This window comes from Cohnella luojiensis, assembly GCF_004564235.1.
Lineage (GTDB): Bacteria > Bacillota > Bacilli > Paenibacillales > Paenibacillaceae > Cohnella > Cohnella luojiensis.
On record NZ_SOMN01000034.1, the window covers coordinates 1 to 57,671 of the forward strand.

A 57,671-nucleotide genomic window follows, 5' to 3' on the forward strand; every position below is an offset into this window, starting at 1 on the left:
CTTTGTTTGCTGTACTCTTTTTCCTTGCTTGCACCAAAAAAACAAACGGCACAGGGCTTTTCCCCATGCCGTTTCGGATTCCATTTTTATTCCCTGTCTTGTCTTTGAGTTTAACTTAATGACATTGTCCGATGCCTCTCTCCTTTTTGGATTATACAGAGTTCACATCTTTATTTCGAGGCACCATTCTTGTCAAGAAAGCGCTCTCTATCTAGAAATTCTACCGATTCCTTTAAATTTCTCTTGATATCGGGGTTTATTGAGCTAAAAATGAATTAAAATATACATTTTTAATGCATTTGGGTATAATTGAGTTATATCTACACCATTTAATTTCTTACATTAAGGAGTTTTCCACTTGGAGCATGAAATTATGACTGTCGAGCAAGTTGCTAAATACTTGCAAATCAGCGAGGTTTCTACTTACAAATTAGTGAATGAAGGACGAATTCCAGCATTCAAGATTGGCCGGCATTGGCGAATCCGTAAAACAGATTTAGAAGAAGCTCTCGAAAAGGTAAAACGTGGGGAACGCTTGTAAAATCAGAGGAGGACATACCTTTGTATAAAAAAATATTGATAGCCGCAGATGGATCTCCACATTCTCTAAGGGCTGCTAATCAAGCGATGAAGATTGCCGTTTGTGACCCGGAAACCCTTGTCGTAATTGTGTACGTCCTTGATGCAGCCAATGTAAAAGCGGATGTATTGCACCATTGGAATGACCTTGATCGTACCGACTTACGAAAAAAGCGTGTTATTGCTGTTGAAGAGAAAGCGGCACAAGCTGGCGTAAAATCTGTGACAAGAATTCTGCATGGTGAGCCTGGACCAGCCATTGTGAAATACGCTAACGAAAATAATGTGGATCTCATTGTATTAGGAAGCAGAGGTCTAAACGGTCTACAGGAGTTTGTCCTTGGCAGTGTTAGTCATAAAGTTGCAAAGAGAGCGAATTGTCCCGTTATGATTGTGAAGTGAGAATTTACAAAAAATCAGTTGTTAATTGCAAAGTGGCATTACCTCTAAAGGGAGGTAATGCCACTTTGGTGTTTCTGCAATAACATTAACAGCGGCGGCGTGACTATCGTTGAAACAATAACTGCGATGATCACCGGGGTTTATCCGTTAAACCTATTGGATATAGTAGAATTAGTCTTTTATAGGAATTAGAAATCCAATCTAATAAGGCACCATGCTCTGATCAATATGTACCCTGATACAAAAAGGAGCCTTTGGCAAGGCTCCTCCGGTGAATATATTAATTGGAACAAGTTACTTTATGCATGGTTGGATTATTGAACTTGTTCCTTTAACGGGATGCAATAAACGTAGGTCTAGGTTTGCTTGCGGAAAAAGGACTTTGAAGTCGGTTCTTGACACTGTTAAATACGTAAAACGCATTGCTGCGCGGATACGGCGATATGTTGCTGCTTGAACCGTGCATGAGATTGCAATCGAACAGCAGGACGGATCCCGCTTTTCCCACCGGCATTTGAATCCCCCCTTGCTCGACGAGCTTGGTTAGGCTTTCTTGATCCGGTACCCCCACCTCTTGCTTCCTTAGAGAATCTTTGTAATGATCGTCAGGTGTATTTCCTACGCAACTGAGAAATACTCGATGAGAACCCGGAATTACCATTAAAGCTCCGTTAAACAGGTTGTTGTCTTCCAAGGCAATAGAGCAACTTAGCGCTCGCATTCTCGGCATCCCGTCTTCCGCATGCCAAGTTTCGAAATCGGAATGCCAGTAAAATTCTTTTCCCGTGAAGCCGGGTTTGAAATTAATGCGAGATTGGTGCACGTAGACCGGACCACCAAGAATTTGCCGTATGATACCGCCGAGTCTCGGATGCGCGGCAAGCTCCTTGAAGAAAGAATGATTCTGGTGCACCGCGAACACGGAACGGACTTCGTCCCCGCCCGGTTCGAGAATGACCTCCGGAGCCGTCGAAGAGCGGCAGGAAGATAATAACTGACGCGTTTGCGTTTTGAAATCTTCTACTTCCCTCTCGCTAAAGAAATCGTTCAGAAATAAATAACCGTTTTCTTCGTAAAAGGCCAGTTGGGTTAAATCGATCTCGGTTTGGTTGATCTCATGATCGTAAACAACGGGATCAAGTCGATCAACCAAGGATGGCTCGGGTTGTTTGCGTGTTGGATATGGATCTAAGACTACGGACATCGTATTCACGCTCCTCGAAAGAATTTTAGGCTTTTGAAGCCGCGTAAGCGCCCTCTTCGTCATGCACTTCCCGACCGGTACAAGGCGGATTAAACACGCACACCATTCGCATATCGGTCGTTCCTCTGAGATAATGCCTTTCATGCCCGTTCAAGACATACATCATGCCTTCCCGAATCGGATATTTATCCCCGGTCTCCGTTAGCTCGATTTCGCCTTCTCCTTCGATGCAATAGACGGCTTCGACGTGATGTTTGTACCAGATCAACGTCTCCGTCCCCGCTTTGATGACGGTGTCGTGCAAGGAAAATCCGACCCCGTCCTCCTCTAACAACAATCTTCGGCTGTTCCAAGTATAAGTGGCGACGTCGTTTTCGGTGCCGATCCGATCTTCCAAATGTCTAACGATCATGGTTCCGGCTCTCCCTTCCGTTTAATGGCTTAATATCGCGTTTTTTTCGCCGGCGACTGCTTGTAGACTGTTCTTAAGTATGTTCAAACCTTTCGCGAGCCCGTCTCTGTCGATCGTTAACGGAGGCATAATTTTAATGACCTCGCTGTCCGTTCCCGAGGTTTCCATGATGAGCCCGCGTTCGAACGAGGCTTTCGATATTCTCTCTGCGATGCCGGGCTCGAACGCGATGCCTTGCATCAATCCGATCCCTCTTGCTTCTCCTTTCAATTCGGGAAATTCGGATACGAACTCGTCAAGCGCGTTGCGAAGCAGTCCGGCTTTGACCTTGATCTCCTCGGCGAATTGTTCGGTTTCCCAGTAGGTGAGGGCTTCTGTAGCCGTGATAAAAGCCAAGTTATTCCCGCGAAATGTCCCGTTATGTTCCCCTGGACTCCATTGATCCAATTCCGGTTTGATTAACGTGATCGCCATAGGGAGCCCGTAACCGCCGATGGATTTGGACATGCATACGATGTCGGGAATGATGCCGCACCTTTCGAAGCTGAAGAAGGATCCCGTTCTCCCGCAGCCCATCTGGACATCGTCTACGATAATAAGTATTCCGAAACGCTTGCAAATCTCGGACAAACCGATCAGCCATTCGTTGGAAGCGACGTTAATGCCTCCTTCGCCCTGCAAGGTCTCCACGATGACGGCTGCCGGCAGAGAAATTCCGCTTCCGCTGTCTTTAAGAAAGCTCTCAATATACTCGAGCGTATCCGTATTCGAACCCATATACCCGTCGTAAGGCATAGAAACGGCATGATTCAGTGGAACTCCCGCCCCTTTTCTCTTGAACTTATTCCCGGTAACCGCCAGGGCGCCTAGCGTCATTCCATGAAACGCATTCGTAAAGCTCATAATCGTCTGACGTCCCGTTACTTTTCTGGCCAGCTTCAGCGCGCTTTCCACCGAATTGGTCCCGGTAGGGCCGGGAAACATGACTTTATAACTCAACCTATTGGGCTTCAATATCACATCGTTGAATCGATTCAGAAAGGTCTCCTTGGCCTCCGATGCCATATCCAAAGTGTGAGATATACCGTCTTCCATTAAGTAGCCGATCAGCTTTTTCTTCATCTCCGGAGGATTGTGTCCGTAATTAAGCGCTCCGGCGCCAGCAAAGAAATCGATGTAGGGTTTGCCCTCGACGTCCCACATCCGGTACCCGGTAGCGCGTTGAAACTTCGTAGGGAACGAACGGCAATAGCTCCTCACTTCCGATTCGTATTGGTCGAAAGTACTTAAGTCATTGCTTTTCAATTGCGATTGATTCATCAATACTTCTCCTCCTTGGTCCTCGTCTTTCGCTTAAAGGTCCGATCCGAAATAAATCCTCGCGTTCGTGTTCGTTTCCCGGAAAACAGTCCTCGCCGAAGCCGGAACAGAGAACGGCGGACGACTCGTGCGATTGGGCCCATTTCAAGAACAGGGAACGGCTGGCGATATTCGAGGGCGCAACGGTCGCTTCCACGAACCGGATATCCGGAAGCCCCGTCACTTCGTCGAGCAGCTTCCGGGCAATTCCTTTTCCCCGATAGCGCGCTTCCACCGCAATCTGCCATATGAACAGCGTATCCGGCTGTTCAGGCTGGCGAAAACCGATGACGAAACCGATCAGAGTATTGCTTTCGGTTTCCACGGCTACTCTACAGCTTAACGAGAACCATCGGCTCATCGTCAAGTAAAAGTAAGACGAGTTCAAATCGAGATTGCGGCTATCCCGGACCATTTCCCATATACGAGGGCCGTCTTCTTGTCCGGGAATCCGATAAACGAGAGGCGGGAGTCGATGGTTTAATCCTCTCATTGTTCCGCTCCTGCCGCTACGCGACTCCCCGTCCTGCCGTCGGAGCTCCCGTTCAAGAACCGGGAAAGAAACGTTTGCAGTCTGGGGCTCTGCGGATTCTGGAATACTTGTTCCGGCGTCCCTTCCTCGACGATGACGCCTCCGTCTGTGAACAGAATCCGATCCGCCACATCGCGGGCGAAATCCATTTCATGCGTAATGAGAATCATGGCCATTTCTCCTTGCGAAGCGATTCCTTTAATGACGTCAAGCACTTCGCCGACCAATTCTGGATCCAGCGCCGAAGTGACTTCGTCGAATAGCATGACGCTAGGTTGCATGACCAAGGCTCTCGCAATGGCGACTCGTTGCTTCTGTCCCCCTGACAATTGCGAAGGATAATGGTTCGTGTGTTCTTGCAGGCCTACCCGTTCCAGCATGCGCATGGCGCGTTCATCGGCTTCTGATTTCGGGATTTTAAGGACGTGCACCAGCGCTTCCGTAACATTGCGCTGAATCGTCATGTGGGGAAACAGATTGAAATGTTGAAACACCATTCCGATCTTGCTGCGTACGCGGTGCAAATGCTTCTCGTTCGCCGGGACGAGCTTCCCCTTGCGCGGCATAAGCCAGAGCATCTCTCCTTCTACTTCTATCGTGCCGGAAGTCGGCTTTTCCAAGGTCATCAGCAGCCGGGCTATCGTTGTCTTGCCGGAACCGCTCGGCCCGATCAAGGCGATTTTCTCGCCGGGATAAACGTCCAGATCCAATTCTTTTAGAACGGTGCGATCGCCGAACGATTTCGTAATCTTGCGATAGCTAACGAGCGGTTTATCATGCTCGTCTTTCGGATTATTCTGACTCATTTCAGTAACGTCCTCCTCTCGCTTCGTTGCAGCCGTCTTTCCAACGCTCGTACCAGCAAGGCCGAAGGGTAGCTCAGGAGGAAGAAAATCGCACCGACCAAGGTGAAAGCCTCGACGTATTTGAACGAAGCGGAGCCTACGACTTTCGCCGTCATGAGCAATTCCACTACCATAATGGCGGACAAAGTCGGCGTCTCTTTGAACATGGTGATCAAGTAATTCCCCATAACGGGGATCGTCGGGGGAACGGATTGGGGAAGCACGATTCGGGTCCAAGTACGCACTTTGCCGAAATTCAACGCAATGCTTGCTTCCCATTGGCCCTTAGGCACGGAATCGATCCCGGAGCGGTATACTTCCGACATATAGGTGCTGTAGTGAATGCCTAGACCGACGACTCCGGCAACAAATGGCGACAACGTAATCCCGAATGATGTCGGGAATACGAATACCAGTACGAAAAGCTGGATCAGCAGCGGCGTGCTCCGGATAAATTCCGTAACCGCGGCCACGGGTAATGCGATCCACTTGCTACGCGATCTTCTGGCCAGCGCGATTGGCAGTCCGAGCAAAGACGCCAGCATAAATCCGGCCAAGGCTGCCGCGAGCGCGGCAGGGATCACCTCAAGCAGCTTCGGCAGGATGAATTCTGCATAATCCCAATCCCACATCGGTTAACCCCTCCCTGCCGCGGCTCTGCGCTCCGCGAATCTAATGAATAAAGTCAAGGCATATGCGGCTATAAAGTATAGAATCAATAGCCATGCGAAAATGGCTGCCGTCCGGGAGAGATCATACGATCTGAGCATCATGCCTTGATAAGTCAAGTCCGTTAAGGTAATCAGATAGACGAGCGATGTTCCCTTCAGCAATTCGATCTGCAAGTTCCCGAATCCGGGCAGCATCATGGACCAGGCCTGGGGCAAGATCACTCTTCTCATTCGGTGATAAACCGTCATATTCAAGGCGATCGTCGCTTCGATCTGTCCCCTCGGAACGGATAGAATCGAGCTGCGCACTACTTCCGAACCGTATGCGCCGTAGTTGAGACCGAGCGCCAGAACGGCGGCCGCCAGAGCAGAAAACTGGATATCCAGCAGCATAGGGAGCGCGAAGTAAATCCAGAAAAGCTGAACGAGAAGCGAAGTTCCGCGGAAGACCTCGACGTAAGCGGTCGCGACTCCGCGTAACCAGGCATATTTCGAGATCCGTGCAAGACCGGCTAGGAAAGCGCAGCAGAGAGCTACGGCAATGCTGCATAAAGTCAGGAGCAAGGTGATCTTGAAGCCTCTAAGCAAAGGAGGTAATAAATCCAAGGATAGCCATTCCATTACTTGCCTAGCTCCTCCGCGGTAGCGTCCCCTGGCAGCTCTTGCTCCGTAAAGCCGAACTCCTTCAGGATTTCAAGCAATTCTCCGGACTCCTTAAGCTTCTGGAGCTCTGCGTTAAAGGCTTCTCTAAAGTCATCGTCGCCAATCCGAAATACGGCTGCACCATAACCGCGCACGCTTTTTCCCTCGATGACGGGTTGCGTGAAATCCATGACCCGTTCGATTTTATTGTCCTTTGCGGAATCCAGCATCGCTTGCAGGGAAGGGCCCGTCATCGTGATCGCGTCCGCTCGGCCGGATTGCAAGGCGGAGATGGCCGAAGGCTGATCCGGTACGGTCAGGATTTGAGAATCCGCGACTCCTACATTCTTCAGATACTCGACTTCGATCGCGCCGACCATAACCGCGACTTTGGCTTTCGGATTCGCTTTTATATCCTCGTAGCTATGCAGATTTAACGGGTTTCCTTTCTTCACCGCTATCGCTTCGCCTATGCTGTATTCCGGATTCGCGAAGGCGACCTGCCGCGCTCTCTCCGGAGTAATGAACATCCCTGCCGTGATCATATCGAACCGTTTGGCCTTCAGACCGGGAATAAGGGAGCCGAACTCTGTCAGCACGCCGTCCATCTCCTGTATTCCCAGATTGCTCAAGATTTTGCGCGAGATTTCAACGGCTTCTCCGGTAAGCTTTCCATCCGGCGTCGCATAAGCATAAGGACGTTCGTTGGCGAACCCGACGGAAATAAAACCTTCCCGTTGAGCTTTGGCTAGCGTCGTTTCCGAGGCTGTTTTGACAGCGGCACTGCTAAGAGAGCTTTCTTCGCTTGAAGCATTACCTCCATTGCCGCACCCCACTAACAAGCCGAACAACACCAAGCAAAGACCAGCGTGACCCCACTTCTTCATTTTTTCGTACTCCTTTCGGTATGAGATTAGAACACGTTAATTATGGTAACATGCACCGCTTGCAGGCTCACCTTTGATATAAGCCCGTATCGCAGGCTCAGCCCTCCTCAGCTTGGATGAGAAGGGCTGAGCAGCAATTTCCAGCATTATCCTCACGTATTCTCCCGAATGATGCTCTGTTCAAATTGAAGAAAAATCGCTTCCTATTAAGCAATCATGAGATAATAAGATTAATAAACTTATTACATTGTTATTTCGGTGTAATTCGGATGAAAACCGCTATATTTCAACAAATACGAACAAAAGATGAATAAGCGACCCCCGAAAGGCTCGCTTATTTTATGAGATTAATTATGTTGTCAACAACGATTAGTCGGCTTGGGTCGCCTCTAGCGAAGACCTATTCTTGACCTGGTCGGACGATGCTGTTTCGAAATAGACGCTCGTACTCGGCTTGGCAATCGATACGCCTTCCCTTTCAAGAATTTCAAGGATGCCGATCATGCACGACTCCTTCGTCTGAAGCCATTCGCTCCACTGCGTCGTTTTCGTAAAAAAATAGAGGAAAATATCTTGGCTGCTCGGCCCGAAACGGTCCAAATGCACGAAAATGGTTTCTTGGTCGATGTCCTCTCTATTTACAAGCATTCCACGGATTGCATCCAGACAGGCCGTAATTTTCTCTGTCGAGGTCGAGTAAGTGAGACCGAGATGAAACGTAATCCGACGTTTACCCATCCTCGACCAATTCGTTATGGGCTCGTTGGCCAAAGTGGAGTTTGGCATCGTTACGAGAGCTTGCGCGAAAGTCCGAATGCGCGTACTCCTGAACGTTATGCTTTCAACCGTACCTTCCACGCTCGGCGTTTCAATCCAATCGTCCAACGTGAACGGCTTTTCGGTGATGATGACGATCCCCCCGAAAATGTTTGAAATCGCATCTTTGGCGGCTAGCGCAAAAGCAAGACCTCCAAGCCCAAGTCCCGCGATAAACCCGGTTACTTCGTATCCCCATTCCTGAACGATAACCGTAAAACACAGACAAAGGATAACTGCGCGTAGGATTTTCGATAGGAAGGGAAGCAGGATTCGATCGACTTCGAAATTGAGCTTTTTACCGATGCCCTCAATCCAATGGGAAGAGATGCTTGTTAAACGCATCAGACCCCAGGCTAGCAGAAAGACGTAGGAAGAACGAAACGCGCTGTTCACCCATCCGTAACTCGCGGTTTCCGAATGAGCCGTTTTTATCGAGAAATAAAGTCCGATAATCATAATCAGCGCTCGAACGGGCTTTTCAAAAGCTTCCCCTACATCGGAGAGCATCGAAGTTTTCGAATCGCGAAAAGACCTGATCAAGAATCTGAAGAAGTAAGGCACGACCCATCTGCTTACGACGACGGATACGCCCAGAATTCCTAACGAAATACTAAGAGATTTTAAATCAATGTTGGTCATTCTTCTCCTCCCGTGAATCGTTTGGCCGATCCTCCTTCCCGTTTTTCAAAGATAAGTGACTATAAATTATATAAAACTATAACAGACGCTCGATCAACTGACAACCTATATTATTAAAATAAGTTGTATGTATAATTATGGACGATTTATAAACAGAATACATAAACGCTAAAAAGCCGGCGAGGGAACTCCCTTGCCGGCTTGTCGATGAGACTTAAGCGTCCCGATTTCTATTCAGATATCGACTGGTTCTATCCAAAGTACTCTCATCTCCGACGATAACCAGAACGTCGTCTACTCGGAGGATGACATGCGGTCTAGGCGAGATAGCCGTGAGATATGACATATTCCTCGGCTAATATTTACTTAACTTGCCTTTGATAGTAGCCTTTACGTTTGCCTCCTTGATAAGCGCCACCGACCCGATTAGCGTCATATCCATTTTCAAATCGATAGGGGTTCCGAAATCGATCGTCACCATTATCGAGGCGTATCTACCCGTTCCGTTAGAAATCCCGACCTCCACCCCTTAAATAGATGTGACGAAGGAAAGAAAGGGCTTTTGACCCGTTAAGACATGGGACATCGCTAAGGACATCATGGAGAATACGTGCAGCATAAAGCAACCTTCTTAATTCCATCCATAACAATCAGGTAACAGACAACTTGAGACCTGTAATATCCATGAATATCAAACATACACAAGCGGCAAGATGGGGTATTTAATCAAGTGATGTTTCATTAACAAATCTGCTTCGTTAAAGCATTTGAAAAATGATTCAAGACTTTCGATCATAATCTGATTGAAGGTTTTTTGTTTGTGTTTTGCTACGGGTTGAAGTCCGATGCATGACAGAAGCCCTATTTTCGAGCATGGGCAACTAACCAATCACGCAGTCCATTCCGCGAATATACAATGACTATGGTTATTAACACAGCTGAATGAGGGAGGGATCGGTACCATAGCTAACCAAATTTTTGTGGGACCTGGCGGATTTCCGACCATCAACGCGGGAATCGCAGCAGCTAACGAATTCGATACCGTCAGGGTTGCCCCGGGCGTGTATAATGAAACGGTGATCATTAACAAATCGATCCAACTGCTAGGCGCTCAAGCCGGTGTGGATGCACGGACCCGATCCGGTATCGCATCGACGGAATCAATCGTAACAGGACCATCGATCGCCCTAATTCAAGCAGTAGCTGATCGAGTGGTCATTGACGGTTTTACTGTTCAGAATAACACTACAGGACCGGGAATTTTTACTTCAGCAGCCTTTTCCGGATACTGGGTAATGAATAACATTATTCAGAACAATGTCTTTGGTATTCTTAACAATTCTAGCGGGGCGCGATATACCGAGGTTCGCCAAAACTTCCTGCGTTCCAACAATCAACCAGGTGCAGGATCCGGAAACGGCATTCTATCAGATATGACGACATCGAACATCTGGGTTGACAGCAACTTGTTCACTGGTCATCAATTGGCTTCGGTCAACTTCTCTCCAGCCGGAACAGCGACAACCGATATCATCATCTCGAACAACCGGATGGTGACTGATAATTCGATTACATTGGCAAACACAAATAATGTTAAAATTTTCGAAAATAACATGACGGATACACAAGGAAGTTCGATTTTCTTTGGCGGAAGCACGAACCAAACAGATATAGAACGGAACATTCTGCATAATAGTATTTCCAACGGCATCAACGTTACGACCTTTTTTACAGGGGTGCCGAACGCCAATATTCGGGCCAAGTACAATAGTATACAGGGAAATTCGAATGCAGGGCTGCAAATTGTGGCTGGCTCATATAACGTCACGCCGCCTAATGACCGACTGGATGCGACCAACAACTGGTGGGGCAGTCCGACCGGTCCGGCTCCGATTGGCTCCGGCGACAGGGTCATCGATCCGGGTAATGTGGCGGAAATAACCCCGTTTTTGACGTCAGATCCATTTATTACTCAGCAAATTAGCCAGGTACTGTCAACAGGTCCGATTTTGGGGCCGCCCGGAACACAAACGGTTCGAATCGAAATCTTGAACGACGATCCGATTAGCACGGCCGTAATTGAGATCATCGGGTTCTACTTGCCTCCGAACAGCGCGAAGCTCCCGTATGTGCATGAATTGTTCACCATCAATCCAAACATTAAAGTGCTGAAGTCATTTTTTGTTAACTCATTAGATCAGTATGAGTATCAATTCGGCATCCTAAATACGTCAAATGTCCTCATATCGGTATGGGCAATAGACGTTAACGGAAATGTCCTCGCTTCTCAAAGGGTAGTAGCATCAGAACAATCGACAATCAGTACGATTACTCCGAACGTACCTTAAAGGGTACACATTCTTGGCCGCAATCGGCAATCGTACACATTCTTTACATTGGTTTATATAAAAATATGTACCGATAAAATAAAAAACCGCGATTTACGCGGGCTGGAATCAGTATACATTCTTGTCATCCGACATGTTGTTACACATCATTATGTCGTGTCACTAGCCCCATGATTGCAGCCATTATCGCCGCGGGAAACAGGACGAAGTCGATCGCTTGCGCACCCATCCCGTGTCGCATGCCGTTTTCGAATGTAAAAGGTTGGAACAGTTTATTGTACTTTCAATCTATAGATAGATCAAAGGATTCTTTGTTTTAGAATTAACTATAGACTAGCTCTTTTTCGCTTAGACCAAGCGTCTCTGTTGTTGAAGTATGAATTTCGTGCAGAAGCTCCGGATTTTCCATTAGCGACACGCCGTAAGAAGGAATCATTTCTTTAATTTTCGGTTCCCACTCTTTCACATGTTGCGGGAAGCATTTATTAATTACCTCGAGCATAACGTGAACAGCAGTAGAAGCACCTGGAGAAGCACCTAGTAATGCTGCAATCGAGCCGTCAGCGGCACTAACAACTTCCGTACCAAATTGAAGTGTACCTTTGCCGCCAGCTTCAGTATCTTTGATAACTTGCACGCGTTGGCCCGCCGCTACTAAATCCCAATCCTCGCTTTTGGCGTTCGGGATAAACTCTCGTAACTCTTCCATGCGCTTTTCTTTCGATAACATAACTTGCTCGATCAGGTATTTTGTCAATGACATGTTTTTTGCGCCTGCCGACAACATAGTTACGAGATTATCCGGTTTAACGGAAGTTACCAAATCAAACATTGAACCGGTTTTTAAAAACTTTGGCGAGAAGCCGGCAAACGGTCCAAATAGCAACGATTTTTTATTGTCGATAAATCTTGTGTCAAGATGCGGAACAGACATTGGAGGAGCTCCAACCTTAGCTTTTCCGTATACTTTTGCATGATGCTGCGCTACAACATCCGGATTATTACACACCATGAATATTCCGCTTACCGGGAATCCTCCAATATGTTTTCCTTCAGGAATACCGGATTTTTGCAATAAATGCAGGCTTCCTCCCCCGCCTCCGATAAAGACGAATTCTGCAGTATGGCGTTCGACTTTACCGGCGTCGTTTCGAACTTTCAGTTCCCACGAGCCGTCGCTAGTACGTTTAATATTATCAACGCTGTGTTTATATTTGATATCGACGTTTTTACGCTTTAAGTGTTCAAACAAAATGCGCGTTAAAGCGCCGAAGTTGACATCGGTTCCAGAGTCGATTTTTGTTGCCGCAATAGGTTCATTCGATGGACGATCTTGTATAATAAGCGGAATCCATTCCATCAGTTTTCCAGGGTCATCGGAAAATTCCATCCCTTGAAACAGTGGATTATTCGACATCTCTTCAAAACGTTTCTTTAAAAACGTTACATTTTGTTCCCCTTGTACCATACTCATATGAGGCAATGGCATAATAAAGTCGTGCGGATTACGTATCAGCTTACTGTTTACAAGATAAGACCAAAACTGCATGGAAAGCTGAAACTGTTCATTAATTTGGATAGCTTTGCTAATATCTATAGATCCGTCTGGTTTTTCGACAGTGTAGTTAAGCTCGCACAGTGCCGCATGCCCTGTTCCTGCATTATTCCATTCGTTAGAGCTTTCCTCTCCTGCATTTTCGAGCTTCTCAAACACTGTAATTTCCCATTCCGGCACTAATTCTTTCAGAAGTGTCCCTAAAGTCGCACTCATGATTCCGGCACCTATTAAGATGACGTCTGTTTTAGCTTCTCCGTTGCTCATTTTTACCATCCTTATACCCTATGCAATTATTTATAGATTAATATATCTACTATTATCTGATAATTATAAGCTATTTAAAAGCTGGTGAAAAGTGAGAATTCCGTCCACATTGCCCTAGGAACACACAAAAACCAAGGCCTTAACCCTGCTTCTTGCAAGGATTAAGGCTTTGGTTTGCCGTTCATATCAATTACGAATCGGTAACGAGGAAGGTTGGACCGGTTCCGCAACTGCGGATTTCATCCGGCTGATTTCCACTCCCGCCAGCATCATAATACCTATGCCGTGATTGTCGTTCACTACGGTCCGTAAATCATGCATATAATATTCAGGAGAAAAGGAATACCGAGAGCCGCTGCATACGCCGTGCACATTGCCCTGACGATCGATCGCCCCGCCGGTCAGACCCTGCCAGGCTTTTTGCGCGGCGGCCTCATAACCATCCCTTCCTTCCAGCCAGCCGAAACGCACTCCCCTGGCGAAGGCATAAGCGAACATCGCGGTACAGGAAGCTTCCTCATACGCATCCGGCTGGTTTAACACCTGGCGCCATAAACCCGAATCCGCCTGCAGCGCAGCTACACCCGAGCAAAGCTCCCGGAACATAGCGAGCAGTGCTTCCCGATCCCGATGATCTTCCGGTATCTTCTCTAGCAGCTCGGACAACGAGAATAGGCACCAGCCGTTGCCGCGCCCCCAGGGCACACGCGTCGCCTTGACGTATTTGAAGTCAAAAACATGCGACATGACGCCTTCCGGCTCCATAAATAAGTAGCGCTTATACAGCAGAAACTGTCTCGCCGCTTCATCAAGCGCTTCGCGTTGCCCCGTTGCAGCAGCATATCGTATCAAGAAAGGGGCGCTCATGTACAGATCGTCCGCCCACATCGTATCGGCCGCATATTCTCCTGGGCATAGCCGGTAGAACGCTCCGTCCTCCCGGCGCTCCAGCTTGCGAAGCATGAATTCGGCAATAACATCGGCTATTGACCGAAAGCGCTCATCTCCCGTTTGCAAATAGGCTTCAAGCATAGCCGATCCGAACGAGCCGCAGTTGTCCAGCATCTTAATCAAGACGAGCTGGTGGTTAACTGACGGAAACCCGTATTGATCCCGGTCCCACAACGAATATTCATACCTATCCGTACAACTTCGGATGTGGCCCAGCGCGTAATCTGCCAAATCCTGCCGCTTAAGCTCTCGCGCGGTACGTAGAAGCCCATACATCGTAACGCCGAGCGGATAATCCCAGCGCCCGTAATTAGTAGCGCTTCCCGTGGTCCATTTGTTGCTCAGCATGGCGTTCTCATAGTAGGGTCTAACCATTGAATGAGGAGCATCAACCATCCAATACGTATGTCCGACAGCGCGGCCCTCAGAATCGACGGCTGGATAAAGGGCAGCCGTTGTGCAAACCGCCGATGGGTCAGGCTCTGCCGTCGGATCCATCGGTCCCGCGTACAGCCATGCTCCTTCTGCGCCATGGACGGCAGCCGGCATTTCGAGTGGCAGCAGCCTGCCTTCGGAATAAACGTTTAATTCGAATCCCCAGCCGCCAGAGCCGCTTACGCTTTGTACGAGCAGCTGTCGGAATCCGGAGCCTGCGGACACCTGCGTCCGAAAGGAGCCGGCAGACTGAAGCCCGACAACCTTTAATCCATCCAGCCATATTGAGGTCGCTCCTAAAGCATGGCCTTCCAGTATTAAAGTGTCCGCCCCTGCCGGCAACTGCAATCCGCTCCATCCGTAAGCCGCGACCGGTTGAACGGGACGGCCGAACAGCCGCTCGCAGTTCGGCCGCTTCGCTTCCTCCTCCGTCCACCTCCTCCGCGGAAGCCATGTTAAGCCGGTTTCCTCTTCAGCATGCTTGAAATCGGGAAACCCTCTTTCACTTCCGTAAAGCTGACTTTTCATAGACCCAGTAAAGACCCAGCCCGCGCTCCCCTCCCTGCCTGCGAACGGAGCCAACACCTGCATAATGCGGACCTTTGCTTCATCGGCCCCGAAGCGGCAACCGAAGCCAGCATCCGTTTTGCGTGCTTCTACAAGGATAGCGTTCCAGCCCTTGCGCAGCAGAAGAGGAATAACGGCTCTCGCACCCGGCTTCATTTCGTCTACCGTATTCGATCGGTACAGCTGCTCTTCATTGACATACAGCCTTACCGGGCCGAGCGGTTCCATGATGCCGTCGATCGAGCGCTCGTCGTCGCTCCATACGAGTCCGTAAACGTAAGCGTAATCGCCGTTAGCCGCTTCCGGCAGCTTGACGGACAAATCCATATCGTATAGCCCTTCCCCGGTTTGCAGCACACCCGTTTTGGCAAACGCTCGCAGCGCGAAGGGAACGGGAGGATTTGCCCCGGCATAACGGCCTGACAGCACCTCCAGTATACGGCGCTCATCGTCGCCGAACCAGTAACGCGCGCTTTCTCGCGGCTCCATATATACGCTCATACCTCTTCATTCCTCATGCTTGCTGTCATTCCGGTCCTGATGCGACAGCCTAATATCGAACGTTCTGTCATACGGAGTCATTAAATTCACGATCAGCGTCTGGCAATCTGCCGGATAGTTGGTATTGTTAAGCGCCTTAGCCCGATGCTCGTGCGCGCCTCCGTCCAGCTCAATCCAATCGCTTCCGGCGGTTAAGCGGACTGTCCCTTTTTCCCAAAACAGGGTTCCAGCCGCTGCCGGCACTAGTCCTCCCCCGGATAACGCGCCTTCCTTGCCGAACACAAAAGAAATTTGAGTCATTAATACTTCCGGCTGATCGCAGTGGACGCGAATTTTCCAGCCTTGCTCGCTTTCCGTTAACACAACCTCGACTTGATGCTGCTGCTCATGAGTGACTTCTCTCAAATGATGCGGCAGCAAATACCAGGGGCTGACCTCCCCGCCGGCGGTTTCCGGCAAATCCCGTTTCGATACGGGGCCGTAATACCCCTTGCTCTCAGTCGCCGTTAACCGGTAACCGTGCTCAAGCTCCTCCAGCCGCTTCAGCTTGACGAAGCCGGGCTCGAAGGAAGTTGCGACTTGCACCGCGAGCAGCCGCGCCGCACCATGCCGCAGCGCAAAAAACGAAGTCGTTTCGGTGATGACGGTCGCGCTTGTTGCTCCATTCCGATGCCTGGCCACCGGAGCGCCGAAATCGGGATGCAGCCGACTGTGGTAGATTCGACCGCCATGTCCTGCCGCCTCCATCAGGCTCAGGTATCTCTCGCGCGGAAAGCCGCCGTTAATGACGACTCGGTAGGGATCCGGCAGCCCTTCAGGCTGTACCGTGCAATCACGAAGCTCCGGATAACGCAACAAACCAATAAGCGCGTTGTTGGGCAGCCACCCCGGGTGCTTCAGCGCATCGCCGGCAAGCTCGGCAATTGACGCAAATAGAGGCTCCCGGTCCAGGCTGGCCATCAGCTTGGCCACCAGAAAATAACTCCCCATATCGTATTTGCTTCCTAAATCCTGACGGCCGGAATAATCCGTTACCACCTCTCCGTCCGGGTGGATCATATAGGCCATCATCCGCAAATTCCGGCGTACCGGCTCCAGCAGGTCCGGCCGGTCGAACAGCTCCGCCGCATAAAAAAGGACGATATCGCTGACGGCGTTATAGATGCCATTGCTCCGCTCCGTCCACTCTCCGTCTTCCGTGCAATCCATTCCTTCCGCAAGCCACTGGTCCGCCCGTTCCTTCAGCTCCGGCCGTCCTGTCAGTTTATACATAAACCCCAGCGCCGCCGTAATAACCCAGCGGTGGTTCGGGGTGTGGCAGCCGCCTGTCAGCAAAGCCGGAATGGTCCTCTCCAGAAACAGCCGGATATCCTCCGCCGCTTGGCGCAAAGGTTCCCATGCATGGGCGGCAAGCAGCTCATAAGCCTGTGCCAAGCCGCTTACGACGAATGCGGTGTCCGGAGGCGAGTGCATATTCGTCCATGGCGGCGAAATCGTTCCATCGGCATGCTGGAACCGCAGCATGTACCTTGCACCTAGCTCTAAGCTGATAAGCAGCTCCTTATCGTGATAAAACCTGGAATCTTCATTAATGAGAGCGGAAATCCATAATGCCATAACCATCGGCGTTCCGCCGTGGCTGGGCCAAGCGAGGCCGTTCACGGGATCGGCAACTCCCCCGTAGAACCGGCTGCCGCTTTCAAGCACCTGATGATCCATGCCGTCTTTTACCCAATGGTCATTCAAAGAGACCAGCTTATCGTATATGCCCATCCTTCTTCCCCACTCTTTCCTCAGCCGTCATTTTCACGCGATTCCGCCATGCGATTCCTCTTCCGTTATCCCTTCACTGCTCCAAGCATTACGCCGCTTACGAAGTATCGCTGCAGCCACGGGTAAACGATCAGAATAGGCACGGTGGCGAATATTACGCTGGCCGCCTTCAAGCTTTCCGGAACGACGGTCGCCATCTGCGCTCCTTCCATCTGCAGGAGATCCGTAATCATGTTGTTTTGGATTAGCTGATAAAGCTTAAGCTGAAGCGGATAAAGCTCCGGACTGGTAATGTACATCAGCGTGTCCGTAAATCCGTTCCAGCGGCCTACCGCGTAAAACAGGCTGAGCGTCGTTATGACCGGCAGCGATAGAGGCAGCATGATGCTGAGCAGAGTCCGAAAGTGGCTGCTGCCGTCGATTTCGGCAGACTCCTCCAGGCTTTCCGGAATATTATTAAAGAAACTAATTAAGATAATTAAATAAAAAGGGTTGATCAGTCCGGGAAGCACAAGCGCCCATATCGAATCGAGCAGATTCAGATTGCGGACTAAAATATATTCCGGGATGATTCCGCCGCTGAAAAACATGGTAATGACGACAATGAACATGAATGCTTTGCGGCCCTTGAGCTTTTTTTTAGACAAGGGATAACCGATCGCGATCGTCATTAGCATGCATAAGACGGTGAACAAGCTGGTTAGCAGCACCGTAAATCCAAGCGAGCGAATCATCGAGGAATCGGAAAACACCTTAGAGTAGGCTTCCATATTAAAGTCAACCGGAAGCAGGCTCACTTTCCCGGATAAAATCGGTCCTGCCGAGCTAAGGGAAATGGCCGTTATATGAAGAAATGGAGCTAGACAAATCAACGTGCAAACGAGTAAAACGATAAAGTTGGCGGTATCGAAAACGCGGTTGGCAGTTTTCTCTCTCACAGCGTCCGCTCCTTTCAAATGGTCGAAAATCGGGATGGATATATGCTAGCAATCGCTCCTAGAGGATGCTTTCATCCGTGAGCTTCTTAGAGGCATAGTTGGCGCCAAGCACAAAGACAAGCCCTACCACCGCTTGGAATAAACCGACAACCGTCGCCAGCGTATATTGGCCCGATTGGAGTCCGATCCGGTACACAAACGTGCTGAGCACGTCGGAGTATTCGCGCACCGCCAAATTGCCGATTACATACGGGCGCTCGAAGCCGATTGAAATCATATGTCCCAGATTAATAATGAGCAGCACGACAATGGTCGATTTAAGGCCGGGGAGCGTAATATGCCAAATTCGCTTAAACCTGCCCGCTCCGTCTATGCCTGCAGCCTCGAACAGTTCCTTGTTTATGCCAGTAAGGGCAGCCAAATAAATAATCGTCCCCCAGCCGGCGCTCTGCCACATGCCTACTAGCAAATAGGTGATTAGCCAATCGTTCTTGTCCGTCAGAAACGGGATGGCTTCGAAGCCCATAGAGGTAATTAAATTATTAATCATACCGGACTGCGTTCCGAACACCTGATAAACAATTCCGCCAATAATGACCCAGGATATAAAATGCGGAATATAGAGAATGGTCTGCGAAAGCTTCTTAAACCATAGCGTCCTCATCTCGTAGAGCATAATAGCCAATATAAGCGGCGCTGGAAATGAAACTAGCAAATCGAGAAAGTTGAGCATCAGCGTATTGCGCAGCGTCAAGTAAAAATCGCGCATGCCGAATACTTCCTTAAACGCCTCGAGGCCGATCCACTCGCTTCCCATAATGCCCTGAAAGAAATTAAAGTCCTTAAACGCAATCTGAATTCCGTACATCGGGCCGTATTTGAAAATGATGAAATAAGCAAGCGGCAATACAAGCAGCGCGTACAGCTGCCAATATCTGCGGAAATAGGCGTTCAAACTCACAGCGGTCTCCTCCTTATGCAATCGGTTCACGCGCAGAGACGAGGCCGCGCCCCGTCCCTTCGCGTTCACCAAGCCCACTCAGTCGTTATTTGGCCAGCATCTCTTTATAAACGGCCGTACGCTCGTCTAATATCGCCTGACCACCGCTAGCCATGTAGTCTTTCAGCATCGTTTCATAGATACTTTCGAACTGCTCAGGCTTTGACATCGTCGTTTTCACGATCATCTCATTGAATTTATCCAGCAAAGTCGTGGCGTATTTCGTCTGCGCTTCGATCGGTCTGTCCATTAACACAGGCGGTATCACGTCGGAGTTCGCCACCTTCTGCGCGGCTGCCACCTGATCCTGGAATTTCTTCGGCATCTGCAGCTCTCGGGCCTTCAGGTTCTTCTCCATGCTGCCAAGCTGCTTGCCGTTCGAAATAATGGCCATATCGCCTGAATTGTACAAGCGGTTCTTCGCTTCCTCTGTCTGATTCTCAACAGTAACCGGTATATCGTCGACCATCGTATAATTTTCGCCTTCAACGCCGTTTTGCATCTTAAACAAATTGTCGCCGGTCGCCATCCATTCCAAATATTTAATGGCCTCGACCGAGCGCTCGCTTGATTTCGGAATCATGATATAAAGTCCGTTCGGCGCGTACATCGGCTTAGCGTGTTTTCCTTCCTCATTCGTGTACACATCTACGGAAGCCAGCAAAGCTCCTGGAACGTTTTGCTGCAGCACATCGTAACTTCCTTTATCGTAGAAAGGATTAATGTCATCCTCGCTGAAGAAGCCAATTTTCCCATTCGAAACGTCTTCGCCTAATTTCTTCTTGTCTTTGTCCAGACCGAAATCCTTGCTCATCAAGCCCTCATTGTACAACTTATTCATAAACTGCAGCCCCTCTTTAAAGCCTGGAAGAAGAGTCGGATAATCGTTGGAGCCGAGCTGCTGCATCAACGTGTATTTTTGTTCCTCCGTCGTTGGCTTAATGAAAGACCAAATGAGCGGTTCGTATTGAGCGGAAGCGATCGTCATGCCCAGAGGGATAACTTGGCCGCCAGTCCCGCTCGGATCCTTCTCCTTAAATGCTTTCAATACGTTATACAGCTCTTCCGTCGTTTGCGGAACCGGCATACTTAGCTTATCCAACCAATCCTGACGGATGAAGGACGCGTATTTCCCAACAATCGAGCGAATCGCAGGGACGGCGAACTGGGTGCCCTGGAACTGGCCGTAGCCGAGTACATCATCGCCAAGAAAGGCTTTCAAATTAGGCGCATGCTCGTCAAGCAGCGGTCCTACATCGGTCAAACCGCCCTGCGTCGCATAACGGTTGAATGTATTTGGATCGTAAGTAAACACGATATCCGGCACGTTGCTGCCGCTGGCCATCAGAACATTCAGTTTCTCGACTTCCTCCGAGCGCGGTACTGGCACGAATTCGACATCGATGTTGTTCGGATCGCCGAAGTTTTGTTGAACGAATTTCGTCAAATAGTTGTCCGTAATCGTTGAGCCAGCCGGCGAGTTGCCTCTGTCGAACACCTCAATCTTGAGCGTGACCCGTTCCTTCGACGTCCCCGCGTTCGTTCCGCTTGAAGCTTCAGGCTTCGAATTTGATGAACATGCCGTAAACAGCAAGGAGCAAGCCAGGAGCACCAAGGCAGCTTTCTTCGTTTGCGAAGCACCTCTTTTTCTCATCATACTAATCATCGTTTCCAACCCCTTCATCGATTAATGTTGTACCGGGCAGACCGCTGATCTTTATTAGGATAGCGCTTTCAGTAAAGCTTCAGCGGCCCGAATCGGAATGACCACAGTATGTCATGACATTCGAGAAGGCGGCAATAAACTAGTTTCCGAACTCTAAACCCGAGTTTTATTTCCATATTTTTCAAAAAGAAACCATTGTCGCATCATAAACTATTTTCAAATATCCCAGGACTGACGGGCTTTTCCGGGCTTAAACTTCAGCTTTCTATAATCTCCCGGCGTCACGCCGACGATTCGCTTGAAGACGCGTCCGAACGTGATGGAATTCGCGTACCCGACCTGAAGGGCAATATTCTGTACTGACTCTTCCGTTTCGGCAAGCAGCTCCTCCGCCCGCTCCATCCGCAGCTTCACGATAAAATCAACGAATTTCATATTAAACTCTTCTTTAAATAAATAGCTGACGTATTTGCCTGAAATATGAAACCGATCGCTTAGGTGTTTTAAAGATAAATCGGGGTTTTCGAAATTTTCTTCGATATAAGCTTTCAGTTCATTAATCATCGCGCGATGATTTTTGGTTTCGCTGTGTGCGACATAGGTGCGGTATATTTCCGTCAAACGTTCTAAATAGAGAGCCTTTAATTCATTAAGCGTCACCGTTTCGTCGGCTGCTCTCTGCTTGGCGGCAATTTCCGCGCCCTTGAAATGCTCGCGCAAATCGCCGGACATTTCCGACAGCTCATTTCCCAGCATATCCATCATGGTTTGCAAAACCATTCTGATATCCTCATCCTTCAAGCAATCCGTCTCCATTAACCCGAACAATCTCTCCAGATACGCACGCCATTCGCCTGTTAAAAGCCTAAACTCCCTTACAAGCTCAGAACCGTATTGCACATATTTATACCACTTCCGGCCCGCGTCTCCGGGCAAATCCTCGCTCATAATGACCGCTTCTTTGCCGAGGGACATTTTGTGGTGAAGCGCGTCAACCGCCGCTTTGTAGGATTGTTCGACCTGTTCCCACTCCCGCTCAATATGCCCGACACCGAAAAGCAAAGATAGCCGCAAATGCTCGGCCACCCAAAGCCGTCCTTTGTCTGCGAATATCCGAATCTTCTCCTTCACCGACGAATTTCCTCCGCCCAAACCGACAATCATGCCCATACGGTTCTCCGCTATCCATTCCGCCCAGCCATACATGCCGTCTGCTTGCGCCAGCTCTTGCAGAACGTTCGTCAACGCAAACTTCAGCGTATGCTGATCCCGTACGGAAAATAGGCTGCGGAAATCGCGGTAATGGCTTATCTCGACCACTATGAAAGCTAGTTGATCAAGCTTCTCTCCCTTAGGAAGCTGCCCCAGCTTGTTTAATCGGTCAGCTACAGACTCAGGATCATCGCCTTGCATGATGTCGTGGAACAGTTGGCGCTTGCTGACAAGCAAGTTCTCGCGCTGTTTCTTCTCGAAATCCGCGGTTTGTTGGATCAGGTTTTCCAGCGTACGATCGATCATGGACAGCTCGTCCATTTTCAGCCCAAACGCATCCTCGCGAAGCTGAATCGATTCAATCCGATTCATCATGACCCGGATCGGCTTATAGTTTCTTCTTGTTATATAGATGATGTAGAAGATGGCAAAAACAACCGTCAGCACGCCTATGACAACCCAGACATAGGATATGACCGACACCCATAAAAACAGCTGCCCGGCGTCGATTCCGCTCTCAAACTGCCATCCAAGGAGCTCCGACTCAACCCGATTGAGCACTCTGCCGCTCTTCTCCGCATGTTCGGATAAATCCGCTGAACGTGTGGAAAACAACAAATTCCCGGACTCGTCGCGAACATCGACAAACGAGAATTCGCCGATCTTCATGGATCTGATCATCTGTTCGACCGCATACATATCGACGTTGACGACGATGAGCCCTTCGGTCCCGAAGGGCAGCGGCTCTCTTTTATAAATTGAAATAACTCGCTTATCCTGCTCCGTGCTGAACTCATGATACTCACGAATCGGAGACCAACCCTGGTTGTCCGGATTCTTCAACGCTTGCTCGACGAATGGCCGATCGGAGAACTCATCCCATGCCACAAGTCCGCTGCGCGTCAGCACCAGCTTGTCCTCTATCCTGTATACGTAAATAGAATTAATCAAGCTATCGTTTGCGGCGAGCGTCCGCATGCTGTCGACTACGTCGAAGAGCACCTGACGATTCTCGCGCGTAAGCTCCGTGTTCAGAAAATCGCGGTACCGATCGTTTTTCTCAACCTCCTCCAGCACGTCCATCTCAATCCCTTTAAGCGAACGAGATAGCCGGTCCACCATATAGTTGGTTGTAATCCGGTCGGCCTTCACGGTTTCTTTATGCGAGATGTCATTAACCACGATAAAGGACAAGAAGATTAAGATCGTCACGGTAAACAAAAAGATGGGAAAATACGATAGCAGCATTCGGCGGTACCAATTCCTCTTCATCTCCATCACTCCCCAAATAAAAGCACGACTGCCAACGACCTTCTAGAAAGCGTTTGCACTCATTATTTTAAAAGATAATAAACAACTATTCAATGGAAATAGACGGCTGGCGTGAAATGCTTTTTAACGCCGATTCTACTGTCTAAAGCTTCCGCCCCCTATTTTGTCGAAGAGTATCCGCACCCAACAAGAGAAGGGGGAAAAAAACGCCGCACGTCATTTGATACATTGCCCATTCATTCTTCGTTGCCCCGATAACGTGGATAATATTTGGCGAAACCGTTTGGCCGAAGGAGAGCAAAAAGAGACCAAGCGGTAAAATCAATGGCCGGTAGTCTTGAAGTTTCATGACTTGTGCCAATCCCAACACTATGGCGTAAAAGAAGATGGACACTCTGGTGAAGAGGGTAAAAAACCAAATTATAGCCATAAGCGCCTCAACCCTTTGAAAAAAATCTCCGATATTGATTTTTTGAGCTAACAAATAGCTTGGATAAGTTGAGCTTACGGTTCCGAAAACTCCAAGAACCAGGATGCACACAAGGGTAAGAAGAGTTAACATTATTCCACCGATCAACGTACCGACGAGAAACCCCTTGGCTGCCGATTTCTTCTGATTCACGTAAGGATAAATCATTAATAAGGCTACAAGTTCACTCATAGGGAATCCAACCATGACAGGTGCTGTGATTGCTATTCCTTTAAACCCATGCTCAAAGATAGGTTGTATATGCTCAAATTTCATTTCCGGATAAAGCGATATTAGCAGGATGAACCACAATAACAGAACGACGGGAAAAAATAACTCCGCAAAGCGCGTATACACTTCCAAGCCATACCGCATCCCGATCATAACCACGCATAAAAATGGTATGAGTACCGCTTGGATAGGTGTATCGGGCATCGCTTGCGTCGACAAGAAGTCCCCTATATCCCTGAGATCAAGAGCAATTAGGATAAGAAAAAATATCAAAAAGACTAAAGCGACTATTTTTCCAAACCATTTCCCCAGAACATGCTCGCTGTATTCCACGATAGTCATACCCGGATTTCGTCTTCCGATAACATTGTATATTAAAACAATAAGCAGACCGACTCCCGTGGCGACCAAAGCCGAAATCCAGCTGTCTTGTTTGCCCGGAGCGGAAAGCTTCCCCGGAATAAACAAAATCGCGCTGCCCATTATATAAAAAATGACCAGTATCATAAATTGCCGTCCTGCAATCTTACCTTTTTCCAGCACCTGCTTACACCCGCTTTTTAAGCAAATTTTATTTACAAACCGGCGATCCAACCAGTAAACGGCTTGAAAATGATAATTATCCAATCTAATGGCGAAGGGATGGGCGCATTTAAAGTCTGAGCTATATTCATCCCCAATCCGACCATAAGCAGTACGAAAAAAGCCAACATTTCTTTTTTTAACTTTCTATTCCGAAGCGAAGGAACTTCAACGGCAATGATCCCTGCAGCGATCAACATAAATGCAACAATAGAACCTATCTCAGTCATCCTCGACCGCACCTTCACTTTTTGTTCAGTTCTTCAATAAAGGAATCGAGTACTTTGCCCGTACGCCGAAGCTTTGCGTCCACCTTGATTCTCACTGGCACATCAACAAAATCTTCGGCCCAATTCTTTTGAAGTTTATTCCATATTTTAGGATGTTGGCGATGAATAACTTCACCGAATCCGAAAATATCGGATTTCAATTTCGTTTGCCCCTTCTCTATTGCCGATTCGGCTAAATGTTTTATCCTTTGTTCCAGTAAATTCTCCAACATTTGAATGTTCTTCTGTTCCATCAAATCGATGCTGCCGTCTACTTCTGCGATGTCCCCTTCGGTGAGAATCTTAATCTCCATTTCCGGTTCTCCCCTTCGGATCCTGCTTTTCATATGGGCTTCCGATCGGAACGCTTCTACCGCTACTTTTCCTCCCGAAGGTAAGACAACATCACCCACCGAGCCCATTACTTGCCCTGTTATGAAGTTAAATCCTCTGCTCTCTTTATCCGATAACCAACCGACGAGCTTGTCTTTTTTTAATACGCCGAGAGTTGAAATTTTTAAACGAGTATGAGGGGTTATTCGCTGAATATTATCCTTTGTTTCGCCTTGCGTTTCATCGCCTATGATAGTAAGTCCCGTTAATACGGGGTTTTTACCTGGACTAACCATGGTATTAATCAATTCATCTAAATGCACCCCTCTAGCGTTGGAATACGTTTTTTCCGATGTAGCAAGAGAAGTGAACAGACTGACGCTTGGAATTTTCTCCAACTTGGTGAAGATGCTCAGGATATTTTCAGCTTTCGTCTTTCTAGCTATCACGACATAAAAATCGAGTCGAAACGTACGGTCTCGATAAAAATAGTCAAGAACATCCTGGAGCCCCTCTTCCGCGACCTCTTCACCAATGACGAGTATTCGTACGTGAGACGTGTACATTCGTCTCGGAGAAATTGTCGTCATTTTACGGAAAGCCTCAATTATGGTTGGTGCCGAAGCTACAAATTTGGTTGTCGGAGCATAACCGATGGGACTGGCTTTTTGCCCTCCGGCTTCGCTTGGAATGACCACCTGAGAGGATACCACATATTCATTTTCCTTCTTATCGATCCCGATTCCGACAACGATAGCCAGTTCCATTAATTCTCGGCGACTCCAGCAGCCGCCGATCACGATCATTGACATCGATAGAAGCAATAACAAGATTTTTTGTTTCATGGAAAGGTTCACCCGATTTCATGGTCGATTTTCGCCCGGTTCCGGATTCTGCGTTTGTTCCCGAACCTTATTTTTTTGACTGATCAGACGCGGACGGGTACGCATCGCCCAGAGGGGAAAGCGAAAAAGGGTATCTTTTTGATCGGAAAGGTTGAAGGGAGCCATCGGCGACATATAGGGGACCCCAAAAGAACGTAAACTGCAAAGGTGTAAATAGATCGCAACCAAGCCGATGAATATCCCGTAAATGCCATACGCGGCGGCTGCCCCCATCAAACCGAAACGTAAAAATCGTATCGGAATGGACATGGCTATGGCCGGGAACACAAAGTTGGAAATAGCGGTTATGGAAACGACGATGATCATAGCGGGAGTAACCAACCCGGCTTGGACGGCTGCCTCTCCAATAACGAGAGCTCCAACGATCGAAATGGCGGGCCCGATCATTCTCGGCATTCTAATCCCTGCTTCACGCAAAATCTCGAAGGTGAATTCCATGAACATAGCTTCTATAAAAGCAGGAAAAGGAACCCCCTCGCGCTGGGTTGCAAGATTAATCAACAGGGAGGTCGGCAGCATTTCCTGATGAAAGGTGGTAACGGCTATGTAAAATGAAGGCGCAAGCAATGAAAGCAAGAAAGCGACTACCCGCAGAGCACGCATAGCCCCAAAATCGGACCGATTGTAATAGTCTTCCGAAGCCTGAAAAAATTGCGTAAACACGACCGGAACCAACAGAACAATTGGGGTTCCATCCACGATAATGGCTACGCGCCCTTCCATCAGTCCTGCGGATGCGACATCAGGACGTTCCGTATTGTACATCGTAGGAAAAGGAGTAAACGTTTCGTCTTGAATCATTTCCTCGATGTTGCCGGATTCCAGTATTCCATCGATATTTATCCGATTCAGCCGCTCCCGTACTTCTTTCAAGACCTTATCATTTACGATCCCTTTGATATACATAATAGATACATCCGTTTGAGTGACCTGTCCTATTTGGATAGTTTCCATCCAAAGATGAGGATCCTTTATTCTTCGGCGGATTAATGAGGTATTGGTTCGCAAGGTTTCCGTGAAGCTTTCCCTTGGTCCCCGTACCACGGACTCAATCGATGTTTCCGAAACACCCCGATCTTCCCACCCTCTCGTGCTAGCTACGATGCCCCGATCAAGGCCATCAAGCAAGAAGACCGTATCGCCTGATAAAACGGATTTGAATAAAGAACTAAAATCGGTAATTTCCTTGATACTTCCTACGGTAACAGTCATATCTTCCATGAACCTCAGGATTTCCTGCGGAGTGTCCATACCTTTTCCAGGTTCTATTTCCCTAGCTCTGATCATGAAAGGTTCCATGAAATTATGGATGGTTTTCGTATCGACAAGACCATCGGTGTATATAATCGCTGCTTTTTTCGTTCCATTTTCGCCAATGCGCAACTCGCTAATAATCAAATCGGTACTATTCCCAAGCGTTTGTTTTACCTTTTCGATGTTTTCGTGCAGATGGATTGCAATTGTCTCTTTTTGCGATTCATTTTTATTTTTTTTAATATAATCCATCATCCAATCACCTTTTTTGTACACGGCAGATTGGCTGTATTATAACCTGCTTTGGAAACTTTATACTTAATTGGACATTAAGCGTTGTATTCCGAAAACAAATACGCGTTGGATAAGCAATAAATAAAAAAAAGCCGCGATTTACGCGACAATTTTTTAACTTCACGCTTGACGACAGCTCTTTTACAAAATAATAGGCACAAAACCATCCTTCATAAATTGGGAAATGGGTAAGTGCCCGCTGTTGGCCTCGGTTCCAACCAGCTTAACTCCTGCTTGCTTTCATCATGTTGAATCCCTCCAATCAGACCCAGAATGTCGGATACCTGCGTTTCTTGTCCAGATTGTTAATTACCAAAGCTACCAATACGATAAGCACGGATCCGATCAATACCGGCGCAATCAGAAAAGACCAGCCGCTGCCGCTTAGAATTACAACCAAGGGATCGGCTCCTGCAGGCGGATGCGTCGTTTTACTCAGCATCATTAAGCCAATCGCCAAACCAACGGCAACTGCCAATACCCAAATGCTTTGACCAAAGAGATGAAAACACAGCAACCCAACTAAAGTCGAAATGAAATGCCCGCCGATAATATTGCGCGGCTGGGACAATGGCGCATCCCAGAGACCGAAAGCCAAAACGCAGGTTGCGCCAAATGGTGCCATAATCCAAACATTTGTTGTTAGATCGGAAAGAAGAGCTAAAAGAGCTATGGCGGTAAATCCGCCAATCGCACCGATCAACGCATTCCTTGGAACGACTTTTAAAGGACTTCTGTCTTTGCTTCTCATCTTCAGCCAAAATCCCGCTTTGTGCGCTTTATTCACTTCACTCACCACCTTATGAATATTATACTAGTTAACAAGTTATATAACTCTTTGAAATATTTGACAACGCCATTATTCTCAATTTAAAGTTGGATTATGTATAGAATAACGTTATAATATAACTAGTCAACCATGAAATGAGGTATTTATTATGAAAGAAAATCAATATTTCCTCCAAGTTGATCCCCAGTTAACTTTTAACGTGAATACACAAATCAAAGAACAGCTTAAATGGCTAATCGGAATTGGACAAATGGAAGCCGGCGATATACTTCCCTCAGCGAGTCAATTAGCGGATGAGCTCGAGCTTAATCGGAATACAGTCAACTGGGTATACAGCCAACTGCGTGACGAGGGGCTTGTTACCATGCAGAAAGGACGCGGTACGCAAATTACCGGCGGGAGCGAGACCAAGCAGCTCTGCGAAGAACGGAAACCTATGCAGCAGCTTTTGAACAATACCATTCGCGAGGCCGCGGCCATGGGATTTGATTTGAAGTCTTTTTTTGTAGCCGGCCTTGCCTACTCCTTGCTGCATCCCCCCTATCCAGCCAGCAAGCTGCGAATTTTACTGGTGGAATGCAGAGGACATGATCATCCTTTTTATCGCCAGAGCATAGAACGAGCAACCAATGGGGAAGTAGAAACATTATTTCTGGATGACATTTCTGAAAATAAAGATGCCGCGAGAGAAGCTGTCCAGCGTTCCCATGTCATCGTAACGACATTGAATCATGCGGAGGAGGCCAAAGCGCTTTTTGCCCCCTTCGATAGTAAGGTTATTGTGATTGGGGCAACAATTGAAGCCTCTCTGTTGCTTGAGATCGCCAAGCTGAAGCAAGGTACCCATGTCGCATTTGTTTGTCTGGGGAAAACGGGAGGTGAATGGATGGCCAACCGGATTCGGGAAGCCGGGATTAATCAGCTTCATTTTGAGATAATAGGAATGAATGAACGTGAGCGTCTGAATGAGGCAATCCAGCACTTGGACAAAATTTATGCTTCTGCCGCCGTATTTCCGGAACTGAAGAAAATGCTTCCCGAAAAAACGGAGCTATTCCCTATGAAGCTGGAAAAAAGCAGTGAAAATTTATTGCTGGAACTCGCATTGCAAACTGCAGTTAAAAGTGGTAGATCATGACTCCGCATTCCCGGCATATCGCTGCCTAGCATACTGAAGAAAAAACCTCCAAACGCGGCTCATTGGCCGACATTCGGAGGTTTTTTCGGCGTCATCACCACGTATGTGCGGCTAGCTACTGATATCTTCCTTGATCGGGTAAGGCAATCTGGTCGAATTGTGAAACCAGACGACGGAGGCTCGACGATAATAGCTCCCCCTCCATAGCAAGACCATGTCCGGTCACGGCAATCCGGGGATTTAATGCCTCTAGCTTCGCAACGGATTCTCTCGCCGCGGTCCAATCCGTCGTGAAATACTTCGGCGGTCCGCTGATCTCGAGTTCCTGCATGAATACTTTATAGATAGATTCTTGTTTTACTGTGACAAAAGCATCCCCCGCGATCAAAGCCCGCGTACTATCTTGGAATAAGGAAACATGACCCCGGGTATGGCCTTCCGTGTGGATCCATCTCCAATCCGGCAAATAGGGAATAGATCCATCCGAAGGCAACGATTCCAAGTGACTTCCGATATCGATAGCCTCGTTAGGAAACCACGGGGACATTCTTGCTACGATTCCTCCCACGGAGGGATCTGCAGGCAAATAAGCTTCTTTTCCTGTCAAGTACGGAAATTCGGCCTCGTGAGCGTACACTGGAACTTTCCAATAGCGAATCAGTTCGATAATCGAACCGACGTGATCGAAATGGCCATGCGTCAGCACGATGGCTTTAGGAGAGTTTTTCTGTCCGAATCGTCTTTCCGCTGCATTAATAATGCTTTCAGCGGAACCTGGCATTCCGGCATCGACTAATACCCAATTCTCTTCTCCGGGAACGCCTACAAAATAAACATTTACGATTTGAACCGTTAGGCTTTGTATATTCGGCAACACTTCATGAGCAACACCGCTCTTAAGAGAAGTTACAGGAAGAAAGTGGTAATCGGATCCGTAAGACATTTCTGTTTCCATATCGGAATCATCCTCGTCTTTCTTATTTAGCCATAAGCTTCCCTTCTCAACAGAAATAATCCCACCGCTTTGATTCGGTAAAGCGATGATTTTGAAAAAAAACAAACAAAATCTTAAGTTTATAGCATCGCCCCCTGCCAGTCCGGATTACTATGATTAGATTGCAAAGCAATATGCCTTCACTAAGTGTCGGCCTTCGGAGGGGATCTATGAAACTGAAAGAGAAGGTAGTGTTCATTACCGAAGCGGACACCGGCTCCGGGACTGCGTTCTTGCACCGGCTTGCCCTGGAGGGAGCGCACTTCATATTGAACAGCGCTTCCGGCGGCTCAGAGATCGCAGAAAACCTCGACCGTGTGCGGCGTGGAGGCTCGAACGTATTCGTCGCTAACGCCGACCTGTCCCGAAGCATAGAGGTAAACGACCTATTCCGCGAAGCGGAACAGGCAGTCGGCACCGTCGATGTGCTTATCCATAATGCTGATCTGGTGAAGCCGGCGCTTGTGGAAACGTGCGACGAAGAGACGTTCCTTGCGGTCATGAATGCCAATGCGAAATCGGCGTTCATCTGTACGCAGGCGGCGGGCCGGCAAATGAGAGCTAAGCAATCCGGCAAAATCATTTACGTAACCTCCATCCATGCGGAGAAGCCGACAGGTTCATCATTTGCCTACAGCGCTTCCAAAGGCGCAGTCAAGATGCTTGCCCGCGAGGCTGCGCTCATTCTTGGCCGCAGCGGCGTTAATGTGAATACGATCGAGCTGGGACCGCTTGAAGAGGATGCTCCCCCTTTCCCAAGTCGCTTAACCACGATTTATGACGATTACCGGTACAAAGTACCGGATGCGGTGCTAGGTACCTACGGGGATCTCGCCGAACTCGCGCTCTATCTCGCCTCGGATGGCGCGCGTTATGTGAACGGCGCCGATATCCGGCTCGACGGCGGATTCCTGATGCACTACAGCGATCGAAAAATGAAGAAAGTCTAAACGGAGGCGGATCCATGACGATATCCGGAAAAAATGCGATCGTCACCGGCGCAGGCACCGGCATCGGCCGGGGTGTCGCGCTCGAATTGGCAAAACGCGGCGCTTCGGTCGCCGTGCATTACAACAGCAGCGAAGCCGGCGCCTTTCAAACGAAGCGTCTGATCGACGAGGCCGGCGGCTCATGTATCACCGTGAAGGCGAATGTGGCTTCGAAGGAAGAGATCGACCGAATGGTCGAGACGGTGGCGGACCGGTTCGGCCGCATCGATATCCTGGTCAGCAATGCCGCCCTGCAGCTCAATCTCGATCTGTTCGGACATGACGACGATACATATGACCGCACGATGAACACGAATGTGAAAGGCTACTGGCAGACCATTCAGGCCGTTGTCCCTCATATGAAATCCAGAAATCACGGCCGGATCATCCTCGTCTCGTCCGTCCATTCCAAGCGGCCGACCGATTTCGATCCGATCTATGCGATGTCCAAAGGAGCCATCCGGATGTTGGGCCGCGAAAGCGCGATCGAGCTCGCCGGATACGGCATTACGGTGAACATGATCGAGCCGGGTGCGATCGATGTCGGCAAGTTCAGGACGGGCTCCGCGCAATCGCCCGAATTGTTTAAGAAGTTTCCGGGAGGCCGGGTCGGCCTGCCTTCGGACGTAGCCGAGCTTGTCTGCTACATTGCCGGCGACGCCACCTCGTTCATGACGGGCACTGCCATCCGGCTGGACGGCGCGAGCATGCTATTGTAACCGCGATACCTAAATCCCCAATAAAGGAGTCGTCTATTGTGTCCAACAAAGAGACGTATGAGCAAACGCTGGGCCATGTCGCCGCACACTCCAGTCCATCCGACCTCCGCATTACCGACATCCGATTCACCGACATTATCGGTGCGCCGTTCCACAGCTCCCTGATCAAGATTTACACGAACCAGGGATTGGTCGGCTTCGGTGAAGTTCGTGACGGTGCAGAAAAAGTATACGCCCAAATGCTGAAAAGTCGGCTGCTCGGCGAGAACCCTTGCAACATCGACAAGCTATTCAGGCGGATTAAGCAGTTCGGCGGACATGCGCGTCAAGGCGGCGGCGTAAGCGGCATCGAGATCGCCCTCTGGGACCTTGCCGGCAAAGCGTACGGCGTACCGGTCTACCAGATGCTGGGCGGCAAGTTCCGCGACAGGATCAGGATGTACTGCGATACCGAGGTGGCCGGCAAGGATTCGGGAAAAGCGATGGGCGAAGCGCTGAAGAAACGGATGGAAATGGGTTTCACATTCCTAAAGATGGATCTAGGCATTGGACAGATCATCCATCTACCGGATACTCTGAGCGCGCCGATCGGCTTCCTGGAGGAAATGCGGGAGCGGTCGAAAAACCGCTATAACCAGAACTTCAACGACATGACGGACGATCAAATCCGGGAAATAACGAACCGCCATTATGATATAAACAACATTCCCCACCCTTTCACCGGCATTCATGTGACGGAGAAAGGCCTGGACATGCTGGAGCAGTACGTGGCCGATGTACGTTCAATTATCGGCTACCAGGTGCCGCTCGCTATCGACCACTTCGGCCACATTGGGATCGAGGACTGCATCAAGCTTGGCCGCCGCGTCGACAAATACAACCTGGCCTGGATGGAAGACATGATTCCATGGCATTACACCGACCAGTATGCGAGACTTGCGAGAGCGGTCACCACGCCGATCTGTACGGGAGAAGACATTTACTTGAAGGAAAATTTCAAGCCTCTTCTGGAAACCGGCGGCGTATCCGTCATCCATCCGGACGTGCTTACCGCGGGCGGCATTCTCGAGACGAAGAAAATCGGCGACATGGCCCAGGATTACGGCGTCGCGATGGCCATCCATATGGCGGAGAGCCCCATCGCCTGTCTGGCCGCGGCCCACGTTGCGGCAGCCACGGAGAATTTCATGGCGCTCGAATATCATTCGGTCGAGGTTGCGTGGTGGGACGATATCATCATCAGCAGCAAGCTGCCGAAGAAGCTCGTCCATAATGGCTTCCTGACGATCACGGACGCGCCGGGACTCGGTATCGACGACCTGAACGACGAAGTGCTTGCCGAGCATCTGCATCCGGATATTCCCGGCATATGGCTGCCGACCGATGAGTGGAATCGGTTTTACGGCAACGACCGCTTGTGGAGCTGAGATATAAAACAAACGCCTGTTTCCCGAAGCCGGGAAACAGGCGTTTGTTTTACGTGGGCTTGTTATGCGGTTTCTCTGCCAATTGATAGCAACTGCTGCGACTGCACCGTTCGTGACGCAGCCTCCATCAGTCCCTTGATATATCCTACGCCGAACAGGCGTCCCAGAAGCTCATAACCCGGATTCTCGTTGTCCTCCCCATCCATCGTCGGTACGTGGTCGGGCCTTGCCGGCCCGCTGAATCCTTCCTCGTAATACGTGATCATTGCTGCCAGCATGTCGGTCTTCCCGTCATCATGGAACGTCTCTTCGAATTTCTCCGCCGTGCCCCGTACATCCCTGAAATGGACAAAGAACATTTTGTCCTGCCGCGCGAAATGACGGATCACCGACGGAATGTCATCCCCGGCCGTTGCCAGCGTACCTTGGCACATCGTAATGCCGCTGTACGAGCTCGGAACGAGGTCGATGGCGCGCTGCAGCGCATCAGCGCTGCGCAGAATCCGCGAGACGCCGCGGATCGGCGTCATCGGGGGATCGTCAGGGTGAAGCGCCAGTTTCACCCTCGCCTCCTCCGCGACCGGAACGATCCGTTCCAGAAAATAATGCAGGTTCTCCCACAGCTGATCTTCCGTCACGATCCCAGCCGACGTGAACGGCGCGTTCGCCATCAGGCTGTGATCGTAGCTCGATACAATCGCACCGCCCCGGGTCATTGTTGTCGTCGACGTGCGGAACCAGTTGAACTGGGCCATGAAGTTGTAGCATAGGACTGGAATTCCGGCAGCGCCCATATTGGTAATGAATTGCTGGAAGATATCGATCTCTTCATCGCGGCCGGGAGTGCCCAGCTTGATATTGTTGCTCGTCGGCATCGATTCGATGACGGCTAGGTTCAGTCCGTAATCGGCATATCTTTGTTTCATTCGGATGAGCGGCATCAAGTCCCAGGGCTTCTCGCTCTTCTCCTCCCACGGCAGCCCGCCGACCGCGTAGTCCAGCCCCATCTGCCTGGTTAGCCGCCACAGCCGGTTCGGCTGCGACGTCAGAAACTCCGCAAGTTGCATATCGGAATCAGTCCTTTCATGCGTTAGATAAATACAGTCAGCTCAAGTTACTGGCCGCCTGCTTTAGCCGCGAGCTCCTTGCCCATTTTATCGATCTTGCTATAGGCATCCTCGATCGATTGCTGACCGAACGTTACAGCTTCCATTTCCTTCCTGTACATGTCCACCCATTCCGAGAAACCCGGAGCGGGCGCATAGAACGGCAGCGCTTTATCGAGCGATTGGTTATAGATTTCCTTGCCCAGTTTGTCTTTGGGCTCCAGCGCAGGCTCTAGATCCTTGTAAATTTCCGGATTGATCGGGAGTCCCCTGGTCAAGCCCAGCACCTTGCCGGCTTCCTTGTCGGTGATGAACCACTTCACGAACTTCTTCGCTTCGTCCTTGTTCTTGGAGTCCGTGGACACGCTGAGGAAGATGGTAGACTGCGCCCAGCCTCCGCCCGCGGGTCCCGTCGGCAGATTGACGACGCCGACTTTGCCCGGCATCAGCTGCTCCAGCGCACTCACCGAGCCGGTCGTTGCGCCGCGGGTCATGACGACGCCGGACGCCATCGGGTCGGCATTCGGGTCATTCTCGAGGAATGCGGCAGCCTTATCGGCCGGCGGCACGATTTTCTGCTTGCGGAAATCCTCATACGCTTTGTAGAATTTCATGAACAGCTCCTTGTCGAGCAGGAACTTCTTGCCGCCGTCCGACATGATCGGGTCTATGCCCATCGCCGTTTGGTAGTAGTTAAAGCTGTCCCATGTCGTCGTGTCGCCGATCGGATATTTACCGTCCGGCAGCTTCTCCTTGGCGTCTCTCGCCCATTGGAAGAACTCGTCGTATGTCCAGTCCTTCTTCGGCAACGGGATGCCGAGTTTCGTCAGCTCCTCCTTGTTGTAGGCGATGCCCTGCGCGTTCTGGCTGAGCGGAATGCCGTACAGCTTGCCGCCGATCTTCAGATTATCGATGACGTTCGGATCGACGATACCGCTCAAGTCGATATCCGACAAATCCTCGAGCACTCCCCGCGATACATATTCCTGGATGAAAGCGGCGTCCATCTGCAGCACATCCGTGACCGATTTCGAAGCTGCCAGCGTAGGGAGTTTCTGCCAGAAGGCGTCCCAGGCCATGAACTCCGGCTTGAACTTGACGTTCGTATTTTGCTGCGAATAAATTTCCAGCGCTTTCTTAGTCGCTTCGTGGCGCGCGTCTGGCCCCCACCACATGATGCTGAGCGTTTTCGCCGCACCGGCGTCGGAACTGGCTTTGTCTTCGTCCGTCTTACCGGTATTGCTTGTGTTCTCCGCCGCAGTATTATTCTTGCCGCCGCTGCATGCCGACAGCACAAGCAGCAAGGCAATCATCATTGCCAGTAACCCTTTTGACCTTTTCATCATCGTTCTCCCCTTTTCAATAATTTGTTTTACGTATTGCAAGATCTATCCTTTCAGGCCCGTTGTCGCGATTCCCTCGACGAAATACTTCTGCGCGAAGAAAAAGATCGCGACGGACGGAACCACAGACAGCAGCGACATGGCCAGCAGCTGGCCCCACTGGATGTCGAACTGGTCGATGAACATGCGCAGGGCCAGCCCGACCGTGAATTTGTCGATGGAGCTCAAGTAGAGCACCTGCGCGAAGAAATCGTCCCAGCTCCAGATGAACGTGAATATGGCGACCGTCACCAAGGCAGGCTTGACGAGCGGAAAAATAATTCTCAGGAAAATGCCGTATACGGACGCGCCGTCGATCTTCGCTGCCTCGTCGAGCTCGCGCGGAATGCCGCGGATAAATTGCACGAGCAAGAAGATGAAGAACGCTCCCCCTCCGAAGAAGTGCGGCAGGACCAACGGAACATAGCTGTCCACGAAGCCCAGCTTGTTGAACAGGATGTACTGCGGCACAACGGTTACCTGGCCGGGCAGCATCATCGTGAGAAGGAGCACCGAGAACCAAAAGCCGCGAAGCTTGAATCTTAGTCGGCCGAAACCGTACGCGACAATCGCCGCGGTCAGCACGCCTCCGGTTACGTTGCCTAACTCCATCAGCAGCGTGTTTCCGAAGAAGTGCGTAAATGTATACTCACCGGAGAAGCTCCAGCCCTTGGTATAATTTTCCCACATCGGAGTCGCCGGCCAGAGCGACGGCGAGGTCAGCTCGGCGGTCGTTTTCAGTGAGGCGCCGATCCACCAGATGACCGGGTACAGCATCAGGACGGAGAACACCGTCAGAAGCAGATGATTCGTAAACTTCGCATGAGGCTTCATTTCGCTCTCCCCCCGCCCGATTCATAGAACACCCAATAACGGGAAGCGAAGAAGTTGATGGTTGTAAGCGCTGCCACAATGACAAGCAGAATCCACGCCAGCGCTGAAGCATAACCCATCTGGTAATGCTTGAAAGCCTTTTCGTAAAGAAAAATGGCATACACATAGGTTGAGTTGATCGGACCGCCTCGCGTAATGATGAATGCCGACGTGAATGTCTGGAACGAGCCGATGACTCCAAGCACAAGGTTGAAAAATACGACGGGAGACAGCATCGGAAGCGTGATGCTTATGAATTTACGGACTTTGCCGGCGCCGTCAACGGAAGCCGATTCGTAGAGCTCCTGCGGAATTTGCTTGAGACCTGCAAGGAAGATGACCATCGTCGAACCGAACTGCCAGGTGTTCAGCAGAATCAATGTGCCTAGCGACGTATCGGGATTAGAGATCCACGCCGGTCCGTGAATGCCGAACCACGCCAGAATCTGGTTGACGTACCCGTCCGCCCCGAACATGTTGCGCCACAACGCCGCTACCGCAATGCTGCCTCCGATGAGCGACGGAAAATAGATCGCCGTCCGGTACAAATTCATGCCGCGAATGCTTTTATTAAGAGCAATGGCAACCATCAGGGAGAAAAACAGCTTAAGAGGAACGGAGAACAGAACAAAGGTGAAAGTAACGCTGAGCGATTTAATGAAGGTGGAATCATCGGTGAAAATCTTGACATAGTTGTCGCTTCCGATCCATACGGGTTCCGACAGCAGCGAATATTCAGTGAAGGATAAGTATAACGACTGGCTTATCGGCCATAACGTCAGCAGAAGAAACCCGATCAGCCATGGTGAAATGAAAATATATCCCGCGATGTTTGTTTCTTCCGAATTCTTTCGTTTTCTTATGGACCATTTTTCCAAGCGTGTTTTTGTTGAAGTCTTCGCGCTCATCCCAAGTCCCCCATTCCCTTTCCCATTACGTTTGTCTTTGGCAGTTATTGTTACGCCCTACTATAAACGAACGACGTTTCTAATTTACAGGAGAGAGAATTATGAATTTGTTTGATTTTTTACAGGAACCTTACGGACAAAATGTCGAAAGGGTTCGGTAGTGCGACAAAAATATGGACCCGGTCAAAAAGCCTTAAAATCGTCGCATCGACAAATCCGGCAATGTCCCCAACAATAGATGAAGATGCGTTGTAGAACGCGTGTAATCTAATTCCCGGAAGAGGTGCAACGAATGAAGTTTGACAACCCGGAAGACATTGTTCAGATTACGCCCCTATGGAAAGGTGAACGGTTCCCGAACGGGCGGCCGAAAGTGCCGGAGGACGTGCTCCGCCGAATTCGTAAAATTACGCTGGAGGAAGCATGGGGGCCGCTGTGGAACAGAGGCTATCAGTTTCAATTCGAAGGCGACTTCAAGATCATTCATCCGGACAAAATCATGGTCGGCCGCGCCGTGACGGCAGTCATGGTGCCGAAGCGGCCTGACCTGCATGAGACGCTGCTTCAATATGGACATGAGCAGGAAGGCCGCAAGGGCTTCTTCAACCAGTGGGTCATCGACTCGCTTGAGGAGGACGACGTAGTCGTGGTCGACATGTTCGATAAAGTGCATCTGGGGACGTATGTGGGAGGCAATCTCTCCACGGCCATCTCCACCCGCACAAAACGCGGGGGCGCCGTCATATGGGGCGGAATACGGGATAATCAGCAGGTCGTCGAGATCGATAATATCAATGTGTTCTATCGCGGCAGCGACCCGACTGCCATCGCGGACGTGACGATGGTCGGCATGAACGTGCCGACGCGAATCGGTCGTGCCGTATGCCTGCCAGGCGATGTCGTGCTAGGTACGCCCGCCGGCGTCATCTTCATTCCGCCGCACATCGCCGAACTGGCCGCCGAACAGGCGGAGAAGTCGCAGGTCCGCGATATATTCGGCTTCGTCAGGCTCAAGGAAGGGACTTACTCCACGGCGCAGATCGATTCTCCCTGGAATTCGACGCTCAAGGGCGACTTCATCAACTGGTTCCAGAACGATCCGGCAGCCGCCGACTATCGTCATCTGAACTGGGAGAAAGAGATCGCAGAAGCGCGCAAGCATGACGGCGACGGTCCTCAGAGCAGCGTTCGTCTTTAAGGACAACCCTTTTTCAAAAAGGAATTCGTATTTTTAAGATATCGGCAAGCCGCTGCCAGCGGTCTAAATGAGAGAAAACGGAGTCAGTCTGTGCTCTAGGACCCTGCCAGTGGTCCGCAAAAACCATAATCGGTATAAAAGATAGAGGCTGTGTCAAAAGTTATTCACTTTTGACACAGCCTCGTCTTCCGGGCTTGAACATGCGTTTAATCCACTTTGGAATCCCGGTACTCGCTTGGGGAAACCCCTGTTTTTTTCTTGAAAATTTGGCTGAAATAACGGGAATCCTTGAACCCACCAGCTCTGACACCTCATAGTTTTTCATGTGGGTGCGCTTCAGCATGTCCTTTGCTTTCTCGATTCGGATGTCGGTCAGTTGGTCGATGAACGTCTTCCCCATATTCATCTTGAAAAGGAGGCTCAAATAAGTCGGGGTCATATACACTTTTTTCGCGGCAGAGAACAGAGTCACGTTCTGGCAGTCCTGTTCCATGTAATGGAGTGTTTTCTTGATGATGCTTCGGTGGCTTTCCTTACCGTTCATAGACATGACTTCCCGCAGCCCCGCGGCGAACCCCGCCACATACCGCTTGAGCGCCTCGAACGAGTCCAGCTTGATGATCGTCATGATTTCAACCGGCTTATAGCCATCGGTCTGGTCCGTTTCCGCCAACGCGCGCTTTTCCAGCCCGACTAGCAGCCTCACGGTCAGCTCATAGATGCTGCGGACGTCGATGGGACCTCGCAGCAGTACGGACTTGTAGAACTCGTCAACGGCTTCCACGATTTCCTCATCGGAGTCCGAGGCTTTGACCGCCTCGTAAAACTCCTTTTCCTTGGCTGACGGATATTCTTTGAGCGGCCGGTAACCTTCCAACTCGCTGTAATAAATGATCGTTCCGTTTCCCCGGTAAAACCGGTTCTCAAGCGCCGCGGCAGCCTGCCGATACGAGCCGTGTACTTCCGAGAGATGCTGGCATGGCATGCCGACGCCAATGTTCACGGGAAGCCCAAATTGTTCGTCGAGCATCCGGCAGACAGACTCAAGAACATGCTTGGACACCCAGGAGAATAACAGCCCGACCCTCCCTTCCTTGTCCATGAACACAACGCTGCCGTCGGATACCCGGCTCAGCAAATAGTCGCGCATTCGCTCCATGTAAGCCGCTTTCTCATGCTCGCGTTCCGGGACGCCGCCGGCGTCGAGGAGAGCGATCGCGGGAAAGTTGAAGTACGGATTCAGGTTTAATCGGGACATCGTTTCCTTTAGGCCAGTATTGGAATGAACAGGACGGTCAACGAGGTCTCTCAGGAACCTGTCCCTCAACCACGTCAATATCATATCGTCTTTAATAAGCTGTCCGTGATCCAGCATACTCTTTTCCCCCTTTGACAAAGGTAGAAACGGCAGGACTGCGAAGCGTCAATCCAAGTGGATGCTTTTGTACGAATGCATATGTTCGATGAAACGTCGTTCGGCTTCGGCGGCGTCTCCCAACCGCAACGCATCGACGAGCCGCCGGTGCCAATCTACCAGCCCTTCCGTCGTATAGTGGCGGTTGGAGATCGCCATGAACCTCATCACTTTCGTTCTCATTTGCTGCCAAAGCTCCATAATGACGTGATTTCCGCACATTTTATAGAAGAATCCATGAAAGTCCATATCCTTCTCCAAAATTTTCAGGATGTCGCGTTCTTTCACTGCCGCGTCCATTTGGTGCAGAATGTCATTCAATGCGTCGTAATCGGCTTCGGTCAGCAGCGTCATCGACTGCCTGACGGCGTAACCTTCGATCATCTCCCTCAGGACGAATATATCCCGGATTTCCTTGGAAGTGATGTTGGAAACGACCGAGCCCTTGTTGTGCTGGCCGACGATCAGCCCTTCCTGCTTGAGCCGCTCCAGCGCTTCGCGGACCGGAGCTTGGCTGATCTGGTATTTACCCGCGATGTCCAGCACACGGAGACGGGTGCCTGGATGCATCTCGCCAGTGAGAATAGCTCTTTTCAGTGTTGCATAAACCTCCGTACTGATGGAGTTGAAGGGTAACACGGGTTCGTTTTCAAGCAAGCTGCGATCATCTCCGATCCCTATTATCGATTATCGATAATCTTTATATAACTTTATTATATTAAGCGCTTTCAGAAATGACAACCTTTTTTTATGGAAAATGAAACAGTCCGTACCTGCATCCAATCCCCATTTTGCGACTTGAATATCGCCCGATTGACATGTTTATGCAATTGAAAATGTGTCAAAACTGTGTAGCAATCGCTGGAATGTTGAGGGAAATACTGCCATGAAGACCCAGGAAGATTATCTAAAACATATAAAAGAATTAATTATGAATACCGCGCGCGACAGCATTGACTATTTTCATGTGTGGAAAAATCATGTGCTGTTTACTTGGCAATGGTGGTTCAGCTTGGCATTATTCATCGTACCGATTGCCGTTTGGGTCATTCTTCGAAAAAGGGATAGCACGGATCGTTTGTTGTACGCCGGTTTTTTTGTGCTTTTGACGGCATCTTGGCTCGATTTTATGGGGAATAATTTCGGTTTATGGTACTATCCGTAAAAACTGTTACCGAGTATCCCGCCTTACATCCCGTTCGAAACGTTCATTGCTATAGAGGTTATGCTGTTATTGCAATACAAACCCAGTTTTTATCCATGGGTAAAGGCATTGGTACTGGCCTCGTTTAACTCCTTCGTCAGCGAACCCGTCATGGGCTGGTTAGGATTATACGTACCCTTGCACTGGAGCAGTTTTTTTTCTTTCTTCATTTATTTCTTGCTCTATTTAGCTGCACATTATATATCAAGACGCAACCAGTTTCAGCCGTTATAAGCCGATGATCCAGCTGCAAAAAAGCACCCTTCGCTGGGCCTTCGCTGGGTGCTTTTTTGCAGCTTTTAGATTAACCCTTTGGCTTTACAACTAAAGCCGCAAGAAATGAGAAGATAATCGCGGCTGAAACGCCTGCGCTCGTTACCTTGAAGATCCCGGTGATAATTCCAACCCACCCAACGTTTTTTAATTCTTCCAAAGCCCCATGCACAAGGGCATTGCCAAAGCTGGTAATCGGAACAGTTGCACCTGCACCTGCGAATTCAATGAATGGATCATAAAGACCGACACCGTCAAAAATTGCTCCGAGGACAACCAAAAGCGTCATCGTATGTGCCGGAGTCAGCTTAAACACATCGAAACAGATTTGTCCGAAAACGCAAATTGCTCCTCCAATAATAAAAGCCCATAAATAGATCATTCTTTACCTCCATTCTCAATCGATACCGCATGAGCGATACATGGAATGCTTTCACTCTGTTGGTAGGAAATTGGTGATAATAAAGCTCCGGTTGCCACGACAAGTATTCGTTTTAATTCTCCTTTACGCATTCGCTTAAGCAGATGTCCATAAGTAACAACTGCCGAACACGCGCAGCCGCTTGCACCAGCTTGCACCATCTGTTTTTCGTAGTCGTAAATCATCATTCCGCAGTCGAAATATTCGGTTTGTTTGATCGGCACCTTATGTTTCTCAAATAAATCGCAGGCAATTTCGTACCCGACTTTGGCAAGATCCCCGGTAACGATCAGGTCGTAATATCCCGGTTCAATTTGCAAGTCGCGGAAATGGGCTTCAATCGTATCGACAGCAGCTGGAGCCATGGCAGCCCCCATATTAAAGGGATCCGTGAGCCCCATATCTATAACCCTGCCGATAGTAGCTGATGTCACAGCCAAACCTTTGCCTTCATGCGAAACAATGGATGCGCCGGCGCCCGTTACCGTATATTGCGCTGTCGGGGGTTTCTGGGAACCATACTCCGTAGGGTATCGAAATTGTTTTTCAACTGAGGCGTTATGGCTGCAAGCACTGGCCAGTACGTATTTGGCAGAACGGGAATTTACGATCATAGCGGCGATAGCCAGGCTTTCCATGGAAGTCGAGCAGGCTCCGAACACACCGAGATAAGGAATGGCTAACGTTCGGGCAGCAAAGCTGCTGCTTATGATTTGATTCATCAGATCTCCGCCGACAAAGAAATTGACCTGTTCCTTGGTTAATCCAGCATTCTCGACGGCGAGCTTTGCGGCTTCCTCCAATAACGTTTTCTCCGCCTTTTCCCAGCTATCCTGACCTAACATTAAATCTCCGTGGATGATATCAAAATCGTTCGCAAGCGGGCCCTGTCCCTCAAACGGTCCTACAACAGTTGCGGCCCCCCGTATAATCGGACGATTTTCAAATTTCCAGCTTTGGTGACCTATTAGCATTCTAATGCCCTCCTACAGCATTTGGGTTAAATAGAAGGTGAAGGATCCCAACAATAAATGCAGCAACGACGCCGAAAACGATAACCGGGCCCGCAAGCTTAAACATTTTACCGCCAACACCCAAGACTAGGCCCTCACTACGGTGCTCAATAGCCGCTGATGCCATCGAATTGGCAAACCCGGTAACAGGTACGGCTGAACCGGCACCTGCCCATTGAGCGATTTTATCGTATACGCCCAGACTGGTTAAAATCACGGAGATTATGATCAGTACAGCAACCGTGGGATTGCCTGCTTTTTTCTCGTCAAAGCCGCCCCAATGCACGAACATCTCCTGAATGGCTTGACCTAACAAACAGATCGCTCCACCAGCGATAAAGGCACGAATGCAATTTTTGAAAACAGGTCTTTTCGGCTCTCTTTTTTTGGCAAGCTCTTTATATTCCTGTTGAACAGGAGTCAAGTCTTTTTTCTTATCGTTCGACATCATAACACTCCCCTATCGATGAAGTACGGGTTTTAATTCCGAAATGATTTCTTCCATTTGTTTCGCGCAATGTTCGTACATGTTTTTAGCCTTTTTATTTCTCGTTGTCAGTCCAAATAGCATCAAATCGGCTTCGCATTTCTTTAATGTTGAGAACAAAACAGCCTTTTTTTGCGGTAGAGGCACTTTGATTTGATCGTCATATAAATCCACATACAATTGGCCATACGAATCGACTTGGCCCAGGAATACATTTTCAATCGCCGCACCCAGTTTTTCTAATTCCGTATTTAACCATTCTCGGCTTAACCCCAAGGTTGCTAATGGCTCGTCCATGATTTTGCCGTCCATGATGACCGCTTGAGGCTCCTGCTCGGGACTGACCTTGATCCCTAGATGTTTGGGGGTAAGCGGTTGATTTTCCCGAGTTAACAGCACGTTAATGTCACCGCTTGGTTCCATGACCGCAAATTCGACATCCGCCACCTTAAATACCGTTTTCTTGCGCAATTGTTCCATGAGATCATCAGTGGATAGCCGTTCCTTTTTTAAATTATCTTCCAACACTTTCCCGTCTTTAATTAATACAGTTCCTTTGCTGTCAATAAAATCCCGCATCTTTTTGCTTTTCATTTGCAGAAATTCAATGCCCAATGAAACGAAAGCCCAAACCGATATAGCGATTATGCCTAAATACCAATTCGCGTCTAAATCCAAAGAAATGTAAGCAGCCAAGCTGCCGATCGTAATCCCGGTAATGTATTCGAACATGGACAGTTGAGATACTTGTCTTTTACCTAACAACTTGGTAATAACGAACAGTATGACAACCGCTAATAACGTTCGATAAGCCACTTCAAATCCGGTTGGCACTTTATAATCCTCCTTCTGTCAGCATAACTGCAATATAAATTGTTTGTCGGATTCACCAATGTTATGAAGAGTAAGCGTTAAAATCATTTCCCATTCTGAATTAGGAATAAATTTAACAGACGCATAAAAAATATCTTTAAGTTCGATAATAAATTTGTTGTGGATAGGAGGTGATATCATTGACAGTAGCATCCCAAGTAAAGACTTGCGTAGCATCTTTAAAAAGCGCTCAAGCAAGCCTTGAGCAATTTGCTTTAGAAACTCAAAACCAAGAAGCAAAAACCCTTTACACAAATGCAGCCGGGCAAGCCCAGCAAATCTTGCAGCAGGTTGAAAGTCGAGTCCAACAATTGGAAAACGAAGAACCACAATATAAAGGCTTCTAATATATGTAGGTAACATTGAATATAAAATGCGTTCCCAATAATCGGGAAAGAGACGTTCCATTGCTGGAACGTCTCTTTCCCTTGCATAAATTAGTCCAATTAACACCCTCACGAAGAAGCAAACAGGAATACTCCGGCATATTATTTATCGTAGGTGATCTGCCCAATAATGTTCGAGAAGGTGTTTCTGTTGAGACAAAATGAAATGTGGCTTTCTGTTGTAACCGAGTTATCCCTCAGCCTGTATGGCGAACAGATGGTTTGTTCCATGAGCACACAGTTGTTTCATATACCCGAAACCAAAGATTTGAAAGGAAATGCGGAGATGCATACGCATCTTGTTCCGGCATCCTATCATCGTGTTACGGCAACCGGATCAGCGCTTAGGTTACAGAACGGTGAAAGCGCGCCATCCATAGTAGAAACGCTAATAAATTGCATACAAAACGCCGAACAGAGAGACCGTAATGTACACGCCGGTTTACTTGTCATGAGGGATGCTGCCCCCGCATCATACAAACAATTTGTTGAAAATATCATACGCTGGCAAGAATATACTGAATTACATTTGCAAAATGCTAAACATTTCGTTATGCGAATTACAGGCTCTACCCCCGATCAACGTAACTATTCGCCTAATCGACACTTCTATCCGTGTCTAAAATAGACAGAGGATGTCTCTTCGCTTTGTAGGCCAGATATAATGCGGTACCGGCGGCACCCACGGTTCCGCAAATGATATCAACCATCGTATCGGTCAAGCTGCCATTCTGGGATAAAAGCCCGAACAACCGATCGGTGGTGAATTCGTACATTTCCCAGCAACCCGCCATAGCTACGGAAAAGAACAAAGCGAACCAAATCCCGATACGGGAAGAAATACGGGGCATACCTTGGTTCTGGATCATTTTCCTAAGCACCAAAAGTCCGATGAAACAAAGAATGACACCGGAAAGCAGATGCTCCATTTTGTCCAAATACGGTATGACTTTATAGAAACCGAATAAGTTGGCGAAGAGCATGGCCACCGTAATAAAAAACAAAACAAAAAAACGAAGAGCGGGAAACCACTCGCTTTTCGTCCATTTGACCACCAATCGAATAAGAAGCAAAACCGATATGATCAGAATCGCCTGAAAGCTTCTAGAATTCACTCCCAGAAACGTGTAATAGACGATGCAGAAACCGCAAATAACATACAAGCCGATTTCGAAGGCGTCATTTAACCGTTGGTACCGTTTCCTCTTTGACATGACAACCCCATATCCTTAGCTCTTAGGTAGTAAAAGGGCCCTCCCTTTGTCATAAAGACTTAGGGACAACCCTTATCGGTTGAGCATTCTAATAAAACCACCAATTCGCAACCGCGCCGACTATACCTAATCCGATAGCCCACCAGCCCAGAATATTTGCTTTACTGAAGACGGTAATTAACCCGAGAACAACTGCAACGCAACCAAAGAATAGCGGAGCAGCGAAAAAAGCAATAATCCCTGCAGCGATTCCAATCCAAGCCATCCACATTGCTGAGGCATCGGTTCGATCTCGCCCCTTTACCTTTTCAGCCATTTGTACACCTCCTTCTGTTCTAATTTTCCCCGGTTAGCCGTTTTTATTTGCTGAATACATAAAAAGCCGACGATTCCTAAGGATAGGAAACATCGGCTTTATTATTATCGCATTCCATAAATCATATTAGCCGCTGTGCAAGCAACAACGTGACGGCTTGCGTGCAACGAGTTTGTTCTTTTTGAACGACTAGCTATTGTCTGAAGCTGCGGGGCCGTCCAGCCTTTTTTCGTTAAGGCTTCATCAAATTCCTTCTGGGCAGCCTGTTTGGCCTTGAACAACATCATCTGAACTCTGCTTTGTACGTTAATCGCCCCATCGCCCGTCGTTTCAATCGGCAGGAAGATCGCATCGGGATATCTTTCGGTGATCAAGGACTGAACCCCGTCGGATACGCCGGAAGAAGGCATACATCCGAATGGCTTGACGGAAATCGTCATGTTCACTTTGCGCTTGACCACATTAAGAATCAGCTTGCCAACTTCCATGTGGCCCTCGCCGCCGCGTAAATGATTGTTGTAATGTTCATGCGCAACACTGGCGATCTCTTCCATATCGGGCAGATGATAGTGATACAGTCCCATGGCCTTGGCATACCTTTGGAACATCGCCCGGAGGACATGGTCGGCGAGCCAAAGCATACGTAAACGCATGCGCGGATTTTTCCCTTTCAAGCCGAATTTGCCGGAATCGGCTTCTCGCAGGCTCATTCGCCTCAGGGTATCGTACCGCGCTGCCCAAATGAGAAAGAGCGTCCATGCGGTAACCGACTGTACTTCCACTTCCGCTCCTTCGATTTCAAGAAAGCGCTGCAGTTGATAGTTGCCGTCACCCTCGGTGGTCATTGCCCAGAATTCGCCGATGATGCTTACTTTAGGTTTGACCATGGTCCGGTCTACCTGAACAGCCTGTAGTTCCTTACGGCAGCGGATCAACGCCGGTCTCAACCGCTTTCGTTCGCTTAAGGCATCGTACAAATACTTCTTGCACCGATTCAAGGCGGCGTCCGTAGAACCGACGACCGCTTCATAGGGCCGGATGCGGTAAGCCAGCGCGTTCAAAATATCCCCCAAAAGAACTGCTTTAATGAAGCTGAGGAAAAACGATGTATCCAATTTTAGCGCCGATTCCCCGCCGGTTGCCTGTTTCAAACCATCCGTCTGCTCGAACAGCAGGACCCGAAAACCATCAAATCCCGCATCGCGCAGAGCCTTCCGGTACTCCGTGACATAGGTGCCGAAGCGGCACGGTCCGCAAGAACCGCTCGTAATGAACAAGTAGTTGCGGATGATCTCTTCTTTCGATTTTCCTTCTACATCGCGAAGGTGGTGCAAATGTTTAATCAAATTGCCGACCGTGAAGTAGGTCGGGTTGCACTGCCCGCGGTTGCCGAACTCTTTACCGTAGCGTAGCGACTCGTTGTCCGGGCAGTCCAGATGGCTCACCCGATACCCTAACCCTTGCAACGCTCCCTCCACCAAATAATCATGGGCCATCGTCAGTCCCCCGAATAGAAGCGTCGTGCTGGATCTGTCTTTGTTCAGAAATTGGCGAGGAACGGGATCAAACCAATGGTTCTTATTTTCATTATCCAAGCCTAATGCTTTTTCCTGTTCCTTCTGAAATAACAGCAGTTTGTCCTCCAGGGATAACTGACTCTCGAGCTTCTCCTTGTCTTTTACAACTGTCATGATTAGTTTCACTCCTTCATTAGTTTAGGTTTCTATATAACCCCGGCTTGCTCGTTTGGCTGATTGCTCAGCAGTTCGGCGCGTTTTTGTTCCAATAGATGCTGCAGTTCCGCTTTTTTGCGGGCCAAATCCTGCAGCCGCTCTTCGTGAAGTCCCAGACTATGCGCATAGGTTTTAACCCGGATTTTGATCGATCCGCCTGGCTTGTTGGCGTCAATATCGTGCAAAGCCGAAAATGGCGTGCCTGCGGTCGAGATAATCGAATCGATCAACCCGTAAGTAGGGGCGTCATGTCCGCATTTGAAACTGGACAGATCCAATACCGCTACATGGGGATGACGCGCGGCGAATTTGGCGGCCCATACCTTTTGCACGCTATTGGAGCTGAAATTTTCCGGCCATACATCGGTGACCTCAAGCGCGTATTTTACCCGCCCGCTTTGCAAATCATCGTTGAAAAAGCGGCGAAGCCAAGTCTCGTCTTTGGGAATGGAACGCATGGACAGAATTGGATAGCCAAGCACCTGAAATTCCTCCAGCACACCGTGATTCATACCGGGATCGGAATGATAGGGCCGCCCGATCATCAGAATGGCAAGACGGTTTTCCTGTTCCACCTGCTCCAGAATCATGCGGCCTTTCTCCTGCATTTCATTGTCGAAAAGCTCCATCGCCTTCCAACCCTGGTCTACGGCAAAGTCGCTTTCATCCTCCGTAATCTGGAGGTGATCCGCGAACGCCTCATACAATTGCTTTTTCATCATGTTCGGTTCGGTGAACGTGACGGCCGGATCCAGATAGACAATCCCTTTTGTCTCAAAGAAGTTTACTTCTTTGGTGAAGGCGGCCTTGATCACGTTCGGGGCGCCGGCCACGATCGGACAGCTGGCGGAATCCATCACGTTGTGCAGATGCGTCGGGATATGGGTGATGCATGGGAAAAAGAGATACTCGAGCGGCGTTTTTTCATGATGCTTGAACAATAGGTTGTGAACATGGGCTTGCGCCACTTTCGAGGGGTAACAAGGATCGATGGATCCATATTTACCGCCTTCCTGCCACATTTCCTCGCTCGTATTGTCGCTGAATACAATGTTGCGCTGATTGATGCCCAGAGCCTCGAAATAAGTCCGCCAGAACGGTGCCGTAGACCAAATATTTAGCACGCGGGGAATCCCGATGCGGATTTTGCTTCGCCGTTCCGCGGCCTCAAGGGAAGAGCGCCTAAATTGACGTTGTTGTCCTTTTCCCATTCCGCCAAGCCCAAACCAACCGCGTTTCAACCGTACGTCATCCACGGGTACATCCGATTCGGGCATTGGGTTAGAATCGTAGAAGTGTTGGAACATACGGCGCGCCTCATATTCCACCAGATTAGGATAGTGTTTTTTCAAATCCTGACGTATTTTGGTCAATTTAACGACTGCATCATTGTCTTCCACTGTCCCCTTCTCACAGGAGAAACCGGAAATATATCGGGCGGTATTTCCATCCGGAGTCTCGGAATCGATAAAGGTGCGGCTGCAGTTATTGGGGCAGAAATTGCAGCGGGTGGATTCGTCGTTCCGTGAAATATAACGAAGCTCAATGGCGGAATCCATCCCCAAGAAGGTGGAATACCCCCGTCGCTTTACCACCCGCAACGTTTCCATGGCGGCCCCGATCGCTCCCGCTTCTCCCGGATGCGGATGAACGTATACTTCAGCATCGGGAACCCGTTGTTTGATATAGTCGACTTGGGCCTTGACCGCAGCCAGATTATACTGGGTTCCTCCCTGCAGTACGAACTTTCGCCCCAGTTCAGCCATCCGTGGAATCTGTACCACATACTGCCATATGTTTTTCGGCAGTACCATAGCCAAGCCGGCCAACAATTCCTCTTTAGAATAACCCTCCTTCTGGAAATTTACCCGATCCGCATCCAAAAATACGGCACAACCATAGGAAAATTTAGGACTTAAGCCTGCGCCGAATGCCGTATCCGCATATTCCTGAACCGGAATGCCGAACTGATCCGCCATCGCCTGCAGCAGCATTCCATTTCCGGCAGAACATTGATTGGACAGCTTAAAGTTGCGGATATCCCTGTTTTTCAGGAACAGGACCTTAATATCCTGACCTCCGATATCGCAGATAACATCAATATCTCCGAATTCATGGACTGCGCTCATCATATGAGCGACGGTTTCAACGATATTCACATCCGCCTTTAACGTTTTTTCCAATACATCCGCGGCATACCCCGTCGCGCCAAATCCGATGATCTCTAATTCGGCTCCCTGCCCTCTAACCCTATCCCGGATCCGCTTCAGCATTTCCTTCGTATCTTCGAGGGGATTCCCTTTGGAAAGCTGATATTCCTTAAGAAGAATGTTTCCATCGTCATCGACCAGAACGGCTTTGGACGATGTGGAACCACCGTCGAGACCGATCACGGCTCTCACCTTCTGCTCCGGAATAAGAGCGGCAGGTGTAAAGCGAGGAATACGATAACTCGTGCGGAATTCTTCCAGTTCATTCTCGCTAGCGGCCAGAGGCGGGCCCGCTTTCTCACCTAGCTTCGCTTGCCGGCCATGGGCAATGAATTCTTTGAGCCCTTCCAGCCCCGAATAGATTCCAACGCCGGCCGGTTCATACATGCCGTACAATACAGCACCGAATGCCGCGTAGTACTGCGAATTGTCAGGCACAAAAATCAATTCATCGATAGGTATATCTTTGGGATAATCGTATCCCCGATCCTGCCAAGTCTGCGGGATTCGCTTACGCCAGCATTCTTGCAGGAAAGGCAAGTATGTATTCGGTCCGCCCAGCAGTAAGACGCGGTGCCGCAGAGTATTTCCGCGCGTAAGGACGGAAAGGTTCTGCATGACGATGGCATCCGCGAGAGAACACATGATCTCAGGTGACGGTATGCCGCTTTTCACCAGATTGACAATATCCGTTTCCGCAAACACGCCGCATTTTGCGGCAACATGGTGTAGCTTGCTGTCATCAAAGTGCAGCTTACCTACTTCTTCCATGGGCATTCCCACTTTGATCATGCACTTGTCAATAGTGGCGCCCGTACCCGATGCGCACTTGTCATTCATTGAGGTCAGCGCTTGCTTATTCCCCGTTTCCTCATTTTCCTTAAATATGATGATCTTTGCGTCTTGTCCCCCTAATTCAATCACGCTCCCAACATCGGGGTGAAGATGCTCCACCGCCATGGTAACGGCATTGACTTCTTGAACAAACTTTGCTCCAATGTGCGGGGCAATGGGGCCGCTGCCGGAGCCCGTCGTAAAGACACGGATATTTTCTTGTTTGGTTTCCGGATATTCATTTCCAATCGCAACCAGCAACTCCAAAACCTTTTCTGCCTGTTTCGTATGGTGGCGTTGATAATCCGACCATAGGATTTGTTTGCTTTCCGGATCGACTACTGTGGCTTTGACGGTCGTTGATCCTACGTCCATGCCGATGATTAAACGATCTGCCATCACATAACCCCTTTTCCAATTCATACATAAATCTTAGATTATACAATTAGCGTGACTTATATTACACCAGTTCAAATAAATCCAGGAATTCCCATGTCGAACTTAAACCTACTCGGGACAAATTAAATGATACCTGTGTTCTTATAAACTAAAACAGAACTCTTTGGCCATGGAGGAGAGACGATAGCATTGCTTTGGATTATTTTCGCCCTATTACTTATACTCAGCCAAATTGTCGTAGTTCTAATGAATGAATATTGTCGTCCGCAAAAAGCAGTTGCTTGGCTTGTCATCCTATACATCTTTCCGTTTATAGGTTTTCTGTTTTACTATTTTGTCGCAAAAGAATATTCCTGTTTCAATCCCTCTCTCCGAAAAGACAACGGGATGTTGGAGCATTTAAAGGAAACACTTGCGGATCGATGCAAACGGAAACTGCCGATAAATCTGGTCGAGCAATCCGTTTACCATGATGACAATTTGCAGGCAATACTTAAAAACGGAAATACCCTCCCCATTACCGCCTGTAATGAAACAACGATATATATTGAAGGAAAAAAAGCATTTGAAGCGATGTTTGAATCCATCTCCTTAGCGAAGCATCATATCCATATCGAATTTTACATTATCCGTGACGATGTTCTTGGGAAAGAGTTTCAACAATTATTAATCCGAAAAGCGCAGGAAGGAGTAAAAGTGCGACTTTTATACGACGGGATCGGTTGCTACCGCTTAGGGAAAAACTATATGAAGCGGCTGGAGAATGCGGGTGTGGAGACCGGTTGCTTTGCTCCGCTGCTATCCTCATTCATCAACAGGCAGATCAATTTTCGCAATCATCGGAAAATCGTGGTCGTGGATGGAGAAGTCGGTTTTATCGGAGGCTTAAATATCGGTGATGAATACTTGGGAAAAAACTCGGAATTCGGATATTGGCGGGATACTCATTTCAAGATTAAAGGCGATGCGGTTCTGTGGATTCAATATACTTTTTCAGCCGATTGGTACGATGTTAAACAACAGTTGCTAACCACCCCCGCATATTATCCTGTTCAGGAAAGTCAAGGAAAAGAATTCGTACAAATCGTGAAAAGCGGTCCGGATGAAACGATTCTCGAGCTTATTTTCTCCTTCGTCGTTTCTGCGAAGAAGCGGATCTATATTGAAACGCCTTATTTCATACCCGATCCCGGCGTTTTACTGGCTTTAAAGACGGCTGCAATTCGGGGAGTCGATGTTCGTGTCATTATTCCGGCAGTTCCTGATTCAAAACTTGTTTACTTCGCTTCATTGTCCTATGTTCGGGAATTGTTGCAAGCAGGAATTCGGTTTTATCGCTATCAAAAAGGGTTTATCCATGCCAAAGTAATCATAAGCGATGACATAGCATGCTCGGGCAGCGCAAATATGGATATGCGCAGCTTTACCGGCCAATTCGAGATTAGTGCGATTTTTTATGATGGGAAGACCGTTGATCGCCTAATTAATGAATTTAATCAAGATCTCAGCAAAAGCGAGGAATTTTTGGGAGCGGAATTTGATGATCAGTCAAAATTTCAGATATTAAAAGAAGTTTTCGCGCGTCTGCTTTCCCCTTTATTTTAAGGTTTGAGCCCTTTTCCGTCGATTCCAATGCCGATGAATGATCATCTGGTAAATAGTACATACTTAGAAGCGATTATCAACATGAAAAAAGCAAAGTTGAAAAGAGTGATTTCATTGCGGTCTTTACAATTTGATCTTAGCCTCCCTCGCTATCTTTCCTGCAAGCTTGCAGGGAGAAGGTTTCCTTCGCTTTATTGGCATTCTGCATTTTCCTGCCTGCGGTATCAAGAAGTGCCGGAACCCGTACTGCCTAACGAGGAATGGGTAAAAGTGAAGGTGACGTACGGGGGAATATGCGGCAGCGATATCAATTTGATTTGCCTGCATGACAGTCCTTCCGTCTCCCCCTTCACTTCGTTTCCGTTTACGATCGGTCATGAATCGGTGGGAATCGTGGCGACAATCGGACAGGAAGTGCAACATTTGCAAAAAGGCGACCGGGTTGTTGTGAATCCTGTTTTGTCGTGTGCAACGAGAGGAATTCCGGTTCCATGCCCTGCATGCGAGCGGGGGGATTATAGTCTCTGCAGCCGGATGACGGAAGGGATTATTGCCCCCGGATTGCTTATTGGGGCTTGCAAGGATACCGGAGGAAGCTGGAGTTCTTATTTTGTGGCGCATCGAAGCCAAATCGTTAAGCTGCCCGATGAAGTTAGCGACTTAAACGGAGTAATGGCGGAACCTTTCAGCTGCGCCCTGCACGGCATTATGCGTAATCCGCCGAAAAATGAGGATACAGTCCTTGTCATCGGTTCAGGAACGATAGGGATTTGTATCGTAGCGGCAATCCGCGCATTGGATATTTCCTGCAAGATCGTCGTTTTATCCAAATACGACTTTCAGACCCGACTTGCTTTTCAATATGGGGCGGACGAAGTGATTTCCGTTTCCCGGGGTCATCAATATATTTATAAAGTCGCGAAGATTCTCGGAGCCGAAGTTTTGAAACCCGTTTTCGGGCCGCCGGTGTTGCAGGGTGGAGCCGATCTGGTCATCGATTGTGCCGGCAACAGCCGCAGCATCAATGATGCTCTTCGTTTTGCCCGCAGAGGAGGAAAAGTAGTCCTGCTCGGATTGGCCGGTATTCTTAGTCGAGTTGATTGGACTCATGTTTGGCTGAATGAGCTGGATGTTAAAGGATGTTTTGCTTACGGAAGGGGAGAATTCCAAATGGCGGTAGGGTTGATGGCATCGGGAAAAGTGGATCTGTCTTCGATGGTTACCCATCGTTTCCCCCTCTATCAATACAAAACAGCCTTTCCTATGATTATTAACAAGGGCACAACAGCTTGCATGAAAGCGGTATTTGAACCTTAATTAATCAGAAAATATACAAGGAGGAATCAAGTATGAACAGCTTCACTATCACGGGATCAAGCGAAGGTACGTTTTTTCCATGGTTTATGGATGGAATTAAAGATAAATTCGAAACCGAAGGTTATCGCTATAGTGAACATCCGGACGAGCCTGTTCGTGTTGTATTCCAAACGATTGATGCTATGAACCCCAGGCCATTTCGCAGAAAAGCCCAGGCTACTTTCGTGGTATCCGTTATGGAAACGCATGAGATGGCCGAACCGATTTTAAAAGCCGCCTATCCCTTTCTGATTAGATCGCTTTCAAATCATCTTGTTTATATTTGTCATAACGACAAAACAACGGAAATTTATTTTATTACGCCTGAGCAAGGATGTTATAAAATTACTTGCCATTCTAATAAAGCAGCGTTATTCCAAAGTATTTACGATAGACTCGAACCGCTTGCCTCCTCTGAGCTGGTGATTGACAACGAATTTCATTCCGATCTTACGTCCGAACTGTGGGAAGGAGACGAAATCTCGGAAAGCTTGCGTTTCGCCGGAAAAAGATTGGATGGACTAAACTTGCTTCCCGCTCCTTTTCCCATTGATCAATATTTAACCCCGCGTGATATGAGGCATCTAAAGAAGCTTTACGGCATTGGAGGTCTAAGCTATGGAAACCTCAGCAGCCGAAAAGATCAAGACAGCTTCTGGATGAGTGCCGCGGGGGCTAATAAAGCGGATTTGAAAACGATCGGACAGGATATTTTGCTCGTCAAGGGATTTAACCCCATATTGAAGGCGATGCAAATCAGCGTTCCTCCGAATCTTACTCCCCATCGGGTTTCCGTTGACGCGATTGAACACTGGATGATTTATGCGGAGCATCCGCAGGTCGGCGCCATCATTCACATTCACGCATGGATCGACGGAGTTCAAGCAACGGAAATCAATTATCCGTGCGGGACGATTCAACTTGCCCGAACTGTGGCGGAACTGATTAGACAATCGGATCATCCCGAAAGAACCATCATCGGTTTGAAAAACCACGGACTGACTATTACAGGCCCAGATCTTGATGACATTTTCGAACGGATTGACGGCAAAATTTTGCCCCAGGTTCCCATGGTATAGGAACAGCGCTGTATATCCCGCCTCATAAACGGGAACGTAACCATTGAAAAATATGCCGTAACGCTTCACCGTCATGCAGAAACTGATGATTTCCTTTGGCAAATACAAAGCATTCTTTATCTTCGGAGGCGACGTTTCCGATAAATTGCTCAATCAGATCGGAATTTACAATAGAGTCATATCGATCATAAAGGCACAAAATGGGGGAATGAAATTGATTTACTTCCAATAAAGCCTTTGTTCCGTTATGCAGCAGTTCCGTGAACCAGCGGGGAGTATACCGAATCGTAGCATAAGGATCTTTGAGCATTTCGGAAGTCCAATCTGGCAAAGACGATTGTAACCATTTCAGTTTACGCAAAGATTCATTCCACTTTACAAGTTCAAGCGGCAAAGCGGGGGCTATTAATGAAATGAACTCAATAGGTTTTTTTATAAAATACGGAACTTTCAGGCGAATCCCCAGTGCCGGAGAAGACAATATAACTCCGGTTACTTTATCGCAGAATTGCTGAGCATATCGGATGGCAACCAGGCCGCCTAAACTGTAACCAAATAAATAAATCGGCAACTCCGAAAACTGGATCTGTAAATAGATAACCAATTCATTCAAGTCATCAAGATAGTCTTTGAACTGACGGATATAACCGCGTTTTCCCTCCGACTTGCCGAATCCGCGCAGATCGGGAGCAATTAATGCAATATTTCGATGTAAACATTCGATACCTAAATGGGAATATTGTCCGGAATGTTCCCCCGCGCCATGAACAAAAATAAGCAGAGCTTGAGGATGAACAGGTTTCCACAGGCGGTAATACAGTTTCATTTCCCGTGTACGAGTAAAATATATACCTTCTTTGGAACTTTTATTCATTTTGTCCGCTCCGAATTTTTTGTTGAAATTGTTTGATTATCCTTCGCTATCCGGTGTTTTCTGATGTCTATTATGATTCGATTAATCCATTAGTATTCATTAAAAAATCATAGCTTTAACTGGGTATTGTCGACAGCATGATTATTGCAAAAATTCAAGTTATCAATTTTCTTCCATCTTCGCGCATGAATCTTTTTCAATCGTAAAGGTTAAATTACTTGTCATGACTTCCTTAGATAGAAAGGATGAAATTCCATTACACTACAGTTCTCACCTCAGCTTTACCATCGGTTTATTCGTCCAAAATGGCTTACCAAAAAGTATATTCACGATCACATAAAAGCTAATTTTCAATTGGAAGATCAACTCGTACTGGATTTTGGCTCTGGTACTGGAGCCAATTGTTCGATGTTTCATCCGCATTTTTATCTTGGCATCGATCCTGATGCTAGACGAATCGACTACGCGAGGCGATTATATCCCCGCCATAAGTTTCATGTTTTTGATGGCAAGGAATTGCCGGTTGAAAACGAATCCATAGATAATCTTCTTATTATCGCAGTGTTACATCATATTCCCTCTAATGAAATTGCAAATTACATGATGGAGTTTAAGCGAATTCTAAAGCCTGCCGGAACGATAA

52 protein-coding genes and 1 pseudogene (1 of these 53 running past the window's edge) are annotated in these 57,671 nt (G+C 48.6%); 16 read left to right on the top strand and 37 right to left on the bottom strand.

Annotated features, from left to right (window positions below; genetic code table 11):
- Nucleotides 1-373: 373 nt before the first annotated feature.
- A complete protein-coding gene (locus tag E2980_RS19090) occupies nucleotides 374-541 on the top strand; it encodes a helix-turn-helix domain-containing protein (protein ID WP_135153865.1) in 168 nt (55 codons plus the stop codon).
- Between the two features lie 20 nt (nucleotides 542-561).
- A complete protein-coding gene (locus E2980_RS19095; protein ID WP_135153821.1) occupies nucleotides 562-981 on the top strand; it encodes a universal stress protein in 420 nt (139 codons plus the stop codon).
- A 331-nt stretch (nucleotides 982-1,312) separates the two neighbouring features.
- Here the strand turns inward: E2980_RS19095 and thpD are convergent, their stop codons facing one another.
- The 9 genes from thpD to E2980_RS19140 all read right to left on the bottom strand — a co-directional run bounded on the left by thpD (nucleotide 1,313) and on the right by E2980_RS19140 (nucleotide 8,991).
- Entirely contained in the window at nucleotides 1,313-2,185 is an 873-nt protein-coding gene (thpD, locus tag E2980_RS19100) for an ectoine hydroxylase (RefSeq protein ID WP_240703101.1), read from the bottom strand.
- A 25-nt stretch (nucleotides 2,186-2,210) separates the two neighbouring features.
- A complete protein-coding gene (locus tag E2980_RS19105) occupies nucleotides 2,211-2,597 on the bottom strand; it encodes an ectoine synthase (RefSeq protein WP_135153823.1) in 387 nt (128 codons plus the stop codon).
- 21 nt (nucleotides 2,598-2,618) lie between these two features.
- A complete protein-coding gene (gene ectB / locus E2980_RS19110) occupies nucleotides 2,619-3,917 on the bottom strand; it encodes a diaminobutyrate--2-oxoglutarate transaminase (protein ID WP_135153824.1) in 1,299 nt (432 codons plus the stop codon).
- A complete protein-coding gene (gene ectA / locus E2980_RS19115; protein WP_135153825.1) occupies nucleotides 3,889-4,449 on the bottom strand; it encodes a diaminobutyrate acetyltransferase in 561 nt (186 codons plus the stop codon). The genes ectB and ectA overlap by 29 nt, the downstream gene beginning before the upstream one ends.
- Nucleotides 4,446-5,294 (bottom strand): ectoine/hydroxyectoine ABC transporter ATP-binding protein EhuA, encoded by an 849-nt coding sequence (gene ehuA / locus E2980_RS19120; RefSeq protein ID WP_135153826.1) that lies wholly within the window; start codon nucleotides 5,292-5,294, stop codon nucleotides 4,446-4,448. The genes ectA and ehuA overlap by 4 nt, the downstream gene beginning before the upstream one ends.
- Nucleotides 5,291-5,965 (bottom strand): ectoine/hydroxyectoine ABC transporter permease subunit EhuD, encoded by a 675-nt coding sequence (ehuD, locus tag E2980_RS19125; protein ID WP_135153827.1) that lies wholly within the window; start codon nucleotides 5,963-5,965, stop codon nucleotides 5,291-5,293. The genes ehuA and ehuD overlap by 4 nt, the downstream gene beginning before the upstream one ends.
- A 3-nt stretch (nucleotides 5,966-5,968) precedes the next feature.
- A complete protein-coding gene (ehuC, locus tag E2980_RS19130) occupies nucleotides 5,969-6,625 on the bottom strand; it encodes an ectoine/hydroxyectoine ABC transporter permease subunit EhuC (RefSeq protein ID WP_135153828.1) in 657 nt (218 codons plus the stop codon).
- Entirely contained in the window at nucleotides 6,625-7,533 is a 909-nt protein-coding gene (gene ehuB / locus E2980_RS19135) for an ectoine/hydroxyectoine ABC transporter substrate-binding protein EhuB (RefSeq protein WP_135153829.1), read from the bottom strand. The genes ehuC and ehuB overlap by 1 nt, the downstream gene beginning before the upstream one ends.
- 369 nt (nucleotides 7,534-7,902) lie before the next feature.
- Nucleotides 7,903-8,991, bottom strand: a complete 1,089-nt coding sequence (locus tag E2980_RS19140) for a mechanosensitive ion channel family protein (protein WP_135153830.1) — start codon at nucleotides 8,989-8,991, stop codon at nucleotides 7,903-7,905.
- Between the two features lie 359 nt (nucleotides 8,992-9,350).
- Here E2980_RS19140 and E2980_RS24790 point away from each other — a divergent pair.
- A pseudogene (locus E2980_RS24790) lies at nucleotides 9,351-9,479 on the top strand (cation:proton antiporter domain-containing protein); the annotation flags it as partial.
- 573 nt (nucleotides 9,480-10,052) lie between these two features.
- Entirely contained in the window at nucleotides 10,053-11,339 is a 1,287-nt protein-coding gene (locus E2980_RS19150; RefSeq protein WP_167747188.1) for a right-handed parallel beta-helix repeat-containing protein, read from the top strand.
- A 322-nt stretch (nucleotides 11,340-11,661) separates the two neighbouring features.
- On the opposite strand, the gene E2980_RS19155 is transcribed toward E2980_RS19150, so the two are convergent.
- From E2980_RS19155 to E2980_RS19210, 12 genes are all read right to left on the bottom strand, one after another.
- A complete protein-coding gene (locus E2980_RS19155; RefSeq protein WP_135153832.1) occupies nucleotides 11,662-13,161 on the bottom strand; it encodes a malate:quinone oxidoreductase in 1,500 nt (499 codons plus the stop codon).
- A gap of 186 nt (nucleotides 13,162-13,347) precedes the next feature.
- The gene (locus E2980_RS19160) at nucleotides 13,348-15,615 is read right to left on the bottom strand and encodes a glycoside hydrolase family 88/105 protein (RefSeq protein WP_135153833.1); all 2,268 of its coding nucleotides are present in this window, start codon (nucleotides 15,613-15,615) and stop codon (nucleotides 13,348-13,350) included.
- Nucleotides 15,616-15,621: 6 nt separating this feature from the next.
- Nucleotides 15,622-17,388 carry a hypothetical protein gene (locus E2980_RS19165; protein ID WP_240703102.1) on the bottom strand — a complete coding sequence of 589 codons (1,767 nt, stop codon included), beginning with the start codon at nucleotides 17,386-17,388 and terminating at the stop codon, nucleotides 15,622-15,624.
- A 65-nt stretch (nucleotides 17,389-17,453) separates the two neighbouring features.
- Nucleotides 17,454-18,326, bottom strand: a complete 873-nt coding sequence (locus tag E2980_RS19170; protein WP_135153834.1) for a carbohydrate ABC transporter permease — start codon at nucleotides 18,324-18,326, stop codon at nucleotides 17,454-17,456.
- Nucleotides 18,327-18,384: 58 nt separating this feature from the next.
- Entirely contained in the window at nucleotides 18,385-19,287 is a 903-nt protein-coding gene (locus E2980_RS19175) for an ABC transporter permease (protein WP_135153835.1), read from the bottom strand.
- An 85-nt stretch (nucleotides 19,288-19,372) separates the two neighbouring features.
- Nucleotides 19,373-20,983 carry an extracellular solute-binding protein gene (locus E2980_RS19180; protein ID WP_240703109.1) on the bottom strand — a complete coding sequence of 537 codons (1,611 nt, stop codon included), beginning with the start codon at nucleotides 20,981-20,983 and terminating at the stop codon, nucleotides 19,373-19,375.
- Between the two features lie 225 nt (nucleotides 20,984-21,208).
- A complete protein-coding gene (locus E2980_RS19185; RefSeq protein ID WP_135153836.1) occupies nucleotides 21,209-23,476 on the bottom strand; it encodes a helix-turn-helix domain-containing protein in 2,268 nt (755 codons plus the stop codon).
- A gap of 142 nt (nucleotides 23,477-23,618) precedes the next feature.
- Nucleotides 23,619-24,719, bottom strand: a complete 1,101-nt coding sequence (locus E2980_RS19190; protein WP_167747189.1) for a GerAB/ArcD/ProY family transporter — start codon at nucleotides 24,717-24,719, stop codon at nucleotides 23,619-23,621.
- A 32-nt stretch (nucleotides 24,720-24,751) separates the two neighbouring features.
- Nucleotides 24,752-24,988 (bottom strand): hypothetical protein, encoded by a 237-nt coding sequence (locus E2980_RS19195; RefSeq protein WP_240703103.1) that lies wholly within the window; start codon nucleotides 24,986-24,988, stop codon nucleotides 24,752-24,754.
- A gap of 14 nt (nucleotides 24,989-25,002) precedes the next feature.
- Entirely contained in the window at nucleotides 25,003-26,205 is a 1,203-nt protein-coding gene (locus tag E2980_RS19200) for a Ger(x)C family spore germination protein (RefSeq protein ID WP_135153838.1), read from the bottom strand.
- A gap of 18 nt (nucleotides 26,206-26,223) precedes the next feature.
- Nucleotides 26,224-27,771, bottom strand: a complete 1,548-nt coding sequence (locus E2980_RS19205; RefSeq protein WP_135153869.1) for a spore germination protein — start codon at nucleotides 27,769-27,771, stop codon at nucleotides 26,224-26,226.
- Between the two features lie 304 nt (nucleotides 27,772-28,075).
- On the bottom strand, nucleotides 28,076-28,564 hold the full coding sequence (locus tag E2980_RS19210; RefSeq protein WP_135153870.1) for an HPP family protein: 489 nt from the start codon (nucleotides 28,562-28,564) through the stop codon (nucleotides 28,076-28,078).
- A gap of 187 nt (nucleotides 28,565-28,751) precedes the next feature.
- Between E2980_RS19210 and E2980_RS19215 the strand changes: the two genes are divergently transcribed.
- Nucleotides 28,752-29,741, top strand: a complete 990-nt coding sequence (locus tag E2980_RS19215) for a GntR family transcriptional regulator (protein WP_135153839.1) — start codon at nucleotides 28,752-28,754, stop codon at nucleotides 29,739-29,741.
- Nucleotides 29,742-29,856: 115 nt separating this feature from the next.
- On the opposite strand, the gene E2980_RS19220 is transcribed toward E2980_RS19215, so the two are convergent.
- Nucleotides 29,857-30,696 (bottom strand): MBL fold metallo-hydrolase, encoded by an 840-nt coding sequence (locus tag E2980_RS19220; RefSeq protein ID WP_135153840.1) that lies wholly within the window; start codon nucleotides 30,694-30,696, stop codon nucleotides 29,857-29,859.
- Between the two features lie 209 nt (nucleotides 30,697-30,905).
- Here E2980_RS19220 and E2980_RS19225 point away from each other — a divergent pair, with 209 nt between their 5' ends.
- Genes E2980_RS19225 through E2980_RS19235 form a run of 3 tightly spaced genes read left to right on the top strand, consistent with a single transcriptional unit; the run spans nucleotide 30,906 to nucleotide 33,870 of the window.
- Nucleotides 30,906-31,685, top strand: a complete 780-nt coding sequence (locus E2980_RS19225; RefSeq protein WP_135153841.1) for an SDR family NAD(P)-dependent oxidoreductase — start codon at nucleotides 30,906-30,908, stop codon at nucleotides 31,683-31,685.
- A gap of 14 nt (nucleotides 31,686-31,699) precedes the next feature.
- Nucleotides 31,700-32,443 carry an SDR family NAD(P)-dependent oxidoreductase gene (locus E2980_RS19230; RefSeq protein WP_135153842.1) on the top strand — a complete coding sequence of 248 codons (744 nt, stop codon included), beginning with the start codon at nucleotides 31,700-31,702 and terminating at the stop codon, nucleotides 32,441-32,443.
- Between the two features lie 38 nt (nucleotides 32,444-32,481).
- On the top strand, nucleotides 32,482-33,870 hold the full coding sequence (locus E2980_RS19235) for a mandelate racemase/muconate lactonizing enzyme family protein (RefSeq protein ID WP_135153843.1): 1,389 nt from the start codon (nucleotides 32,482-32,484) through the stop codon (nucleotides 33,868-33,870).
- A 62-nt stretch (nucleotides 33,871-33,932) separates the two neighbouring features.
- On the opposite strand, the gene E2980_RS19240 is transcribed toward E2980_RS19235, so the two are convergent.
- Genes E2980_RS19240 through E2980_RS19255 form a run of 4 tightly spaced genes read right to left on the bottom strand, consistent with a single transcriptional unit; the run spans nucleotide 33,933 to nucleotide 38,139 of the window.
- The gene (locus E2980_RS19240) at nucleotides 33,933-34,937 is read right to left on the bottom strand and encodes a mannonate dehydratase (protein ID WP_135153844.1); all 1,005 of its coding nucleotides are present in this window, start codon (nucleotides 34,935-34,937) and stop codon (nucleotides 33,933-33,935) included.
- A 47-nt stretch (nucleotides 34,938-34,984) separates the two neighbouring features.
- Nucleotides 34,985-36,319, bottom strand: coding sequence for an ABC transporter substrate-binding protein (locus tag E2980_RS19245; protein WP_240703105.1), 1,335 nt, complete (start codon nucleotides 36,317-36,319; stop codon nucleotides 34,985-34,987).
- Between the two features lie 45 nt (nucleotides 36,320-36,364).
- Nucleotides 36,365-37,192 carry a carbohydrate ABC transporter permease gene (locus tag E2980_RS19250; protein WP_135153846.1) on the bottom strand — a complete coding sequence of 276 codons (828 nt, stop codon included), beginning with the start codon at nucleotides 37,190-37,192 and terminating at the stop codon, nucleotides 36,365-36,367.
- Nucleotides 37,189-38,139: a carbohydrate ABC transporter permease gene (locus E2980_RS19255; protein ID WP_135153847.1), complete on the bottom strand. Its 951-nt coding sequence runs from the start codon at nucleotides 38,137-38,139 to the stop codon at nucleotides 37,189-37,191. Before E2980_RS19255 ends, E2980_RS19250 begins: the two co-directional genes overlap by 4 nt.
- 292 nt (nucleotides 38,140-38,431) lie before the next feature.
- On the opposite strand from E2980_RS19255, the gene E2980_RS19260 reads away from it, so the two are divergent.
- Nucleotides 38,432-39,337 carry an RraA family protein gene (locus tag E2980_RS19260; RefSeq protein WP_135153848.1) on the top strand — a complete coding sequence of 302 codons (906 nt, stop codon included), beginning with the start codon at nucleotides 38,432-38,434 and terminating at the stop codon, nucleotides 39,335-39,337.
- Between the two features lie 160 nt (nucleotides 39,338-39,497).
- Here E2980_RS19260 and E2980_RS25255 read toward each other — a convergent pair whose 3' ends face one another.
- Together E2980_RS25255 and E2980_RS19270 are read right to left on the bottom strand one after the other, a co-directional pair.
- Nucleotides 39,498-40,712 carry a hypothetical protein gene (locus E2980_RS25255; protein ID WP_167747190.1) on the bottom strand — a complete coding sequence of 405 codons (1,215 nt, stop codon included), beginning with the start codon at nucleotides 40,710-40,712 and terminating at the stop codon, nucleotides 39,498-39,500.
- A 48-nt stretch (nucleotides 40,713-40,760) separates the two neighbouring features.
- The gene (locus E2980_RS19270) at nucleotides 40,761-41,408 is read right to left on the bottom strand and encodes a GntR family transcriptional regulator (RefSeq protein WP_240703106.1); all 648 of its coding nucleotides are present in this window, start codon (nucleotides 41,406-41,408) and stop codon (nucleotides 40,761-40,763) included.
- A 229-nt stretch (nucleotides 41,409-41,637) separates the two neighbouring features.
- Between E2980_RS19270 and E2980_RS19275 the strand changes: the two genes are divergently transcribed.
- Nucleotides 41,638-41,916, top strand: a complete 279-nt coding sequence (locus tag E2980_RS19275) for a hypothetical protein (RefSeq protein ID WP_135153849.1) — start codon at nucleotides 41,638-41,640, stop codon at nucleotides 41,914-41,916.
- Nucleotides 41,917-42,259: 343 nt separating this feature from the next.
- Here E2980_RS19275 and spoVAE read toward each other — a convergent pair whose 3' ends face one another.
- From spoVAE to E2980_RS19295, 4 genes are read right to left on the bottom strand one after another with little or no spacing between them, the layout of a single operon-like run.
- Nucleotides 42,260-42,610, bottom strand: coding sequence for a stage V sporulation protein AE (spoVAE, locus tag E2980_RS19280; RefSeq protein WP_135153850.1), 351 nt, complete (start codon nucleotides 42,608-42,610; stop codon nucleotides 42,260-42,262).
- A complete protein-coding gene (spoVAD, locus tag E2980_RS19285; RefSeq protein ID WP_135153851.1) occupies nucleotides 42,607-43,623 on the bottom strand; it encodes a stage V sporulation protein AD in 1,017 nt (338 codons plus the stop codon). Before spoVAD ends, spoVAE begins: the two co-directional genes overlap by 4 nt.
- 1 nt (nucleotide 43,624) lies before the next feature.
- Nucleotides 43,625-44,110 carry a stage V sporulation protein AC gene (gene spoVAC, locus E2980_RS19290; protein WP_135153852.1) on the bottom strand — a complete coding sequence of 162 codons (486 nt, stop codon included), beginning with the start codon at nucleotides 44,108-44,110 and terminating at the stop codon, nucleotides 43,625-43,627.
- Between the two features lie 12 nt (nucleotides 44,111-44,122).
- Nucleotides 44,123-44,983, bottom strand: a complete 861-nt coding sequence (locus tag E2980_RS19295; protein WP_205699998.1) for a DUF421 domain-containing protein — start codon at nucleotides 44,981-44,983, stop codon at nucleotides 44,123-44,125.
- 179 nt (nucleotides 44,984-45,162) lie between these two features.
- Between E2980_RS19295 and E2980_RS19300 the strand changes: the two genes are divergently transcribed.
- On the top strand, nucleotides 45,163-45,369 hold the full coding sequence (locus tag E2980_RS19300) for a DUF1657 domain-containing protein (protein ID WP_135153853.1): 207 nt from the start codon (nucleotides 45,163-45,165) through the stop codon (nucleotides 45,367-45,369).
- Nucleotides 45,370-45,559: 190 nt separating this feature from the next.
- Entirely contained in the window at nucleotides 45,560-46,036 is a 477-nt protein-coding gene (locus E2980_RS19305; protein ID WP_240703107.1) for a hypothetical protein, read from the top strand.
- Here E2980_RS19305 and E2980_RS19310 read toward each other — a convergent pair.
- The 4 genes from E2980_RS19310 to E2980_RS19325 all read right to left on the bottom strand — a co-directional run bounded on the left by E2980_RS19310 (nucleotide 46,005) and on the right by E2980_RS19325 (nucleotide 52,114).
- A complete protein-coding gene (locus E2980_RS19310; protein WP_135153854.1) occupies nucleotides 46,005-46,622 on the bottom strand; it encodes a DUF2238 domain-containing protein in 618 nt (205 codons plus the stop codon). The two genes, E2980_RS19305 and E2980_RS19310, sit on opposite strands and share 32 nt — an antisense overlap.
- Before the next feature lie 88 nt (nucleotides 46,623-46,710).
- Nucleotides 46,711-46,938 carry a hypothetical protein gene (locus tag E2980_RS19315; RefSeq protein WP_205699999.1) on the bottom strand — a complete coding sequence of 76 codons (228 nt, stop codon included), beginning with the start codon at nucleotides 46,936-46,938 and terminating at the stop codon, nucleotides 46,711-46,713.
- Nucleotides 46,939-47,042: 104 nt separating this feature from the next.
- Entirely contained in the window at nucleotides 47,043-48,629 is a 1,587-nt protein-coding gene (locus tag E2980_RS19320) for a 2-hydroxyglutaryl-CoA dehydratase (protein ID WP_135153855.1), read from the bottom strand.
- Between the two features lie 32 nt (nucleotides 48,630-48,661).
- The gene (locus tag E2980_RS19325) at nucleotides 48,662-52,114 is read right to left on the bottom strand and encodes a BadF/BadG/BcrA/BcrD ATPase family protein (protein WP_135153856.1); all 3,453 of its coding nucleotides are present in this window, start codon (nucleotides 52,112-52,114) and stop codon (nucleotides 48,662-48,664) included.
- Between the two features lie 189 nt (nucleotides 52,115-52,303).
- On the opposite strand from E2980_RS19325, the gene cls reads away from it, so the two are divergent.
- From cls to E2980_RS19340, 3 genes are all read left to right on the top strand, one after another.
- Nucleotides 52,304-53,719, top strand: a complete 1,416-nt coding sequence (cls, locus tag E2980_RS19330; RefSeq protein WP_135153857.1) for a cardiolipin synthase — start codon at nucleotides 52,304-52,306, stop codon at nucleotides 53,717-53,719.
- A gap of 114 nt (nucleotides 53,720-53,833) precedes the next feature.
- Nucleotides 53,834-55,036, top strand: coding sequence for a zinc-dependent alcohol dehydrogenase (locus tag E2980_RS19335; RefSeq protein WP_135153875.1), 1,203 nt, complete (start codon nucleotides 53,834-53,836; stop codon nucleotides 55,034-55,036).
- Nucleotides 55,037-55,068: 32 nt separating this feature from the next.
- The gene (locus E2980_RS19340) at nucleotides 55,069-56,154 is read left to right on the top strand and encodes a class II aldolase/adducin family protein (RefSeq protein WP_135153858.1); all 1,086 of its coding nucleotides are present in this window, start codon (nucleotides 55,069-55,071) and stop codon (nucleotides 56,152-56,154) included.
- Between the two features lie 22 nt (nucleotides 56,155-56,176).
- Here the strand turns inward: E2980_RS19340 and E2980_RS19345 are convergent, their stop codons facing one another.
- On the bottom strand, nucleotides 56,177-57,028 hold the full coding sequence (locus tag E2980_RS19345; protein WP_135153859.1) for an alpha/beta fold hydrolase: 852 nt from the start codon (nucleotides 57,026-57,028) through the stop codon (nucleotides 56,177-56,179).
- A gap of 354 nt (nucleotides 57,029-57,382) precedes the next feature.
- Here E2980_RS19345 and E2980_RS19350 point away from each other — a divergent pair, with 354 nt between their 5' ends.
- On the top strand, nucleotides 57,383-57,671 hold the 5' portion of the coding sequence (locus E2980_RS19350; RefSeq protein WP_240703108.1) for a class I SAM-dependent methyltransferase. The gene runs 221 nt beyond the window's last position; 289 of the gene's 510 nt are visible here — the first part of the coding sequence; its start codon is at nucleotides 57,383-57,385; its stop codon lies beyond the right edge, outside the window.

Excerpts from the sequence above, each read along its gene's own strand:
- E2980_RS19090 (WP_135153865.1), top strand. The coding sequence starts at position 374 with ATGACTGTCGAGCAAGTTGCTAAATACTTGCAAATCAGCGAGGTTTCT.
- thpD (WP_240703101.1), bottom strand. The coding sequence starts at position 2,185 with ATGTCCGTAGTCTTAGATCCATATCCAACACGCAAACAACCCGAGCCA.
- E2980_RS19105 (WP_135153823.1), bottom strand. The coding sequence starts at position 2,597 with ATGATCGTTAGACATTTGGAAGATCGGATCGGCACCGAAAACGACGTC.
- ectB (WP_135153824.1), bottom strand. The coding sequence starts at position 3,917 with ATGAATCAATCGCAATTGAAAAGCAATGACTTAAGTACTTTCGACCAA.
- ectA (WP_135153825.1), bottom strand. The coding sequence starts at position 4,449 with ATGAGAGGATTAAACCATCGACTCCCGCCTCTCGTTTATCGGATTCCC.
- ehuA (WP_135153826.1), bottom strand. The coding sequence starts at position 5,294 with ATGAGTCAGAATAATCCGAAAGACGAGCATGATAAACCGCTCGTTAGC.
- ehuD (WP_135153827.1), bottom strand. The coding sequence starts at position 5,965 with ATGTGGGATTGGGATTATGCAGAATTCATCCTGCCGAAGCTGCTTGAG.
- ehuC (WP_135153828.1), bottom strand. The coding sequence starts at position 6,625 with ATGGAATGGCTATCCTTGGATTTATTACCTCCTTTGCTTAGAGGCTTC.
- ehuB (WP_135153829.1), bottom strand. The coding sequence starts at position 7,533 with ATGAAGAAGTGGGGTCACGCTGGTCTTTGCTTGGTGTTGTTCGGCTTG.
- E2980_RS19140 (WP_135153830.1), bottom strand. The coding sequence starts at position 8,991 with ATGACCAACATTGATTTAAAATCTCTTAGTATTTCGTTAGGAATTCTG.
- E2980_RS19155 (WP_135153832.1), bottom strand. The coding sequence starts at position 13,161 with ATGAGCAACGGAGAAGCTAAAACAGACGTCATCTTAATAGGTGCCGGA.
- E2980_RS19160 (WP_135153833.1), bottom strand. The coding sequence starts at position 15,615 with ATGAGCGTATATATGGAGCCGCGAGAAAGCGCGCGTTACTGGTTCGGC.
- E2980_RS19165 (WP_240703102.1), bottom strand. The coding sequence starts at position 17,388 with ATGGGCATATACGATAAGCTGGTCTCTTTGAATGACCATTGGGTAAAA.
- E2980_RS19180 (WP_240703109.1), bottom strand. The coding sequence starts at position 20,983 with ATGATGAGAAAAAGAGGTGCTTCGCAAACGAAGAAAGCTGCCTTGGTG.
- E2980_RS19185 (WP_135153836.1), bottom strand. The coding sequence starts at position 23,476 with ATGAAGAGGAATTGGTACCGCCGAATGCTGCTATCGTATTTTCCCATC.
- E2980_RS19195 (WP_240703103.1), bottom strand. The coding sequence starts at position 24,988 with ATGACTGAGATAGGTTCTATTGTTGCATTTATGTTGATCGCTGCAGGG.
- E2980_RS19200 (WP_135153838.1), bottom strand. The coding sequence starts at position 26,205 with ATGAAACAAAAAATCTTGTTATTGCTTCTATCGATGTCAATGATCGTG.
- E2980_RS19205 (WP_135153869.1), bottom strand. The coding sequence starts at position 27,771 with ATGGATTATATTAAAAAAAATAAAAATGAATCGCAAAAAGAGACAATT.
- E2980_RS19210 (WP_135153870.1), bottom strand. The coding sequence starts at position 28,564 with ATGAGAAGCAAAGACAGAAGTCCTTTAAAAGTCGTTCCAAGGAATGCG.
- E2980_RS19215 (WP_135153839.1), top strand. The coding sequence starts at position 28,752 with ATGAAAGAAAATCAATATTTCCTCCAAGTTGATCCCCAGTTAACTTTT.
- E2980_RS19220 (WP_135153840.1), bottom strand. The coding sequence starts at position 30,696 with ATGGAAACAGAAATGTCTTACGGATCCGATTACCACTTTCTTCCTGTA.
- E2980_RS19225 (WP_135153841.1), top strand. The coding sequence starts at position 30,906 with ATGAAACTGAAAGAGAAGGTAGTGTTCATTACCGAAGCGGACACCGGC.
- E2980_RS19230 (WP_135153842.1), top strand. The coding sequence starts at position 31,700 with ATGACGATATCCGGAAAAAATGCGATCGTCACCGGCGCAGGCACCGGC.
- E2980_RS19240 (WP_135153844.1), bottom strand. The coding sequence starts at position 34,937 with ATGCAACTTGCGGAGTTTCTGACGTCGCAGCCGAACCGGCTGTGGCGG.
- E2980_RS19245 (WP_240703105.1), bottom strand. The coding sequence starts at position 36,319 with ATGAAAAGGTCAAAAGGGTTACTGGCAATGATGATTGCCTTGCTGCTT.
- E2980_RS19250 (WP_135153846.1), bottom strand. The coding sequence starts at position 37,192 with ATGAAGCCTCATGCGAAGTTTACGAATCATCTGCTTCTGACGGTGTTC.
- E2980_RS19255 (WP_135153847.1), bottom strand. The coding sequence starts at position 38,139 with ATGAGCGCGAAGACTTCAACAAAAACACGCTTGGAAAAATGGTCCATA.
- E2980_RS19260 (WP_135153848.1), top strand. The coding sequence starts at position 38,432 with ATGAAGTTTGACAACCCGGAAGACATTGTTCAGATTACGCCCCTATGG.
- E2980_RS25255 (WP_167747190.1), bottom strand. The coding sequence starts at position 40,712 with ATGCTGGATCACGGACAGCTTATTAAAGACGATATGATATTGACGTGG.
- E2980_RS19275 (WP_135153849.1), top strand. The coding sequence starts at position 41,638 with ATGAAGACCCAGGAAGATTATCTAAAACATATAAAAGAATTAATTATG.
- spoVAE (WP_135153850.1), bottom strand. The coding sequence starts at position 42,610 with ATGATCTATTTATGGGCTTTTATTATTGGAGGAGCAATTTGCGTTTTC.
- spoVAD (WP_135153851.1), bottom strand. The coding sequence starts at position 43,623 with ATGCTAATAGGTCACCAAAGCTGGAAATTTGAAAATCGTCCGATTATA.
- spoVAC (WP_135153852.1), bottom strand. The coding sequence starts at position 44,110 with ATGTCGAACGATAAGAAAAAAGACTTGACTCCTGTTCAACAGGAATAT.
- E2980_RS19310 (WP_135153854.1), bottom strand. The coding sequence starts at position 46,622 with ATGTCAAAGAGGAAACGGTACCAACGGTTAAATGACGCCTTCGAAATC.
- E2980_RS19315 (WP_205699999.1), bottom strand. The coding sequence starts at position 46,938 with ATGGCTGAAAAGGTAAAGGGGCGAGATCGAACCGATGCCTCAGCAATG.
- E2980_RS19320 (WP_135153855.1), bottom strand. The coding sequence starts at position 48,629 with ATGACAGTTGTAAAAGACAAGGAGAAGCTCGAGAGTCAGTTATCCCTG.
- E2980_RS19325 (WP_135153856.1), bottom strand. The coding sequence starts at position 52,114 with ATGGCAGATCGTTTAATCATCGGCATGGACGTAGGATCAACGACCGTC.
- E2980_RS19340 (WP_135153858.1), top strand. The coding sequence starts at position 55,069 with ATGAACAGCTTCACTATCACGGGATCAAGCGAAGGTACGTTTTTTCCA.
- E2980_RS19345 (WP_135153859.1), bottom strand. The coding sequence starts at position 57,028 with ATGAATAAAAGTTCCAAAGAAGGTATATATTTTACTCGTACACGGGAA.